At 39.2% G+C, this 57457-nt stretch carries 62 protein-coding genes and 1 other annotated feature (1 of these 63 running past the window's edge); of the genes, 16 read left to right on the forward strand and 46 right to left on the reverse strand.

The features are described from left to right. Nucleotides 1-124: 124 nt before the first annotated feature. The 3 genes from CR194_RS20710 to CR194_RS10075 all read right to left on the reverse strand — a co-directional run bounded on the left by CR194_RS20710 (nucleotide 125) and on the right by CR194_RS10075 (nucleotide 2390). Nucleotides 125-253 carry a hypothetical protein gene (locus CR194_RS20710; protein ID WP_269845710.1) on the reverse strand — a complete coding sequence of 43 codons (129 nt, stop codon included), beginning with the start codon at nucleotides 251-253 and terminating at the stop codon, nucleotides 125-127. An 80-nt stretch (nucleotides 254-333) separates the two neighbouring features. Further along, nucleotides 334-900 (reverse strand): GNAT family N-acetyltransferase, encoded by a 567-nt coding sequence (locus CR194_RS10070; RefSeq protein WP_110609533.1) that lies wholly within the window; start codon nucleotides 898-900, stop codon nucleotides 334-336. A gap of 263 nt (nucleotides 901-1163) precedes the next feature. After that, nucleotides 1164-2390 carry a putative glycoside hydrolase gene (locus tag CR194_RS10075; RefSeq protein WP_110609534.1) on the reverse strand — a complete coding sequence of 409 codons (1227 nt, stop codon included), beginning with the start codon at nucleotides 2388-2390 and terminating at the stop codon, nucleotides 1164-1166. Between the two features lie 526 nt (nucleotides 2391-2916). Between CR194_RS10075 and CR194_RS10080 the strand changes: the two genes are divergently transcribed. The 4 genes from CR194_RS10080 (at nucleotide 2917) to CR194_RS10095 (ending at nucleotide 6673) form a co-directional block, all read left to right on the forward strand. Next, the gene (locus tag CR194_RS10080; protein ID WP_110609535.1) at nucleotides 2917-4554 is read left to right on the forward strand and encodes a YheC/YheD family endospore coat-associated protein; all 1638 of its coding nucleotides are present in this window, start codon (nucleotides 2917-2919) and stop codon (nucleotides 4552-4554) included. A gap of 36 nt (nucleotides 4555-4590) precedes the next feature. Further along, complete coding sequence (locus CR194_RS10085; RefSeq protein ID WP_146035931.1) at nucleotides 4591-5304, forward strand: YheC/YheD family protein; 714 nt, start codon at nucleotides 4591-4593, stop codon at nucleotides 5302-5304. A 411-nt stretch (nucleotides 5305-5715) separates the two neighbouring features. Then, nucleotides 5716-6105 carry a hypothetical protein gene (locus CR194_RS10090; protein ID WP_199228159.1) on the forward strand — a complete coding sequence of 130 codons (390 nt, stop codon included), beginning with the start codon at nucleotides 5716-5718 and terminating at the stop codon, nucleotides 6103-6105. Beyond that, nucleotides 6083-6673 carry a hypothetical protein gene (locus tag CR194_RS10095; protein ID WP_233254309.1) on the forward strand — a complete coding sequence of 197 codons (591 nt, stop codon included), beginning with the start codon at nucleotides 6083-6085 and terminating at the stop codon, nucleotides 6671-6673. The genes CR194_RS10090 and CR194_RS10095 overlap by 23 nt, the downstream gene beginning before the upstream one ends. 97 nt (nucleotides 6674-6770) lie before the next feature. Here CR194_RS10095 and CR194_RS10100 read toward each other — a convergent pair whose 3' ends face one another. Next, complete coding sequence (locus CR194_RS10100; RefSeq protein ID WP_110609538.1) at nucleotides 6771-7073, reverse strand: hypothetical protein; 303 nt, start codon at nucleotides 7071-7073, stop codon at nucleotides 6771-6773. A gap of 154 nt (nucleotides 7074-7227) precedes the next feature. On the opposite strand from CR194_RS10100, the gene CR194_RS10105 reads away from it, so the two are divergent. Beyond that, the gene (locus CR194_RS10105; protein ID WP_110609539.1) at nucleotides 7228-8340 is read left to right on the forward strand and encodes a YheC/YheD family endospore coat-associated protein; all 1113 of its coding nucleotides are present in this window, start codon (nucleotides 7228-7230) and stop codon (nucleotides 8338-8340) included. A gap of 55 nt (nucleotides 8341-8395) precedes the next feature. Here the strand turns inward: CR194_RS10105 and CR194_RS10110 are convergent, their stop codons facing one another. From CR194_RS10110 to CR194_RS10120, 3 genes are all read right to left on the reverse strand, one after another. Continuing rightward, nucleotides 8396-9454 (reverse strand): YheC/YheD family protein, encoded by a 1059-nt coding sequence (locus CR194_RS10110; protein WP_110609540.1) that lies wholly within the window; start codon nucleotides 9452-9454, stop codon nucleotides 8396-8398. 100 nt (nucleotides 9455-9554) lie between these two features. Next, nucleotides 9555-10727, reverse strand: coding sequence for a YheC/YheD family protein (locus CR194_RS10115; RefSeq protein ID WP_233254346.1), 1173 nt, complete (start codon nucleotides 10725-10727; stop codon nucleotides 9555-9557). A gap of 181 nt (nucleotides 10728-10908) precedes the next feature. Beyond that, nucleotides 10909-12261 (reverse strand): YheC/YheD family protein, encoded by a 1353-nt coding sequence (locus CR194_RS10120; protein ID WP_158282231.1) that lies wholly within the window; start codon nucleotides 12259-12261, stop codon nucleotides 10909-10911. Nucleotides 12262-12581: 320 nt separating this feature from the next. Between CR194_RS10120 and CR194_RS10125 the strand changes: the two genes are divergently transcribed. Beyond that, nucleotides 12582-13124: an HD domain-containing protein gene (locus CR194_RS10125; RefSeq protein WP_110609543.1), complete on the forward strand. Its 543-nt coding sequence runs from the start codon at nucleotides 12582-12584 to the stop codon at nucleotides 13122-13124. 354 nt (nucleotides 13125-13478) lie between these two features. Next, complete coding sequence (locus CR194_RS10130; RefSeq protein WP_110609544.1) at nucleotides 13479-14477, forward strand: sodium:calcium antiporter; 999 nt, start codon at nucleotides 13479-13481, stop codon at nucleotides 14475-14477. A 295-nt stretch (nucleotides 14478-14772) separates the two neighbouring features. On the opposite strand, the gene CR194_RS10135 is transcribed toward CR194_RS10130, so the two are convergent. Continuing rightward, nucleotides 14773-15264, reverse strand: coding sequence for a TlpA family protein disulfide reductase (locus CR194_RS10135; RefSeq protein WP_158282232.1), 492 nt, complete (start codon nucleotides 15262-15264; stop codon nucleotides 14773-14775). A gap of 389 nt (nucleotides 15265-15653) precedes the next feature. Further along, nucleotides 15654-15821 (reverse strand): hypothetical protein, encoded by a 168-nt coding sequence (locus CR194_RS20265; protein WP_158282233.1) that lies wholly within the window; start codon nucleotides 15819-15821, stop codon nucleotides 15654-15656. A gap of 426 nt (nucleotides 15822-16247) precedes the next feature. Here CR194_RS20265 and CR194_RS10140 point away from each other — a divergent pair, with 426 nt between their 5' ends. Next, the gene (locus CR194_RS10140) at nucleotides 16248-16814 is read left to right on the forward strand and encodes a DUF4256 domain-containing protein (protein WP_110609546.1); all 567 of its coding nucleotides are present in this window, start codon (nucleotides 16248-16250) and stop codon (nucleotides 16812-16814) included. A gap of 231 nt (nucleotides 16815-17045) precedes the next feature. Next, nucleotides 17046-17657: a hypothetical protein gene (locus tag CR194_RS10145; protein WP_110609547.1), complete on the forward strand. Its 612-nt coding sequence runs from the start codon at nucleotides 17046-17048 to the stop codon at nucleotides 17655-17657. 126 nt (nucleotides 17658-17783) lie between these two features. Here CR194_RS10145 and CR194_RS10150 read toward each other — a convergent pair whose 3' ends face one another. Continuing rightward, nucleotides 17784-18932, reverse strand: coding sequence for a dicarboxylate/amino acid:cation symporter (locus CR194_RS10150; protein WP_110609548.1), 1149 nt, complete (start codon nucleotides 18930-18932; stop codon nucleotides 17784-17786). 185 nt (nucleotides 18933-19117) lie between these two features. Next, nucleotides 19118-19362 (forward strand) — a binding site (T-box leader). A gap of 93 nt (nucleotides 19363-19455) precedes the next feature. Here CR194_RS10150 and trpS point away from each other — a divergent pair. Continuing rightward, nucleotides 19456-20442 (forward strand): tryptophan--tRNA ligase, encoded by a 987-nt coding sequence (gene trpS, locus CR194_RS10155; protein ID WP_408640745.1) that lies wholly within the window; start codon nucleotides 19456-19458, stop codon nucleotides 20440-20442. A 50-nt stretch (nucleotides 20443-20492) separates the two neighbouring features. Here the strand turns inward: trpS and CR194_RS10160 are convergent, their stop codons facing one another. From CR194_RS10160 to CR194_RS10170, 3 genes are all read right to left on the reverse strand, one after another. Continuing rightward, the gene (locus CR194_RS10160) at nucleotides 20493-21254 is read right to left on the reverse strand and encodes a DUF3603 family protein (protein WP_110609550.1); all 762 of its coding nucleotides are present in this window, start codon (nucleotides 21252-21254) and stop codon (nucleotides 20493-20495) included. A 66-nt stretch (nucleotides 21255-21320) separates the two neighbouring features. Next, on the reverse strand, nucleotides 21321-21551 hold the full coding sequence (locus CR194_RS10165; protein ID WP_233254310.1) for a hypothetical protein: 231 nt from the start codon (nucleotides 21549-21551) through the stop codon (nucleotides 21321-21323). A gap of 230 nt (nucleotides 21552-21781) precedes the next feature. Then, the gene (locus tag CR194_RS10170; RefSeq protein WP_110609551.1) at nucleotides 21782-22573 is read right to left on the reverse strand and encodes a DUF2268 domain-containing putative Zn-dependent protease; all 792 of its coding nucleotides are present in this window, start codon (nucleotides 22571-22573) and stop codon (nucleotides 21782-21784) included. Between the two features lie 105 nt (nucleotides 22574-22678). On the opposite strand from CR194_RS10170, the gene CR194_RS10175 reads away from it, so the two are divergent. After that, nucleotides 22679-23401: a Crp/Fnr family transcriptional regulator gene (locus CR194_RS10175; RefSeq protein ID WP_110609552.1), complete on the forward strand. Its 723-nt coding sequence runs from the start codon at nucleotides 22679-22681 to the stop codon at nucleotides 23399-23401. Nucleotides 23402-23458: 57 nt separating this feature from the next. Here CR194_RS10175 and CR194_RS10180 read toward each other — a convergent pair whose 3' ends face one another. The 11 genes from CR194_RS10180 to CR194_RS10225 all read right to left on the reverse strand — a co-directional run bounded on the left by CR194_RS10180 (nucleotide 23459) and on the right by CR194_RS10225 (nucleotide 32496). Beyond that, nucleotides 23459-24082, reverse strand: a complete 624-nt coding sequence (locus CR194_RS10180) for a response regulator transcription factor (RefSeq protein ID WP_110609553.1) — start codon at nucleotides 24080-24082, stop codon at nucleotides 23459-23461. A 3-nt stretch (nucleotides 24083-24085) separates the two neighbouring features. Further along, on the reverse strand, nucleotides 24086-25249 hold the full coding sequence (locus CR194_RS10185; RefSeq protein WP_110609554.1) for a sensor histidine kinase: 1164 nt from the start codon (nucleotides 25247-25249) through the stop codon (nucleotides 24086-24088). Then, nucleotides 25242-26084 carry a cell wall-active antibiotics response protein LiaF gene (gene liaF / locus CR194_RS10190; RefSeq protein ID WP_110609555.1) on the reverse strand — a complete coding sequence of 281 codons (843 nt, stop codon included), beginning with the start codon at nucleotides 26082-26084 and terminating at the stop codon, nucleotides 25242-25244. The genes CR194_RS10185 and liaF overlap by 8 nt, the downstream gene beginning before the upstream one ends. 429 nt (nucleotides 26085-26513) lie before the next feature. Continuing rightward, entirely contained in the window at nucleotides 26514-27755 is a 1242-nt protein-coding gene (gene fabF / locus CR194_RS10195) for a beta-ketoacyl-ACP synthase II (RefSeq protein ID WP_110609556.1), read from the reverse strand. A 33-nt stretch (nucleotides 27756-27788) separates the two neighbouring features. Next, on the reverse strand, nucleotides 27789-28721 hold the full coding sequence (locus CR194_RS10200) for a beta-ketoacyl-ACP synthase III (RefSeq protein WP_110609557.1): 933 nt from the start codon (nucleotides 28719-28721) through the stop codon (nucleotides 27789-27791). 392 nt (nucleotides 28722-29113) lie between these two features. Continuing rightward, entirely contained in the window at nucleotides 29114-29449 is a 336-nt protein-coding gene (locus tag CR194_RS10205) for a hypothetical protein (protein WP_110609558.1), read from the reverse strand. 63 nt (nucleotides 29450-29512) lie between these two features. After that, nucleotides 29513-30067, reverse strand: a complete 555-nt coding sequence (locus tag CR194_RS10210; RefSeq protein ID WP_110609559.1) for a DinB family protein — start codon at nucleotides 30065-30067, stop codon at nucleotides 29513-29515. A gap of 18 nt (nucleotides 30068-30085) precedes the next feature. Continuing rightward, on the reverse strand, nucleotides 30086-31006 hold the full coding sequence (locus CR194_RS10215; protein ID WP_233254311.1) for a BMP family ABC transporter substrate-binding protein: 921 nt from the start codon (nucleotides 31004-31006) through the stop codon (nucleotides 30086-30088). A 278-nt stretch (nucleotides 31007-31284) separates the two neighbouring features. Further along, entirely contained in the window at nucleotides 31285-31449 is a 165-nt protein-coding gene (locus tag CR194_RS20270; RefSeq protein WP_158282234.1) for a hypothetical protein, read from the reverse strand. Between the two features lie 88 nt (nucleotides 31450-31537). Beyond that, nucleotides 31538-31717: a YjzC family protein gene (locus CR194_RS10220; protein ID WP_110609561.1), complete on the reverse strand. Its 180-nt coding sequence runs from the start codon at nucleotides 31715-31717 to the stop codon at nucleotides 31538-31540. 53 nt (nucleotides 31718-31770) lie between these two features. After that, complete coding sequence (locus CR194_RS10225; protein WP_110609562.1) at nucleotides 31771-32496, reverse strand: YwiC-like family protein; 726 nt, start codon at nucleotides 32494-32496, stop codon at nucleotides 31771-31773. 166 nt (nucleotides 32497-32662) lie between these two features. Between CR194_RS10225 and CR194_RS10230 the strand changes: the two genes are divergently transcribed. Then, on the forward strand, nucleotides 32663-33208 hold the full coding sequence (locus CR194_RS10230) for a hypothetical protein (protein WP_110609563.1): 546 nt from the start codon (nucleotides 32663-32665) through the stop codon (nucleotides 33206-33208). A 106-nt stretch (nucleotides 33209-33314) separates the two neighbouring features. On the opposite strand, the gene CR194_RS10235 is transcribed toward CR194_RS10230, so the two are convergent. From CR194_RS10235 to ctaG, 15 genes are all read right to left on the reverse strand, one after another. Then, nucleotides 33315-34031 carry a Crp/Fnr family transcriptional regulator gene (locus CR194_RS10235; protein ID WP_233254312.1) on the reverse strand — a complete coding sequence of 239 codons (717 nt, stop codon included), beginning with the start codon at nucleotides 34029-34031 and terminating at the stop codon, nucleotides 33315-33317. Between the two features lie 127 nt (nucleotides 34032-34158). After that, a complete protein-coding gene (locus tag CR194_RS10240) occupies nucleotides 34159-35655 on the reverse strand; it encodes an MFS transporter (RefSeq protein WP_110609564.1) in 1497 nt (498 codons plus the stop codon). A 67-nt stretch (nucleotides 35656-35722) separates the two neighbouring features. Beyond that, nucleotides 35723-37015: a NarK family nitrate/nitrite MFS transporter gene (locus CR194_RS10245; RefSeq protein WP_110609565.1), complete on the reverse strand. Its 1293-nt coding sequence runs from the start codon at nucleotides 37013-37015 to the stop codon at nucleotides 35723-35725. Nucleotides 37016-37094: 79 nt separating this feature from the next. Continuing rightward, nucleotides 37095-37301: a hypothetical protein gene (locus CR194_RS10250; protein WP_110609566.1), complete on the reverse strand. Its 207-nt coding sequence runs from the start codon at nucleotides 37299-37301 to the stop codon at nucleotides 37095-37097. Beyond that, entirely contained in the window at nucleotides 37294-37827 is a 534-nt protein-coding gene (locus CR194_RS10255) for a Rieske 2Fe-2S domain-containing protein (RefSeq protein ID WP_110609567.1), read from the reverse strand. Before CR194_RS10255 ends, CR194_RS10250 begins: the two co-directional genes overlap by 8 nt. Before the next feature lie 28 nt (nucleotides 37828-37855). After that, on the reverse strand, nucleotides 37856-38398 hold the full coding sequence (locus tag CR194_RS10260) for a 4Fe-4S dicluster domain-containing protein (RefSeq protein WP_110609568.1): 543 nt from the start codon (nucleotides 38396-38398) through the stop codon (nucleotides 37856-37858). A 29-nt stretch (nucleotides 38399-38427) separates the two neighbouring features. Beyond that, a complete protein-coding gene (gene fdhF / locus CR194_RS10265; protein ID WP_110609569.1) occupies nucleotides 38428-40554 on the reverse strand; it encodes a formate dehydrogenase subunit alpha in 2127 nt (708 codons plus the stop codon). After that, the gene (locus tag CR194_RS10270) at nucleotides 40555-41700 is read right to left on the reverse strand and encodes an MFS transporter (protein ID WP_110609570.1); all 1146 of its coding nucleotides are present in this window, start codon (nucleotides 41698-41700) and stop codon (nucleotides 40555-40557) included. It abuts the gene before it with no gap. A 310-nt stretch (nucleotides 41701-42010) separates the two neighbouring features. After that, on the reverse strand, nucleotides 42011-42457 hold the full coding sequence (locus tag CR194_RS10275) for a HesB/YadR/YfhF family protein (protein WP_408640750.1): 447 nt from the start codon (nucleotides 42455-42457) through the stop codon (nucleotides 42011-42013). A 214-nt stretch (nucleotides 42458-42671) separates the two neighbouring features. Next, the gene (gene moaD / locus CR194_RS10280; RefSeq protein ID WP_110609571.1) at nucleotides 42672-42908 is read right to left on the reverse strand and encodes a molybdopterin converting factor subunit 1; all 237 of its coding nucleotides are present in this window, start codon (nucleotides 42906-42908) and stop codon (nucleotides 42672-42674) included. Then, nucleotides 42905-43378 carry a molybdenum cofactor biosynthesis protein MoaE gene (locus CR194_RS10285; RefSeq protein ID WP_110609572.1) on the reverse strand — a complete coding sequence of 158 codons (474 nt, stop codon included), beginning with the start codon at nucleotides 43376-43378 and terminating at the stop codon, nucleotides 42905-42907. The genes moaD and CR194_RS10285 overlap by 4 nt, the downstream gene beginning before the upstream one ends. Next, nucleotides 43375-43905: a molybdopterin-guanine dinucleotide biosynthesis protein B gene (gene mobB / locus CR194_RS10290; protein ID WP_110609573.1), complete on the reverse strand. Its 531-nt coding sequence runs from the start codon at nucleotides 43903-43905 to the stop codon at nucleotides 43375-43377. The genes CR194_RS10285 and mobB overlap by 4 nt, the downstream gene beginning before the upstream one ends. Continuing rightward, entirely contained in the window at nucleotides 43902-45197 is a 1296-nt protein-coding gene (locus CR194_RS10295) for a molybdopterin molybdotransferase MoeA (protein WP_110609574.1), read from the reverse strand. The genes mobB and CR194_RS10295 overlap by 4 nt, the downstream gene beginning before the upstream one ends. 258 nt (nucleotides 45198-45455) lie before the next feature. Further along, nucleotides 45456-46085 carry an SCO family protein gene (locus CR194_RS10300; RefSeq protein ID WP_233254313.1) on the reverse strand — a complete coding sequence of 210 codons (630 nt, stop codon included), beginning with the start codon at nucleotides 46083-46085 and terminating at the stop codon, nucleotides 45456-45458. An 18-nt stretch (nucleotides 46086-46103) separates the two neighbouring features. Then, a complete protein-coding gene (gene ctaG, locus CR194_RS10305) occupies nucleotides 46104-47018 on the reverse strand; it encodes a cytochrome c oxidase assembly factor CtaG (RefSeq protein WP_110609575.1) in 915 nt (304 codons plus the stop codon). Between the two features lie 189 nt (nucleotides 47019-47207). Between ctaG and CR194_RS10310 the strand changes: the two genes are divergently transcribed. Then, a complete protein-coding gene (locus CR194_RS10310; protein ID WP_110609576.1) occupies nucleotides 47208-48023 on the forward strand; it encodes a Cof-type HAD-IIB family hydrolase in 816 nt (271 codons plus the stop codon). Nucleotides 48024-48045: 22 nt separating this feature from the next. Next, nucleotides 48046-48501 carry a GNAT family N-acetyltransferase gene (locus tag CR194_RS10315; RefSeq protein WP_110609577.1) on the forward strand — a complete coding sequence of 152 codons (456 nt, stop codon included), beginning with the start codon at nucleotides 48046-48048 and terminating at the stop codon, nucleotides 48499-48501. Nucleotides 48502-48635: 134 nt separating this feature from the next. On the opposite strand, the gene CR194_RS10320 is transcribed toward CR194_RS10315, so the two are convergent. The 5 genes from CR194_RS10320 to CR194_RS10340 form a co-directional block, all read right to left on the reverse strand. Further along, nucleotides 48636-48941, reverse strand: a complete 306-nt coding sequence (locus CR194_RS10320; RefSeq protein ID WP_110609578.1) for an AzlD domain-containing protein — start codon at nucleotides 48939-48941, stop codon at nucleotides 48636-48638. After that, nucleotides 48938-49660 (reverse strand): AzlC family ABC transporter permease, encoded by a 723-nt coding sequence (locus CR194_RS10325; RefSeq protein WP_110609579.1) that lies wholly within the window; start codon nucleotides 49658-49660, stop codon nucleotides 48938-48940. Before CR194_RS10325 ends, CR194_RS10320 begins: the two co-directional genes overlap by 4 nt. Nucleotides 49661-49914: 254 nt before the next feature. Then, complete coding sequence (locus tag CR194_RS10330; protein WP_158282235.1) at nucleotides 49915-50463, reverse strand: hemerythrin domain-containing protein; 549 nt, start codon at nucleotides 50461-50463, stop codon at nucleotides 49915-49917. A gap of 120 nt (nucleotides 50464-50583) precedes the next feature. After that, nucleotides 50584-50853, reverse strand: a complete 270-nt coding sequence (locus CR194_RS10335; RefSeq protein ID WP_110609581.1) for a NifU N-terminal domain-containing protein — start codon at nucleotides 50851-50853, stop codon at nucleotides 50584-50586. 108 nt (nucleotides 50854-50961) lie between these two features. Beyond that, nucleotides 50962-51573: a hypothetical protein gene (locus tag CR194_RS10340; RefSeq protein ID WP_110609582.1), complete on the reverse strand. Its 612-nt coding sequence runs from the start codon at nucleotides 51571-51573 to the stop codon at nucleotides 50962-50964. A 249-nt stretch (nucleotides 51574-51822) separates the two neighbouring features. Between CR194_RS10340 and CR194_RS10345 the strand changes: the two genes are divergently transcribed. Then, nucleotides 51823-52764 carry a hypothetical protein gene (locus tag CR194_RS10345; RefSeq protein ID WP_146035934.1) on the forward strand — a complete coding sequence of 314 codons (942 nt, stop codon included), beginning with the start codon at nucleotides 51823-51825 and terminating at the stop codon, nucleotides 52762-52764. Beyond that, nucleotides 52754-55690 (forward strand): DEAD/DEAH box helicase, encoded by a 2937-nt coding sequence (locus CR194_RS10350; RefSeq protein ID WP_110609584.1) that lies wholly within the window; start codon nucleotides 52754-52756, stop codon nucleotides 55688-55690. The genes CR194_RS10345 and CR194_RS10350 overlap by 11 nt, the downstream gene beginning before the upstream one ends. 449 nt (nucleotides 55691-56139) lie before the next feature. On the opposite strand, the gene CR194_RS10355 is transcribed toward CR194_RS10350, so the two are convergent. Both CR194_RS10355 and CR194_RS10360 read right to left on the reverse strand, forming a co-directional pair. Beyond that, nucleotides 56140-56751 (reverse strand): BsuPI-related putative proteinase inhibitor, encoded by a 612-nt coding sequence (locus tag CR194_RS10355; RefSeq protein ID WP_158282236.1) that lies wholly within the window; start codon nucleotides 56749-56751, stop codon nucleotides 56140-56142. Nucleotides 56752-56833: 82 nt separating this feature from the next. Continuing rightward, nucleotides 56834-57457, reverse strand: the 3' portion of a protein-coding gene (locus CR194_RS10360; RefSeq protein ID WP_110609978.1) for a YitT family protein. The gene runs 207 nt beyond the window's last position; the window shows 624 of its 831 coding nt (coding positions 208-831); its start codon lies off the right edge, out of view; the stop codon is at nucleotides 56834-56836.

The raw sequence follows: 57457 nt of genomic DNA on the forward strand, positions 1-57457 counted from the left end.
TTTCTTCCTCCGAAAAGATATAAATGAACTGCTGGAAACTTATCTACAACTCAAAAATCCATACGCTAAACCTCAAAAAAAACCAGCTCTCAATATGTTCCTCAGAGAGCTGGCTTCCATTCCGTCAGGCTGTCCATTTACATTGAGAAACGGGCTGTTTCTTGGGAATTTTATTTACTTCATCCCATTTTCGCTTTAACAAGTCTTTTAACAAAACTTTTTTCTTTGTTTTCTTTCTAGTCCTATTTCCCATACAAAACACACTCCTTTCATGTTTTGACAAGGTATAGACATATATGCAAAGCCTAGCGAAAAGCCAGACGGAAAGAAGAGTTAAGAAGTGGGTTCTTTCTTGGCCACTTCCTCATAGGTTAATACTTTTTCAACTGTGTCGTATGATTCTCCATATAACTCTTCATCTTTATACGTATGAATATTTTCATACGTGTGACACATCTTTTGATAAATGCTTTCTTCTGACTCATCTGTAGGTGACCAATAGAGAATTTCCATCTCATTTACTTTACCAGTATCAAGGGAACGTCTGCTATAGCCGATCGACTTTGCATGCTTGAACCCTTCTCTTCTGTAAAACCGCTGTCTTTTCTCAGTATCCGTATCGTCATAATCAACAGGTTCTACTTCAAGAATAATCGGTTTTTCTTTTTCCTTTAATTTATTTAGTAATTTTTTTCCTAATCCTTGACCTCTTGCTTTTTTAGAAACAAATAAATAATCAATAAATGTAAAATCTTCCATTTCAACATACATTAATACATGTAACGGACTATCGTCTTTCTTATAGACGCTCCCTTTATCTTTCAAGAGAAGTTCCATATGTTCTTTAGATTTCATTTCTTCCACAGGAAAATATTGGCTTAACTTCTCATACCAATTCATAGTAGTGACCTCCATTTAAATTCATCTGTTCAACATCTTCTATACCCTATTTTTGTATCTTTAAATCTACGTTTCACCTATTCTTACCTATATTATACGCTTTTTTTTAATTTTCATAAAGTTGATTTTCAACGGTTCTGAGTAAACAACCTTCGATTACACTCTGGAATTACATGAATTCACAGACAAGGTTAATCTTCCTCTTCATTTCTTCCAAAATGAAAAAAATTCACCGCATCATTTCTGACGCGGTGACTGTCACTTTATTCGTTATCTAATTCTAAATCCAACATGTAGTCTACATCTTCTGTATAACGGTTACCGGCATTCCATAACAAAAACTCATGGATGTCGTTGTCATATAGCGCTTGAATTTGTGCTTCCACTTCCTCTTTACCGTAGTTCAAATAGTTTCCTGAACCTAAGTAAGAAGCTGTGAAGTCTTGAAGCCACGGTCTTGAAACTGGCGGATCATCCAAAGCACCTAACACTTCATTTTCTACCTTTGAATACTCATCTACCAATTCATAAGGGTATAGGTCCGGCTTATCTAAACCGAAATAAGGTGTCCAATGACTTGGATAAATCATCGATGAGATGACATCTACGTTTTCAGAGATTTGCGAGAAATTCTGTCCAATGCCTGGCGCTTCTGAGATTGTTGCGGCATAACCAAATATGTCTACGGAAACATCCACATCATATGGCTCTAATCTTTCTCTAGCATGCGCAACAAACTCAGTCACGGCCGTCACTCGACGTTGCACATTCTCTTCAGGATTATCAGTAAAATCGCCGCCATCATATTCTAAAATATCATCCCTGTTTTCAAATCCTTCAGGGAAACGAACATAGTCAAACTGAATTTCTTGAAAACCCATTTCTGCTGCTTTGATGGCGATGTCAATATTATAGTCCCACACTTCTTCCAAGAATGGATTCACAAACGCTTCGCCTCTTCGGTTCTTCCATACCTCACCATTTTCTAAAAATGATAATTCAGGTTGATTTTCCGCTAATAATGTATCTTTAAAAACAACGATACGTGCAATTGGATAAATTTCATTTTCTTCAAGTGTTCGCATCATTTCTTCAGGATCACCAATCATACTTTGCGAAATATCATAGTAAGGATCGTCTTCATCAGGCCTGTATGTTAAGTAGCCATCATCATCTTTAATATCAATAACCATCGAATTTAACGCCGTTGTATCCAATAAATCCAACAAATCATTGAATCTGGATCCCCCAGCAGAATGTCCTGTAACAAATACTCCTCTTACTGCATCTGGATACTCAAAGGTGTAGCCAGAATCAAAGCGATAACGAGCCACTCTCTCAGGCCATTCCCGTTCTTCAAGTACGGTTTGCTTTTCAGAATGAAAAGCAACCTGTTTCGCCTCATTTTCTCCATGAACTTGACCGGGCGCTAGCCATACCGTTAATGCGGCTGCCATAATACCTACACTATAAAAACTTTTTTTCCCCATTTACCTTCCCTGCCTTTTATCAATATAAAATTCTTAACGAACTAATAACAATATGACTGCTATCATGACAAATTATGTATGACTACATTTTAAAATTACTCGAATGTAACTTTATTAAATTCGTCTAACTGCTATTAAATATCTCTACTTGATAAATTATACATTGAATTGTCCTCATTACCAATGGATTTTTTTGAGGAATCTTCATTTGTTTTTATTTTCAACAATTTTTCATTAGCGTTCCATTAATTTAAAAGCATTGAAAAAGAAGAACGTAGTGCTGCCTCACATTCTTCCAACGCCATTTAAATATGCATAAGCTTTATCCGGTTTATAGAATAAAATGAGAACCTCCCCTTTTCTTAAAATCAAGTTTACTTTTCCACATCTGAACCTGGTTCTACATCATCTCCCATGATACCCGCATTATTTTAACTTATAATTTAAAAATCGGGTGTACAGCCGTTACTGTGCTCACCTTTATTAATACACTATAAGTAAATTAGACAAGAAAGGGTGAGACTTCTTGACCTCTCAGAAAATTAGACAAAATCATCTGGGGGTTTTGATATCAAATAGAGCTTGGAGAGCCATTACTAAAGGGAAGGCGCATTACAGATTAAAACAATTAGCAGAAGCTAATAAAGCAATCAATCTCAATCTCTTTTTCTTCTCCATTAAGCAAATTGATATAAAAACTCAATCAATTATTGGTTATTACTATGATTTCACAGATGAATCATGGAAAGTCAACTTATTCCCCTACCCCGATGTTCTGTATCGTCGTGGTGGTCCATCTAAAAAGTTTCGCAATGATTATCACATCTTTCTGAGCCAATGTGAGAAAAGACAGACATTTTTTCTAAACCCAACCACTTTGGGAAACTGGGAAATTTATAATTATTTCAACAGTGTTTCACGATTAAAACCGTTTTTATTAGAAACTTTTTTGTACAAAGAGCCTAGAGATTTGGAATATATGCTGGATAAGTATAAGACAGTTTACCTTAAAGGAGTAACGGGACGAAAAGGTCAACAGGTTGTAAGAGTAGAAACACACTTTGACAACAAATATGCCTGCAAGTATTTCGATCATAATAATAACAGTGTTCATAACAGCTATTATGAGTCAGTTGAGGAGATGGTCCCTTTTCTGAATCATTTTTATTACGGAAAAAAATTTATGGTTCAAGAAGCTATTGACTTAATAAAGTTAAATGACAGGCGACTTGATTTAAGAGCAGAGCTTCAAAGAAATGCAGAAGGAAATATTGAAATAAGTGGCATATGCGCCAGAATGAGTATTAAAAATTCGCCTATTACCATTCATTCTGAAGCCTTCCCTTTACCTAAGCTTTTTGAATTGCTTAACCTGCCTTCCATTACGAAAGAAGGACTAACTGAAGGAATCAGAGACTTCCTCATAACGGTCTATGAAGAAACAGAAAAAAAATATGGGAAATTTGCAGAAATAGGTATAGATTTTGCTTTAACTCGGAACTTACAAATTAAATTTATAGAATGTAACTCCCAGAGTGCAAAGGTTTCACTTATTAAAGCGTACGGTGAGAAAACGTTAAATCATGTACTGGTGAACATCCTGTCTTACGCCAAGTACCTGCTTGATGAGAATTATGAAGAATTCTCTTCTTCCATTCAAACCAATTCAAGCGATTCAGTGAATTCAGAAAGACGCTCTGAAGAAGAATCCAAAGATTTAATAAAGCCAACGAAATCGTCTGAAGAACAGATAATGTCATTAGAAAAAACATCTGATACCACAATTCAATTCGCTGAAAAAAATAACGTTAACTCAGGAACACTTCCTGCCGAAAAACTGAGTAAAAATAAAAAAGAGTCACCCTCTAAGCAAAAACGAGTGAAGAAGAAAAAACCAACTTCCTCAGATAAACAAGGAATATTAATTAATTCCGTTCCAACGAACAATTTGTCTAAATCAGCTCTACTCAAACATGTTGCTGCAGAAAGAAAGAAAGCTGATGGCAAAACGAAACCTAAAGAGAGAATTCAACTAAATGAGCCTTTGAAAATGGATGAAGATAAGCAGAATATTTGGGAGTTTGCAAACGATGATTCTTTTTATTATTGGAACAAGTTCTCCAGATGGTTCAAATTGTCTTCGGACTTCGAAAAGAGAGGGTGATTAGGATTGAGACTATGGGGCAGAAATAAATATCACATGTATTTAGCATTGAAGAAAAACAAAAATTTACTACCATATTTGCCTGTAACCAAAATGTGGCATAAATACCACTTGAGACGAATGCTACTTAAATATAAATCTGTTGTCATTAAACCAAACAATGGAAAACAAGGAGACAGTATTTATTTCGTCAAAGACGCTGCATCAGGATATGAAATCACAATTGACAATAATAACTATTCATTCCGCACTATACAAGGGGTCCAAAATTTTCTTGAGTGCCAGTTCGGTGAGAGAGAATTTATTATTCAGCAAGAGATTGAACTGTCAGAAATAGATGATAGACGATTTGATTTCAGAGTAATTGTTCAGCGGAAATCAGTAAATAAACCTTGGACTATAACCGGAATTCTTGCAAGAAAAGGAGAAATAGGCTACAAGATCACTAACCGGAGGCGCCATGGAACTGCTATTCCTTTTGAGGAAGCGTTAAAACATTCTGATATTGCACATGGTATAAAGGAGAATATGGAAAAAGAAATTAAAGATTTGGCTTTGGAGGCCTCCAAAACATTAGGGCGTTCATTTCCTGACCAAAAAATATTTGGAGTCGATATTGGGGTGCAAAAACAAGGGAAAATGTTCATTTTTGAACTAAACCGCTGGCCGCTTTTAGGTGGATTTAAGAGCCTTGAAGATAAAAGCCAATATAATAAAATCATGGCTTATAAAGGAAAAAAGGCTAACTAAATTCATTTGTTTGTACGGATATTAATACTTCAGTCTAGATTTTTGAAACTTTAAAGAGAATGGAAGAAAGGTAAATAACCGCAGAAAATTCGAACATACTTGGAGATTTTTCAAACAATATTTGTGTCGTCAAAACATATAGGTTCCTGTGGGAACACTGTGAGTCTATATGTTTTGACGACATTTACTTATTTTTTGTTTAAACTACCCCCCACTTACCACTCTTACTTGGCGGCTCGAACCATGTTTGACCATTCTTGTGGGACTCAAGTGGTAACCAAATCATTTCCCCGTTACCGATTATGCTTACCAAGTTAAGAATCGAGTCCATGAGCAATACCAAAAAAATTCACCTGAGATTTGCACATTTTTGTGTAAGCGCCCATAAGATACCGTGGAGGTGAATATATAATGAGTATGCCTATTGTACCGAAACAACCGCACAGACCTGATCTGGATAAAGTAATTATTGATTTGCTGGAGTCTATTGCCCTTGAGGAAGTAGCTTTATCGCATCTACTTAATGCAGAAGCTGAAAAAATCCAATCTTTTTTATGTAAATTTCATGAAGATCACAAAGCAGACTACGTTAAATTAATTTCTTTTAACAATTCTGTAAACAGTACATTGAGTTCAATCGTCATGAAGGAATTTCTTTTGCTGAGGAAGTTGGAGACAACGCTGCAGATTACAGATGAAAAGGTATGTAAGAAAAAAGATCATAAAGATAAACCACATAGGAAAAAATGTCCGCCTCTTTGTCCGCCGGGCTGCAAGTGTGACGAATGTAAACAGGCTTAATGTGATGATTATGCCACCTGATCAGCATCTTTGTGAATCGAAAACGTTTATCCTGAAGGCAATTGATCAATTGGAATCATCTGTTATCCAGTATTTCCGGCTTTCGGAAAAAATGATTGAAGCTTCATATGTGATTCATTCTGACCAGGATCAAGACTATGAAACCAGTCTTTTTAAAACGGCTTGCTGTTTAAGATCTTTTTTCAGTTATTTAATTGAACTTCAAGAAATTCTTATGAAGAAAAAAACTGTAATACTGTACACTATTTCAAGAGAGGATATTCTTCAACAGCCTCAATTCAGTGTTTTTCATCAGAATAGTATACAGCATCAGGAAGCTGTAAAAGCCTGTCTGGAAAGCAACATTAAATCAATTATTACTCATTATGCTTGGTTTAAAGACATTTATATAATGAAAGAGCAGCTCGAAGAATTTCTTCACTATTATAAACTAAAGAAAAACATGCTTAACGTTTATTTTGAAGAAGAGATGTATCCTGAACCATCACCGCCATTATTAAATATAGCCAAGGGATCATATAAAAGGAGAACAGACACACAGAGATGATGCTTTGCCGCAGACAGAGCATGAAAAGGAAACAGGAACCTTTTCATGCTTTACGGCGGTCTTTTAAATCATTTTCGGTTTATCTGATGTGGGCTCTTCAGACCTCATCATGATCCTTTTCGTCAATTAGTTCAATCACATCTTCTAGCTTGAACTGTAGGAGCATTTCTTTTTTAATAACATTTCTTAGCATTCTTTCAACACTGCTGTTAGCTTCCATAAGGTCGTCAAACGTACTGTCTCCGTCATTAATCACCTTTTGAAGCTTTTCACCTTCAGCGTTCATAATATGCGCTAAGGACAATTCTTCAAGTGCAATAGATGTTAATAAAAGATTGATAGCATCCTTACGATCAATATTAATATGCGGAGAAAAATCAGGTATTTCAGGCATTCCCATCGAGTAAAATCCCCTTTCAAAAATAGAGTCAATTATAACATATGGCTCTGGAAGTATTTTGCATAGGCGAATATCCCGTATTCTGAAATTTTGGCCTGACCCGCTTATTCATCGATTATTTCGTAACCATTTGGTTTAGTGGAGGTGTATTAGGATGGTAAATGCTGAATCTGGAAATCATGCCCCTCTTATAGGTGTGCTCATATCAGCTGCACAATCACATAATTTGTTAAAACAAAGACCTCATCGCAGGTTACTGGCATTGGCAAAAGCGAATCTAACGGCTGAAACTTGTCTTTATTTTTTCTCTTTGAAACATATTGACATTAACAAAAGAGTCATCTATGGCATAATCTATGACCATGACACGAATAAATGGGAAGTCAACCTGTATCCTTACCCTTCTGTTCTTTATAAACGGAGCGATGATACTAAGTATAAATCAAAAAAATATGAAGCCTTCAAACACCAGCTTAATGAGCTTGAAGTCCGTTATATCAATTATCAGTCTGGTTTTAGTAAATGGGAGCTATATAATCAATTAATAAAATGCCAAGCCTTACGACAATACCTGCCCGAAACAAGGCTACTGAGTTCTATTGACGATCTTAAAGTAATGCTGGAAAATCATGATGTATTATACGTAAAAGCTTCTAGAGGAAGACGGGGAGAGAATATAATCAGAATTGCTAAACAACCAAATGGCGCATTTAAATACAGTTATTTTAAGGACCGTGTACACGTTCGTACAGCAAGGTGCGTTAATAGCATGTATAACTATTTAACACGATTTTTCGGTCTAAAAGAGATTATTATTCAACAAGCTATTGATTTATTAAAAATGAATGGATCGTTTTATGATCTCCGGGCAGAGATTCAAAGAGACGGGAATGGTAAGCTTACGATTGTCGGAGTGCCTGTCCGACTCGCACGTAAAAATTCGCCCATCACTACCCATGCTGACAGCTATACCTTTGATTACTTTTTTAATACTTATATGAATTTATCTTCTGAAGAGACAAACGTTTTGAAAAACAAGGTGATCTCCTTTGTGAGAGATGTATATGAATGTGTTGAAAAAAACTATGGGCCGACTGGGGAGCTAGGTATTGACTTTGCCTTGGACCATCAATGGCGCCTGTGGTATATCGAAACTAATTCCCAGTCAGCTAAAGTGTCTTTAATGAAAGCCTATGATAAACAAACGATTAAACAAGCCTTTTTAAACCCGTTGGAATACGGTAAATATCTGCATAACCAAACATGATGTCACTTGTTCCTATCTCAGCGACTTTATTGAGGTGCTATTAGAGCAGGAACATTTAAATGATTTGCTTATCCAGTCGCTTTTGATAATACCATTTCGCATGTTCAAAAAGGACCCTGTAATGACGACTGTCAATTCTACTTCTGTAAGGCCTAAAATTAGCTTCTATTAACCATATTTTTTCATGCTGATCCACTGCCACATCTAGACCTAAGTCGACGAGTTGAGGGTATGTTGCTTCCAAAGCCTCAGCAATTTCTATACACGTTTTTTTAATTTGCTTTTTTGTTTGATCATCGATCAGCTTTTTTAAATTAAATTTAAGGACTCCTCCTTGATCACGGTTTGACACACTTTTACATTTATCTGCCATTCTGCAGTACATTCCTGTTATTTGCCATTTGCCGGATTTGTTTTTTTGGGTAAATACTCTAAAATCAAATTTATTCCCTTTGTACGTCTTGCTGTCGATTGCTTCTTGAACGATAAATTTACTAGAGGAAGCAAACTGAGAATTAAAATAGTTCCGCAGTTTTCCTTTTGATATTTCCACAACTGTTTCCTTTGCATGATTAACATGTGACATTGAATAGCCCTCATTTAATTCCTGTAAAACGTAAATGTTCTTTCCTTTTGAACTTCGTTTTGGTTTAATGTAAAGTTTTCCGTAACGATCTAACATAGTCATCATTTTTGAAAAAGACAAAGTGGCTGTTTCCGGCAGTAAAACTTTCAAATCCTTCACAGACTCTAAATTGTTATAAATACCGAACTTTCCCCTAGCTTTATTGGTCATAATATTAAAAAATACAGTGTCATGCTTCTCAGTAAAATAGTCTATTTTCTTTATGCTTTCCTGTTTTTTTAAATATGAATACCCGCGATAGAGGTTTACCTTAGGAACTGGAATTTTCCTCTGACTTCTTTCGCCCGTCTTAAAGTTATAAACGATAGCTTTTACTGTTTGGTCTTGCATAGATAAACGGTCTACACTGTAAAAACAAACATCTATATTATGTTGCTTTGATAGTTCCTCATAAAACGTTATGATTAAACTTGGCTCAGCTTTTTTTGTTTGATTTATAATGCTTGGTGACAAAATAATTCCGATCATCAGTAACTCCCCCCTTCTTTTTTAATCATTTTGTAATGTAGCTGGTGCACTAAAGACCTCTCATTTAACCCTTTCTCATAACCCCAAATTCTTGCTGCCTTTATGTGAGATTATTAGAATTACCTTTAAACCAGCTCGAAAACTTCTGCCAAAATGTCAGATTCTCTCCTTCTCTTTTTCCTTTTAACATTTCTTGCGAATATGAAAGAATATTTACCATGACAGGATGTAATTTCTCTTTACCAAATGCTTTAGCAAAAGACCCTTTTGCACTCTGCGATTTACATTTAATAAATTTAATTTGCAAATCTTTGGTTAAAGCAAAGTCGATTCCAAGCTCTGCAAATTCACCATACTGTTCCTCTGTATTTTTGTAGACGCTTATTAAAAATTCATTAATTTGTTGCATTAATGATTGTTTTCCAGCCGGTGATATCTTTAACAATTCAAACAATTCATCTATTGGAAATGCATCTGTTTGAATGGTAATTGGGGATTTATCTCTACTCAACCTGGCGCTGATTCCACTAATATTTATGGTACCATCGGAAGTTTTTTGCAACTCAGCCCGTAAATCTACCTGTCTTCCATTAAGTTTCAAAAAATCTATTCCTTCTTGAACCATAAATTCGCTTCCTTTATAAAAATCCATTATTGCTCTATTTAATTCTCTCAGTTTTAAATTATTACGAGACTCCACCTTCTGTTTATTGGGATTAAAATAATAAAACGTATAGCGATTTCCCCTATTGGCGTCTGCTCTTGTCACCCGCTTTTTATTACTTCCTGCCGCTTCCATTAAATTCACAGAACCGTACTTTTTAATCATATAAAACAAATCTTCTTTCCCTTCATACAAATTAGTTTCAACTAAATTTGAGGTTAGGCTTTCTTTCGTCGTAAAATAATCATAAACTTGCCAATTCTCTATAGGAGACGGATTTAGAATAACAGTATTTCTTTCTTCGCATTGCTTGAGAAACTTCTTGTAGTGGTCTTTGAATTTTCGAGAAGCGCCTCCCCGTCGATATAAAATATCAGGATATGGAAATACAGCTATTTTCCACGTTTTATCTGAAGGATCAAAATACAAAGCTTTGATAGTTTGTGCTTTTAAATCAACATTTTTCACAGGAAACAGATACATATTAAAGTCCACTTCCTGATTCGCTTCGGCTAATTTCTTTAATCTGTAATGAGGCTCATTTTTAGCTATGGCCGCTCTCCATGCTCTGCTTGAGATTAATACACCGAAATACTCTTTATCCTCCATGTTCACACTTGTCATCCTTTCTCACCTGATTTATTGTTAGTGTATTAATCATGGATGTACTAGTAACGGCTCTAACCCTCTTTTTTAAAATTTTGTCTAAGATTAAGCAATTTGCCCCGGTTTTTTGAAATAAAATGGCCCCCAGCATGTACTATATGCAAGGGACCTTTAAATGGTTTATTCAATTAACAGAAAGGTTCTCCGGGAAACCATCTAGACTCATTGCATATGAGAAGGGGGTACTTTTAACTTTAGGTTCAAAAGCCGGATCTTCTACCGGATATACCTGCCGCAAATTCATTTCCAAAATCCACATGTGTAAGTCTTTATCAATTACAAAATCTATAGCAAAATCACCATAATTTCCTTTTTCGTCTGCTATTCTGCAAGCTCTTTTACAAATTTTAACAACCTTTCTTTCCAGGATAACAGCTTCTTCTTCTTTAAGTCCGTATATTGATTTCAACGCCTCTCTCCCATTCTGCCAGTATGCAAGCCTTCGCAAGTTAGTAATGATACTGTTTTTTTCTGATACACGGGCAGTGATCCCCATTGATTCCCATTTAAAATTTGAGTTTTTCAACATGTATATCCTAAAATCAACTTGGCTTGATTTATACTTTGTCGGTACCCCTTGTTGGATAAGGTATTGTCTCGAACTATTTAGACTCTTTTGTACTAAAGGGTGGTTTTCTATATGTTGTAAATTCTCTTCATTATTTGTATCATCTTTAATTGAAATAACTGGTTTTGTTCTTTTTAAAATATTGAATGGATGATTTTGTTTCTCCAGCTTCATTATTCTTTTACCTTCTGAACCTTTACTGGGCTTTATATAAACAGATGGATACGCTTCAAGCATTCTTGAAATTTGATCGACGTTCATCAATTTTTCAGTGTATGGAAGATGCTTTACCAAATTCTTATCTTTCGAAAGCCATTTCCACATTTCCCATTTATTAAAAAAATAGGAATTAAACATTTTGCCTTTTGTTGTTTCATTCAAATGGTCATTTACTTTTTTGGATAGTGGCACTCTTTTGAAAATACCACCAGGATAGTGAAAGACAGCTTTAACCCACTTAGATCCTTCTAACTCATCATCTGGTCTATAATAATAGCCCTCAATTTTTTTATTTTCTATATTGATCCCCTCTTCTGCACACACGCAGATCATCCCTCTTACTTTCACAAAATTATTTATACGTTTTTCTAGATTGACTAATCTTTGATCGAGCCTCTCATGAGTCGCAGCTGCAATCCATAAAATCATTGGCCCGATTTGCATGGTATTCTTTGTTAATTTCATTTCAAAAAGTAGATCTTCCGGTATAAACAAGTCATCTTGCAACCTATCAGATAATGCTATAACATCTACTGGAAGATCCTTCTTGTAAGTTACATTCAGTGTTCTTATCCAGGTGCCAAACTTGAATTTAACCCTCTTCCTAGTCATGGAATATGTTTTCTTAAAACTTTCTGGAAAACAAATATCTGTGTGATCATTCATGGTGATCCATTTCACATTAATCATAGAAACCTCCTGCTTCTGTTTTTTTATTATCATATGAAAAAACAGAATGAACGGAATGGATGAAAGAAACAGAAGTTTGATTTATTAGACCAAAAAAAGGAATCAACACACGATTATCTTTTCCTTCCAGAAGACTGAGAACCTCACATTTATTTTCCTTATGATACCTCAACCATAAGAACGGTCGTTTTTCTTTTGACTTTATATGTATGGCAAGATATAATATACGACAATATATTTTTTTCAGAAAAGACTCATGAATAGATAAAATGATTTAATTTCATATGCCCTGCACTATTAATACAAGGAGGAGATACGAAATGAAACGTGTGACATTAACTGAAATCCATGAACATCCCATCGCCCAAAAATATGTCAAACGAGCCGGTTTGGCCCATGCGATCTCCGCTGCCTATCACGCCTTTCATATTGCTAAAGATTTTGATGTGAATCCAGATTTAGCTGTGAAAGCAGCTTTCTTACATGATATTGGACACTATACATGGTACCGCAATGGCCAATGGGATTATAATTTATATAAAGAGAACGATATCCATGCCATTAAAGGGGCTGAGCGAGCTCATAAACTCTTGATTCGACTGGATGAAAATCCTGTGTCCGCCAAAGAAATTTCTCTTGCGATCTTGTTACACACTGATTCCTACTTGCCTGAGCGAGGGATACAACGTGAGCCTTTGCAAAGAGTCGTCGCGTTAGCAGATGAAGCAGACGAAGAGCCAGGTGGCGCTCACCACTATAGGAACATCACTGATGAAAAAGCGGCAGAAATGATTAAAAAGCTGGACGATAAAGTCGTCACTTTTTTAAACAAACAAACACCTAAAGATCAATCTGCTTCCTAGATTATTTTTTATTGCTATTTCAAACCGTTCATGCTACATTCTTAGTATCTACTAAATGAACAGATTTCCAAATAAAAAGGGGAGTAGCGACCAATCTGGTTCTTGAATCGTCACGACAGCGTCTTTATAAGATGCTCGGTTCATGAAGCTTTGTGGGTATCCCAAAGTACGCAAGACCTTTTTATGAAACAACCTCACGTCATGGACGAGGGGCTATTTCATAAAGAGGTCTGTTTTTTTGTCTTTTTTGAAGCTTCACTTCTTTATTGAGTTAAAATTAGACTGGAAATGGAAAGTTCTCGCTATAATATTTTTCGAGAAACCCTATTTCCCTAAAAAAAAGGGGCCATTGAAATGATGTATCTAATCTTTGTGATCGCAGCGGTTGTTACCGTTTTAGCAGCTATTAAACTCTCAACCTATGCAGACGTTATTGCCGAAAGATCCTCTTTAGGGGGAATGATGGTAGGAACTCTTTTACTAGCCGGGGCTACATCTCTTCCTGAAGTGACCACAAGTTTAACTGCGATCGTTGTGAACAATCCTGATATTGCAGTAAGCAATGTGTTAGGAAGTAATCTTTTTAATCTATTTATCTTAGCTGCTATGGATATTTATTACCGACGCAAAAGAATCTTCGTTCATGTGGGGCTTGATCATATAAAAACAGGATTCATAAGTTTTGGATTAACGGGAATCGTCTTTATCGCCATCCTCTCCCCTAGTGGATATCATTTTATGAACATTGGATTAGAAATGTATCTTCTCGTTATTTTTTACTTAGTTAGTATGAAGCTACTTTTACAAAAACCTTCATTGGAAATGTCAGAAGAAGTAGCGGCTACTTCAGAACCGGCTTATCATACGAGAGCCATTTCTTTGAAAAGAGCGAAAATCGGATTTGGTTTAGCTTCCTTAATTATTTTTATTGCCGGTTCTATGTTGACGATCACTGGAGATGCTATTGCTATCTCATCTGGTTTAGGTTCTAGTTTTGTAGGAACGTTCCTTATAGCAGGAGCCACTTCTCTCCCTGAAGCCGTTACCGTAATCGTTGCTATTCAATTAGCCAACTATCAACTAGCCGTTGGAAATATTGTTGGAAGTAACTTATTTAATTTAATGATTCTTGCTTTGTCCGATCTTTTTTTCAGAAGTGGACCGATCTTGTCTGTCGTTCATCCTGTCACGCTTATATCTGTCTCAGCGGTACTATTGTTAAATTGTTTAGTCATTGGCGTTATGATTCTATCACAAACAGAACGATTTAGATCGAAGCTTTACCCTGTTCCATCCACTGTAGTCATCGCATTTTACCTTGTTTGCAGCTACATGATTTTTCATCTTGGTTAAGGTGAATGGAAGTGTTTGGTATCGATCGAATCTGCTCTAGCTGTTTTGTAAGTCGCATACCGTTTTGTATCCAGTTTGAGGGAGCTTGTAGCTGATATGACAGTTCTTGTAGTCCGTTTGACGACACTTGTAGTCCGTATACATTATTGTGGCTAGTTCGAGGAAGCTTGTAACTGGTTTGACGGTCTTTGTAGTCCGTTTGACGTCACTTGTAGTCCATTCAAGCTGCTTTGTAATCCTGTCACCCTTTTTAGCCAGTTTGACAGTCATTTTATTAGCTTCGAAGTGGCAGATCTCACCTGCCACTTTTTATCTTTTCAATGATTTTTTCTGCTGACACAAGCCCATCTGTCCGTCCCTCGATTTCACCTTGCTCACTAACCATAAAACTCGTGGGAATTCCAAAGACACGGAATTGTTTTTGAGCATCACCATTCGTGTCCAATACCACATCGATACCTTCTGCGTCAACCTGCTCAATATAATCCCTCACATCTTCTCCATTCCTCTCTTCTTGAGTTAAGTTTATTGCCAAGATGTCCACACCCTCATTCTCTAATTCTTTCTGAGCTATTTTCACTTCATTCCACTGTTCTGCGCAAACTTGACACCAAGACGTAAAGAAAAAAACAAATCTTCTTTCGCCATGTAGTTCGCTTAGACTGATTTCCTGCTCATCGATCGTAAACACCTTCACTTGCTCCAGCCCATCCATAATTTTACTGGACTCTTCCTCAGGCGTTGACATGGCTTTCTCAACCACGATCCATTCGTTAGATGAATACATATAGAAGACTCCTCCTATTACAAGAGCAAAAAGTAGAAGTGTCCATTTCAATCTTCTTATCATAATCCACGTCCCTCCTCTTTTCATAACTTATGAAATAAGGCGAGGACAAAGTACAAGTTAGATTATTTTTTATATTAATTGTTTTTATAATGAAGGTTCTGTTTTTGAAGTTGAATACTACAAGAAAGTGATGAATTCCAACTATAAGGGCTGTTTCGGTAAAGGGTCAATCTGTGGAGTAGAATTAGAGCTTCAATGGAGTAAATTCAACATAGAGCTCCATGTTAAAACTTATTCTACGAAAGCGTAATAAGAAATTAAAAAAACGCTTGATTTCAAGCGTTTTTTACCCATTAGAATTGTTTTCCAACCATAATTTTTCCAGCCTAAGCTTTATTGTCTTTCACCTTTAAGATGCCAAAAATAAACACGGCAATAGGGCCCGTTAGCGTCGAAATATAAAAATTACCTCCGAACAAATAAGGCAAGCCGAGAGCTAGGAGGAGGGCGAAGAGCGGGTAAACAAATATGTACATAAGAACGTTCTTGTTCATAAACTACTCCTTCCCACCGTATCTCTTCATTTTACTTCTCACACGGTAAGTAACTGTTAAAATGAAGAGGATAATGAGCAACCAATAATACCATTCCATCAAAACACTCCTCTTATATAATATATAAAGCTGTGCCCTAGATAATGGAATACTAAACTTTGTATTAATGTGTAATTTAATTTTGAAATCCAATTACTACAGCGATTTGGCTTTTGAAAAATGTATCCTCCCGTTTTGCACCTCACAAATGGACCGGTTATAATTCTATTTAACGGCTTGTACTATAATTGATGGAAATAAAAGCTGTTTTATGTAGACAGTCTGATTTTCGGAATAATCAACACTTCTCTCTACTGCCTATTCCTCAACTAATTAAGCTATATAGTTTAGTCTATAAACGATGATATAAAAAGGTGGGAAACGACTATGGCAAATAGAAATAAAAAGTTATCATTAGAACAACGTGAAGAATTAATTACATTTTTGAAAACAAGATTCGAGAAAAATCTGAACCGCCATATTGGAATTGAATGGACTGATGTCCAAGCTAAATTAGAAGCTAATCCTGAAAAGATGTGGTCGCTTAATGAAATGGAGATTACAGGTGGAGAACCGGATGTTGTTGATTATGATGATAAGACTGGAGAATACATCTTTTATGACTGTTCAAAAGAGAGCCCCAAAGGTCGCAGAAGTGTTTGTTACGACCGTGAAGCGCTGGAGTCGAGAAAAAAATTCAAACCAGAGAATAGCGCTATGGATATGGCCACTGACATGGGCATAGAACTTTTAACTGAAGAACAATACCGAGAGCTGCAGAAACTTGGACAGTTCGATTTGAAATCGTCGAGTTGGGTGCAAACACCTACTTATATTAGAAAACTTGGCGGTGCCATCTTTTGTGATCGTCGCTACGACACTGTATTTATGTACCATAATGGTGCGGAATCCTACTATGGTGCACGGGGTTTCCGTGGCTCACTAAGGGTTTAATATCTCGCTTGCTCTTTAACATTGGATAAAAGAGGAAAATCCAACCTAATAAAAAATGAGAGTGGCCCAAAAGTCTCGCTTTAGGGCCACTCTCTAAATGGAAAAGCATCCTAACTGTACGATACATTAGATGCATATTATTAGTTTGACGATTTTCATGTATTTAACAACATATTAACTAACAAAATGTTTAAAAGCAGAGACATACTATTTATTCGTACCCTACCTCTCATGTTGGCGACTTTCAGCTCCGCCGATTACTCTGTACGTCGTCAATCTCGCATGTTAGCGACGTTCAATCCCTCCGCTCTTCCTGAACGTCGTCAATCTCTCATGTTAGCGACGTTCAATCCCTCCGCTCTTCCTGAACGTCGTCAATCTCGCATGTTAGCGACGTTCAATCCCTCTGCTCATTCTGAACGTCGCCAATCTCGCATGTTAGCGACGTTCAATCCCTCTGCTCATTCTGAACGTCGTCAATCTCGCATGTTAGCGACGTTCAATCCCTCTGCTCATTCTGAACGTCGTCAATCTCGCATGTTAGCGACGTTCAATCCCTCCGCTCTTCCTGAACGTCGTCAATCTCGCATGTTAACGACGTTCAATCCCTCCGCTCTTCCTGAACGTCGTCAATCTCTCATGTTAGCGACGTTCAATCCCTCCGTTCTTCCTGAACGTCGTCAATCTCGCATGTTAGCGACGTTCAATCCCTCCGCTCTTCCTGAACGTCGTCAATCTCTCATGTTAGCGACGTTCAGCTTCGACTTTCTCTCTGTTCGTCGACACCATCCAAGATTTTACACTTCTACCATAAACGCAATCCACAGCAAGTCGAATTTTTAAAGGGCTGCCCCTACCGAAGCCGATTATCCATAGGTTTTAAAACAGATCCTCATCCGTGTGTCTTTTTTCATTACTAAAATCTCAATCATTAGCTTTCATTCAAAAAGAACTTTTTAATTCAGTCCATCAGCCCTTTAGTTTTGATGTGAATTTATCCACAGCGAGGGCGATCGCTCCATCACCTGTAACGTTAGCTGCTGTACCAAAACTGTCTTGAGCCATATATAAGGCAATCATCAAGCCAACTGCAGCCTCGCTAAAGCCAAGCATAGAAGTTAATACGCCAATGGCAGCCATGATTGCTCCGCCAGGAACACCTGGTGCGGCGATCATGATCACACCTAACATGGCAATGACTGGCAACATTTCAAAGAAGGACGGTACGGTATAACCGTCAAGGACGGCCATCACGGCCACGGAACAACTGACTATCGTAATAACACTTCCTGATAAATGAATCGTTGCACTCAATGGTACGCTGAAGTTTGCCACGTCTTCTTTTACGCCATTTTGTTTCGTTTGTTTTAATGTAACGGGGATTGTCGCAGCACTACTCATCGTCCCCAGTGCAGTGAAGTAGGCCGGTAGCATGTTTTTCAATAACACAAAAGGATTTTTCCCTGTAAAACTTCCTGCAGCGATAAACTGAATAATCAACCAAAGCCAATGCGTGCCTATAGCTACTACTAGCACAATACCAAATACTTGAAGAGTATCAAATACAGTTCCTTCAGCGGCTAATTCCGCAAAGATCCCTGCAATGTAAAAGGGTAGAAGTGGGATAATGATTTTTATAATGACTAACTCAACAATCCCTTTCCCTTCATCAAAAACCCGAATTAACATCTCACTTTGCAGTTTTGCCATCCCTATTCCGAATAGAAAAGCAAAAACCAAGGCCGTAATCACACCCATAAGAGGCTCGATTTCAAATGAGAAGAAACCTTCCATACCCGCCGCTTCATCAGGAACTGCCCCGTCAGAAGCAATCAAAGGCATAATGATCGTAGCAATGAAAAAAGCAGCAATCCCTGCTAATAAGGTAGAGAGGTAAGCTGTTCCTACGGTCATCCCGACCAATTTGCCTGATTCGTTCCCTAGTTTAGAAACTCCTGAAGCAATGAAAAATAAAATGATTAATGGAATCATAAAACCAATAAATTCACCGAAAACATCCTTGAAAGTGAGTAATGATTTCGTTAACCAATCTACACCAAGGAAACCTATAACTATACCTATAATAATACCAGTTATTAATTTTAATATTAACTTCATTCCTCATTCTCTCCTCTCTCTCGCGAACTGTCCGCACATGACGGACTTTTGTTTTTTATTCAAGTAAATTATATGTTGCCTTGTTTAAAGGAAGATATCAAGTCATAATGGAACAGTCGCAATTTTTAAATTATTTACTGTTTGCTTTTTCTCTACAATCGTCGTATAATAACCTAAGTTTAAAAAGAAAAGCAATGATGAAGAAGAGTACTTTTCCTGTAGCATGATCAGAGAGTCTGCGGTTGGTGTAAGCAGAACATGTGGTGAAAAGGAATGGGCTTCTGAGCTGATACGCTGAATTTAGTAGGCAGATTCGTTCCCTCGAACGTTACCTCGAGTCCCCTTACCATTTCAATGGCGAGGGTAACAAGTGATTTTCAATGCTCATTGAAAATAATCAGGGTGGTACCACGGTCCATTCGTCCCTAATCCAAGGGGAACGAATGGACTTTTTTATGTTTCAGGGCCAGCGTTTCCTGTATGTACGAAAATTCGATTGCTTAATTACGAAAGGATGAAAGATATGCAAACAATATTCTCTGGGATTCAACCAAGCGGGATTTTAACTCTTGGAAACTATTTAGGCGCAATGAAAAACTTTGTCGATATGCAAGAAGACTATGACTGCTTTTTCTGCATTGTGGATCAGCATGCCATAACTGTTCCTCAGGATCGTTTAGAACTTAGAAAAAATATAAAAAGCTTAGCCGCTCTTTATGTAGCTACAGGGATTGACCCTGAAAAATCCACTTTGTTTATCCAATCAGAAGTTCCTGCCCACGCGCAACTTGGATGGATGATGCAATGCGTAAGCTATATCGGAGAGTTAGAACGAATGACACAGTTCAAAGACAAGTCAGAAGGAAAAGAAGCTGTCTCTTCTGCTCTTCTAACGTATCCACCATTAATGGCCGCTGATATTCTATTGTATAAGACAGACGTGGTTCCGGTAGGGGAAGACCAGAAGCAGCACTTAGAGTTAACACGAAATTTAGCTGAACGCTTTAACAATCGGTACAATGATATCTTCACGATTCCAGAAGTGAAGATCGCGAAAGTTGGGGCAAGAATCATGTCTTTAAATGACCCAACGAAAAAAATGAGCAAGTCCAATCCAAATCCGAAAAGCTATATTTCCATGTTGGATGATGAGAAACAAATCACGAAAAAAGTCAAGAGTGCCGTCACAGATTCAGATAACACCGTTCGATATGATACTGAAAATAAGCCCGGAGTCTCAAATTTGTTAACGATCTATTCTCTTTGTTCAGGTATAGGGATTTCAGAACTAGAGGAGAAGTATAAAGATACAGGCTATGGTCCATTCAAGTCTGATGTAGCCGAAGCTGTTGTGAACGTGTTAAAACCGATTCAAGAAAGATATGAAGAACTTCTTCAGTCCAAAGAATTGGATGACATTCTTGACACTGGAGCAGACAAAGCAAATTTCGTATCAACGAAAATGCTGAAAAAAGCTGAAAAGGCCATGGGATTAGGTAGAAAGCGATAAAGACACCTGAAAAAGATCTGGAGGTTATTCCTCCAGATCTTTTGTCATTTCTATGATTTATTTGTTTTCTTCATCTCTTCTTCATGTTCTAACTCCCAAATTTTTTCGAAGAATGGCTGCCCTTTAATCATGGCATAACAATACATTTCGTGTCGCTTCGACCAACCTTGTTTAATATCATTAAATAAGCCTGTCCATGCGTCATCAAAATTCATTCCCTGAATAAGACTATATTTATGTGGCGCCCATTCTGTATACCAATACCTTAATTCAGGAAGCTCTGCATCTTCGTATAGCTGGTCTAGTGCCATAAACAACAATTGTTTTAATTGCTTTTCTCTTCGAACAAGGCCATGCATTAGCTGAGGATTGGGCGAAAGCATGTGATATTGCTTTTCACAATCTAAATAATCCATATAGTATTCGGTACATGAATCGTTTTCAATTAATTGAAGAAGTTGCTCTTCTTGTCTTGGTACCATTCTGCTTTTTCGAATCGGCGTATGATAACCAATGGTATCTACAACCAATGCTCGCGAACCGTTAGTGGCTATAAAGCAATATTCCATCGCTATTCGTTCATTTTTCTGCCGAATAAAGCTTTGTCGGTAGACATCTGCCAATAGTTCTTCAGGCAGCTCTTGCAACGTGTTCTCAATATAATCCAATAATTCAGTCTGGACTTTCACTACCGCTACTTGATCCAACAATTCTATTCGATCATTTTTTTTCCATTCAAAAAATTCACAAACATTATAGCAATTCTCTTCCCCTTCAAACCAATTCACCCAGACATCTCTCATGTGGTGCATGGACATACCTCCTGACTCATTCTTTGCCCACAGTATTCGCAGATATCATCCATATTATTCCACGTTTCAATATTTCTTCCTGTTATTTAACGATTTTTTTTCAGTCTTAGACAAATAAACAATGAGCCAAATGAGAAATAGACCAATGAGAAACATATAGGTTTCAATCCGTTGAAGGAGAAATAAGCTAAACTCTTGGATAGAGAAGCCTACTGTTAACAGATTTAAATAAGCTACTAAACTAATGCCTCCGGTGACGGCCATGAAAAAACCAAGACAAAGCAGGAAAATGCGCAAGGTTCATTCCTCCCCTCTTCAAGTACAAGCGACATCTATGACTTATTCTATGAAAAGAAAATGTCAATAAGACTAGCGGAATATTTATCTTAAATCCCCCGTGGCATTCGCTTCTTAGATAAAGTAGCACCTTAGCATACTAAATCGTTCAATAAGATAAGCAGGAAGTTATGAATTTTGCGCAATATTAGTTACCTATATTAATTATTGAGTAATGGTACGGATTATCATCAGCTCTTTTCTAACAAAAAATGTTCTGCAGAAGTCTTTAACATTGTAAGCGATGATTGACCTCCTTTGTCTTTCATATAGGATTGAACTAAATAGTATCCTAATTGATAGCCAATTAATGGTGGAAGTCCTTTTTCTCCACCATAAAGAAAAGGATAGTGATAAGCTCGTCCTTTTAGATGAATATTGTTTCGAAACACTTTTTCCCACCATGTTAACAATTCGTTCTCATTGTATAACGATGTCCACGGAGCAAGGCAAGCACTTCCCAATCTCGTTTGAACTTCCCACTCTGCTAATCCCTCCATAATCATCGATTCTAACAGTGAAATCGTCCCCTCATTTACCTCTTGATAATATAGTCTGGCGACATGATGATACTCATGTAGTAGAACAGCTTTTTGTTCCACCACAGGTAACGTATCTTTCCAGAATAAGAGAATGTGCGAAGGAAATGAACAACCATTTTTCCCGCCAAGTTCCTTCATGATTCGTTGATGGGCTTGGTTTAAAGGGAACAAAAATACGTCCGCATCAGGCCCTGAAAAGTCTTTTTTTAAAGCTAGCAAAAAAGTCGTTAATTCCTCTTTATTCAACGACTTCCTCCACTTTATCCAATCCCTTTTTGTTTTTCTAGAAAGGGGAAGCATTCCCTGATCTTCTAAAAAATAAAACCAATCTCGAACCGATTTTGCTTTATCGTGGTTGAATAGGGAAGCAAACGCTTTATCTACTGGGACATGTTGATAAAAGTGACGAATGACCCACGAGGATGAATCGAAGATCTTCACTGTATCCCCCCTCAATTTATTAAGTAATATAGCTCACTTTTTTTCGATTATGGTATGATATGCTAAAGGAAAGATATTGCTAATATTGGAAAGGTGGCCTAGCCTATGTCAAATCGCCTTTTTAATTACAAAAATTACACCCCTTTTTTCAAACAACTATCAAAGGAAAATCAGAATTTGCTCATTTCTCTAGGCGAAGAAATTATTGTCCCTTCAGGCAAGACGTTGTTTTACGAAGGTGAAGCGGTGAAAGAGATTTATATAGTTAAACATGGTCAAGTACAGTTAAGTAAAAAGACGATGGAAAACAAGAAATTCGTTCTGCATATTAAAAGAGAAAATGATATCGTCGGGGAGTTTAGTTTGTTTAACGATATGCGCGCGAGCATGACTGGAGAAGTTCTTAGTGATTCAACGCTGATTCGATTGAACCTTGATGTGTTAGAGGGCGTGTTCATTCAAAACGGGGAGATCGCTACAGCGTTCATTAAGCTTTTCGCACGAAATACACAATCTACGCAAGCGAAATTTTCTGATCTACTGCTGTATGGGAAAACGGGAGCCTTCTATTCGGTTCTCATTCGGTTTGTTCACTCTTATGGCGTGGAACATCCTAATGGAATCAAAATTGATAAAAAACTAACCAATCAGGATCTTGCCTATTTTATTGGATCAAGCAGAGAAACGGTGAATAGGATGTTTAATGAGTTAAAAAAAGAAGGCGTTGCGGAGCTTGAACAAGGTTATATTATCATCAAAAAATTAGAGGAGCTTAAAAAGCATCTCCATTGTGATAAATGCCCACTGGAAATATGTACAATTTCATAAATACCTAAAGAACCGCGAGTGCGGTTCTTTTTTTGCCTGCCGAAGCACGCCCCCCTCTTAAACAAGCTGATGTTTATTAGCATAAATAGCGGCCTGAGTTCGGTCTTCAAGCTCTAATTTAGCCAAAATATGACTCACATGAGTTTTCACTGTCTTAATCCCAATATAAAGCTCTTCAGAAATATCTTTATTCGTTTTCCCTTGGCCGATCAAACAAAGAACTTCTCTTTCTCGCTTCGTTAACTCATCATGCTTTGGTTTCTCGCGCATATGACGGAACATTTTTTGCGTTACTTGGCCTTGGAATGTTGGCTCTTCATTCATTGCTTTTCGAATAGCATCAGCAATCTCATCCGCTGTAGACGTTTTTAATAAATAGCTAAATGCTCCTGCATCCATGACTGGGAACAGCATTTCGTCATCTAAATAACTTGTTAACACAATGATTTTCGCCTTTGTTTTAGCCAGCACTTTCGTTGCTTCGATGCCGTTCATCTTCTCCATTAACAAGTCCATTAATATCACATCGGGTGAGGTCTCTTTTGCCTTAGTGATCGCCTCTTCACCGTTGCATGCCTCTCCGACGACTGCCATATCCTCTTCCACACCTAAATACGTAACAAGTCCCATGCGCACCATGTCGTGATCATCTACAACCAATACTTTGATTTTATTGTCCATTTATCAGTTCTCCCCCTCAGCATCTTTATGTGTTAAAGGTATCCGGAATTCCAACTTCGTTCCTCTTTGTGGAAAAGACACGATCGTCAAATGGCCCCCTAACTCGGTCATTCGTTCTTTCATTGACGCTAGCCCGTAATTCCCCGTTTTGTTCTTGGCTGTAGCTTCGGAATCGAAACCACTCCCATCATCCTCTAACACCAACAACAGCCTCTCTTTTCGAACAAGTGCAGCTAAGTAGATGTTATTAGGATTAGCGTGTCTTAATGCATTCGACAGCCCTTCTTGAAGAACTCGGAATAACTGCTCGTCTACACCTTTCTCAATCATAGGCACTTTTTCTAAGTTGCAATGAAATGTCAAATTCGGATGCTTCCTTTTGAGTTCTTCCATTAAGCTCCCCATTGCTTGTTTAAAGGACTTCCCTTCTAAAGTAACCGGTCGCAAATGCATTATTAGTGCTCTTAATTCTTGTTGCGCGTGGTGAACCATCTGCTCAATTTGCTTGAACAATGCTTCAGCTTTTTCAGGATCTTTTCTTAAAACTTTTGGGATCGCACCTAACGACATGGACACCGAAAATAATTCTTGACTCACAGCGTCGTGAAGATCCCTAGCAAGTTGTCTCCTTGCTTCTAAGCTAGCCCCTTTTTCAGCTTCATCAATTAATTTCGCATTCTCATTAAGAACTCTACGCATCGACACGATTTGTTGTTCTAAATCATCCGTTAGCTCGTTCACTTCATCGGCTAGTTTTTTCAATTCATCTTGTCGCTCTACTGAGATTTTCTTCTTTAAAGACCCTCTTTGAAATTGCTTCAGCTGATGAATAATATGGGCGATCGTTTTTTTTAGGGACAACCCATACGAATATGAGTACACCAGTCCCGAAATTAAAAAGATAAACATAAATACCAAGGTAAGAGAACCGAAAATAACAGGGTCCATCCAAGCTGAAATCACTCTGTAAAAGCCAATTCCTTCTTGATTTTCAGGTATGGAAACTGTACTTTGGATAATGAGCATAAGCAAAATGGAGAATAAACCTGCCGTTAACACTATTTTGAATTGCAGACGCAATAAATCCCAAAGAATTCCGTGAAGACTTGACTCCCTTTGCAACGAAACTCTTTGTTTAGAAGGCTGAGAGCTTTCTTGATTAGTCAACAGTCAATACCTCCACATCCCCTACGCTTACAGCTACATGAAGAATCAATTTTCTATCAGCATCGTGAAAGCCTGGACTTGTATACGTGGCGTTCCTTCCTGTACCTGCATGGGAGTCATCGAATAACGTAACTTCTCCTATATTGACATTCGCTTTAGCATGAACGGCCATTTCTTTTGGCACATAGATTTCAACAGAACCAACCCAACTGGAGACATCGATTCTGTTTTCCCCTTCTTTTAAAATCGCTTTTGTCAGGTCTAATTCGATACTCCCAATTCCCATACTCACGTTCATGCCATCCGGTTCCCAAGGTTGTCTCCCTAATGAAATGTCTCCCATAAACGTTCGATGATTTGTGTTCGAGTCTTCAAATCCCGTATGGTTCATGTTTTTATGTTTTGTTCGATGCTTTTTACGCTGGGCACTTTTTTTCATCTTATCTACTTGATCTGGACCAAAATCGATTACAACAGAAGGTTCTCGATCAAATAAAATTTTAAAACCGATGTAAATGATAATTAACGGCCACGTCCAATTCCACAAGTCTGACAGACTGAACTGAAACCACCCCGCATTATTACCAAGTAACACACCGCCTAATGCCGTAACTATAGCGCCCCAAACGATCTTCCCAATATGCAATCGGTCTCTCCGTAAACCGTGAAAAAAATAAATAATCCCTTCAAACAAAATCTTTAGGCCTACTAAAACGATGATAGCCGGCCAAAAAGTTGAGAATAAACTTGTCACCTCTGTATCAATTAATCCTGTATTAACTAGTAAAAAAACAAGACCGACACTTAAGATAAGAATACCGAAAAATTTCTTCATACTAGGTTCACCTCAATTTGGTAGAGAAAAGATCGTCTCTACTCCTTCTCTTTTTTATTGTATCCTTTTATTTTCCATCCGCCAATGAGATTTTAACGTACCTCCCATTTTTTTAGATCTACTCATAGTTTAATAGTAAGCCAAGCTGCATCAAACAATCTGCAGACTGCTTTTATCTCCGCCTTAGGTCTGAGTTTTATTGTTTTGATTAGTGGTTCATGACGCGTCATGCTAGACAGGTGCTAATCCGGTAGCACCTATGCAGCATGACCTCGTGGATCAGGACGATAACCTGAGAAATTAGGAGCATTTAAGAGGTATAAAACGCTCCCCAACATAGGAAAAGGCTGTCACCAAAAGTTGTACTTTTGGGACAGCCTCTTCCATACAGATCATTATTTTAATGTTTTTTCCATTTTTGTTGTTAAGTTATTCTGCAAACCGCTTGAAGATTAATGACACATTGTGTCCTCCAAAACCTAGTGAATTACTCATGACGACAGGAACATCTTGCTTTCTAGCTTCATTAGGAACATAGTCTAAATCACATTCAGGATCCTCGTTTACATAGTTCATCGTCGCAGGAATAATCCCCTCTTGGATCGCTTTGACGGAGAATATCGCTTCAATCGCGCCGGCGGCTCCAAGTAAATGGCCGGTCATTGATTTGGTTGAACTAATTGCTAATTTAGCAGCATGATCACCAAAGACTGTCTTGGCTGCTATCGTTTCATATTTATCATTGTAGCCTGTACTCGTTCCGTGAGCATTTAAATACGTGACATCACTTGGCGTTAACTGGGCATTCTCCAGTGCTTCTTGCATCGCACGGACAGCGCCTTCGCCTTCTGGAGCTGGTGCGGTCACATGATACGCATCACCTGTTGCTCCATAGCCTACAATCTCTGCGTGAATGTGAGCTCCACGTTTTTTAGCTGATTCAAGCGATTCGAGGATGAGGATTCCGGCTCCTTCACCCATGACAAATCCGTCACGGTCTTTATCGAATGGACGACTAGCCGTTTTCGGATCTGAATTTGTGGAAAGAGCTTTCGCCGAGCAGAAGCCTGCAAAAGACATTTCGGTAATCGGTGCCTCTGCGCCCCCGGTGATCATCACGTCTGCATCTCCACGTTCAATTACTTTGTACGCATCACCAATGGAATTTGCTCCTGACGCACATGCTGTTACGGAACATGAGTTTACTCCTTTAGCTCCTAAATGAATGGAAACTTGACCTGAAGCCATATCAGGAATGAGCATTGGAACGAAGAATGGTGACACCCGTCGATAACCTCTTTTTTCGTATAATCGGAATTGTTTCTCGTACGTTTCCATTCCGCCAATTCCTGATCCAATCCAGACACCTACGCGATTGGCATTCGTTTCATCAATCGTTAAGTTCGCGTTTTTCACAGCCATCATCGCACTAGCCACGGCAAACTGTGTGAACCTGTCCATTTTTCTGGCATCTTTGCCTTCCATAAATGCGGCGGGATCAAATTCTTTCGCTTCTGCCGCAACCGTAGCTGGGAAAGTGCCCTCTTCAAATTTTGATAGATGATCAATGCCTGATTCGCCATTAATCAGCTTTTCCCAAGTTGTTTCTACATTATTTCCTAAAGGCGTTACAGCTCCTACACCCGTAACGACCACTCGATTCTTTTTCATCCGTTCTGCTCCTTTCGAATTTACCTTGTCTAGTTATTTTCCCCATTTGAGTGCGACGGCACCCCATACTAACCCTGCTCCAAATCCTACTAGAACGAGAAGGTCTCCATCTTTAATTTTATCATTTTCAAGCTCGTAAACTAATGATAATGGGATTGATGCGGAAGAAGTATTCCCGTATCGGTCTACAGTCATGGACATTTTTTCTACCGGTAAATCCAGTCGCTGACGAGCCGCTTCCATAATCCGGATATTTGCTTGGTGAGGAATCAGAAAATCCACATCTTCTTTCGTCAATCCTGCTTTATGAACCACATTCATAGCTGATTCTCCCATTTGCCTAACAGCGAATTTGAAGACTTCCCTACCGTTCATTAGCAGATGGTCTTCCATTCGGATATGATTGCCTCCTGTTCCGTCTGATCCAAGCTCAAATGAAAGGATTCCACGATCGTCTGAGACGGGTCCTAATAACGCAGCGCCTGAGCCATCTCCAAATAAAACGGCTGTATTTCGATCGTCCCAATCAACAATTTTAGATAACTTTTCAGTACCTACGACTAATACGTGTTTGTATTCTTCTGATTCAATAAATTGTTTACCCGTTACTAGTCCATACATAAAGCCAGCACAGGCAGCACTTACATCCATAGCTGAAGCTTTCGTAGCTCCCAATTGCTTTTGCAACATGGAAGAAACGGAAGGAAATGTTTGATCTGGTGTCACCGTAGCGACGATAATCATATCTATTTCTTCTGGGTGAATTCCTGCTTTTTCGATAGCTTCTAAAGAAGCATAATAGCTCATGTGCGAAGTATCTATATCGTCAGAAGCAATTCTTCTCTCTACTATTCCAGTTCTGGTGCGAATCCATTCGTCGTTCGTATCAACCTTTTTCTCTAAATCTTTATTTGTGACGACATGCTCTGGAACGTATTTACCCATTCCCCATATTCCTGCTCGCATCTCGTTTCCTCCTTAAAATAACTTTTTATACTTATGATTATGACCTAGTCCTAAAAAAAATGCAATCCTGGATATTTCGGGTTTGAAAATAGATGTCTTATGTAATTGCTGTTCTTAAACATTCTTGTTAATCCTGTTTTTTTCGGTCGTTCTCAATCTAAGCATTTCGAGACTTACTTCTCTTCATTTTGGCTGGACACCTTCTCAATTTAGCTGAACACCACTTCGTTTGGCTACACAACTCCCCTATTTGGCAGAACAACTCCCGGTTTTGGCTAAACACCTACAGTTCAGCTGAACAAATTCTCGCACAAAAAACTGTGCATCACTCAGTGCACAGTTTTTGAGCGATCAATATACTTTTTTAAGCTTCTACTAATTAGCGTAACTCCTTACTCATTCAATGTGTCAGAATCGATCGCTTTCATTAGTTCTTCAAACATTTCATCCACTCGTTTTACTAACGCGGCTTCCTTATCTGTTTTCGGTTCATGTTTCTTTAATTCTTCATATGTTCCTAGATAAGCATCAATGTCTCTCGTAGCGATTTGAGCGATCGAAACATAACATAAAAGAGTCACATTTGGCTTCTCTTCTTGATGAAATAATGGTACAAGAGGTTCTAGTAATTCTTTCGCTTCTTGGTAGTTTTTCTTGTGAACGGCTTCATACCCTTTTACAATTCGATCAGCCATTTTCTTGATAGCTATTGATTGCTCTTCTGCCATACATCAAACTCCTAACATCATTTCTGTTTCGTTTTTCTAAAAATCTTGTCGGGGTCAAGCCTATTAAATAGACAAATACGGGCTATTGAAATGATCCCACTTTTCTCGTTGGCCGTTTATCCATTTTAACAGTAAATACATCTGACCTAAATGATAACTTTCATGATGAATGAGATGGTAAAGAATCCATTCCGCAGAGTACTTCCCATCTGATTCTTGACCCAAAATATGATAACCTGATTTTCGGAACTCATGATCAGACACTTCCAAGTAAAATTCTCTCGTCAACATCCGAGCTTCACCTAACCTAGATAGAAACCAACTCTTTTCCAATTCAGGGGGAGCTGTAATCACCTGTTTTTCCTGTAAATAAAAACGTTCTCGTTCTTCATCATTGATTCCAGTGTCTCGCAAAACCATGTTGTTCCACCATAACTCGATCTGCGCCAAGTGAAGAGCATAACCCGCAATTGTAGGGAGATCGTGAACTTTATGATGAATGTCCTGTTCATCTAATTCGTCTAGTAGACCGAGGAGACGCTCTCTCGTTTGAATTAAGCCTCCTAGTAAATGAACCGATTCTCTTGAAGAAGCAGGTGCTAAAGAATATTCTCTCATGATTGTTCCCCTCCATAGTTAATTCAAGTTATTAGGTAAGTCTCCAGTCTCGATGTACGTTGAAATATGCCCTTCTAGCCATTCTTGGGTACTTGCAGAAACTCCTTGACCATATTTACCCATGGTGATCACGTCATCTTGAAAATCAAAATAAATATTACCACTTTCAAGTTCACCCTTTTGGTAACGAGTAGCAGCGTATTCATATAATTTCTCAACTTCTTGAACCGTACTGGTCAATACTGTAGATTCCCCTAAATCCAATTGATCTCCTACATAACCAATAGCATGGAGTCCTTCTTTTTTCACTTCTTCGATGATGGTCAAATGATACCCATCGCCAGCAGGATAGAAGATATCTACATTGTTTCGATTCATATCTCGAAATATTTTCAGTGCTTCCTCTTCATCTACCCAACTTTCAACGAAATCAACCTTGACAGTGACTGAAGGTAAATGAAATTTAGCCCCATCTTCAAATCCTTGAACCTCTGGTTGAAAGGGAAAGGCTGCGATTACACCTACTGAATGGGAATCAGATACCTCACTTGCAAGCATTCCTGCAAAAAAGCCCATGGCGTAGCCATCAAAGTGAAGGCTCGTTACATTATCACCCTCCACCTCTCCATTAAAGCTAATAAAATGAATGTCTGGATACTCGTCTTTTATATCCATAAAGATGTCCGCATACAAATGACTATGGCCAAAAATTAACCCTACTTCTTCCTCACTGAACTCATCAATGGCTTCTCGCACTAGCTGTTGAGATCGAATATCTTCTTTAATCAGAACATCCACATCTAATGACGATTGTAGCTTTAACATTCCTTGGTAACCTTTTGCGTTCCAACCTTGATCATCGATTGGATGAGGAAGAAGAAAGCCGACTTTTTCCAAAGGCTTCTCTTGAGCTTGAACACAGCCGACCAAAAAAACCATTAGAGAAAATACGAATACCATGATCTTTCTATCCATTCTTCATGACACACTCCCTGTGAATCATTCCTAAAATGAAATGATGTGGTTAATTGTTTGAACCACGCTTCCAAATGGAACGTAGAAAGCAGGTCACCGTTAATCATTCTGTTCTTAATAAATAATAGTTCGACATCCGCTAGGAATTTCCTCTTTTCTTTACATATTGACCACGGAAACCCTGAATCGTTCCCTTTCGGCTAAAGCTCCGCTCTTATTATGAAAATTGAATCGGTGATGATTTATTTATCGTTCTTCCATTTAAAAAATAACCATTCACTGACTCCCCCTGCAAATAACGACGTAATCACAATGACTTCCATTGGCCACTCAGTCGTGTGGGATAAGAACATAAATAATGATAATGAAATGATTGCAAAGATCACTACTCCATATACAAGCCGCATACTATACCCCTCTCCATTCCTTCTATAAGAGTCGCAAAAAATCGTTATAAAAACAAGAAAAAAAATCGAAGGAAGCGCCTCCGATTCTTCATGGCTTACGTTTATATGTCCATACACGATCTTTATTGGTCGTGTCAGGAAAGGTTGCTCCTGCTTCTAAATGAACTTGCTGCGGGTTTTGTACCATACTTCCTGTTTCACCGATTTCTACATACATGCCATTATTGGGAGCTTTCTCCCCTGATTTGAACTGCCTGCTTTGCCCCATACCCTCACCTCAATTTTCATATTTAGGTATAAGGTGAGCTAGATTAACTGATTTTATCCATAATAGTAACCAACAATGATCGCTACAAAAAATACACTACTGTTGATTATTTCGATCACACCAATTTGCATTGGTCTCTGGAAATATTTTTTTGGCAGAACGAGTGTTTTAAGCAAAGAAACAAGAAATGCCACCGCTGCACCATAAAAGGAGGCTACCGTCATAACAATCACCATCACTACATGATAAGTGGTGGAAACTTTACGAAACACAACGTTCCCTTTTTCTCTTAGTAACGATTTAACGTGGAAAACACTCCCTGTAAAAAACGCAATGGTTACTATAACATAATGGAAGGCTTCAACCGTAATGACTCCGTGACCTAATCGGTAGGAAAAGAGTAATAACCCCGATAAGGCCGTGATCGCCACGACATCATTGATAAATAATCGTTCTTTTTTCAGTTTTGCAAAGATTAAATTCACACAGAAAAAAGGTAAAATGAAAAGGCCAATAACTAGTAGCTGAGGGTCGATCCAGATGTATGGTAATGCAAAAAGGCTTCCACAGATCATATATATAATAAATGATGGCCATACATCTTTGTGTTTAGGCTGTCTTAAATAAGTTAGTAGAGGGGCTTGAGCGAAATAAATACTTAATAAACCAAGAAAAAAAATCCCGTGATGAAGATTGATGCCCGTTATACTTGCTCCGATCCAATAAGGGACGATGAACATCGCCCATGCCCCATGTTCTCTAGGAATGTACCATTTCATAGAAATCTCCTCTTTCGTCAATATGGCTTAACTTCATTTTACTAACCCTCACGCTTTTTGTATGTGATACGCATCACAAAGTATACTGTGATTTTTCCCACAGCGAATGAGATCCTAATTTGATATCCTATGAGTAGATAAAATTAAGAAATGAGGAGGCACCTGCATGTTGAACGTCCAGTTAACCTATGAAAGGGATGGAGGGCTTTATCCTGTCTTAACCAAATTCGGTTTTGACTTTCATACAGATCATTATCAGAAAAAGTTAAATTCTGACTCCTTTTTAGTCAAAGCTGTGAATAGATCAGAATCAAACGTTCTTGAACTCTATTGCAAAGATGAAGTGTCATTTGACGGCTGCAAAGAATTCCATCACTTAATTGTCCATTTAGCCAAAGCGTTGGAGGCCTCCATCAATGACGAGGAAGCCATGCTTGGATATGATTCTTTAGGAAACCCTGCTCATTTAGTAACCAATTTCCAGTCGTGGAGCCACTTTCTCGATCAAGCCAAACACCGATCGATGGAAGGTTATACGGTTGAAGTGTACGATGGGAAACGACTGCTAGGAAGAGGGATCATGGTTCAAGCCGATTTAGCCACAGGTGACGAGCAACCTGTGACGAAAACTCCTTATTGCACAATCATATCCGCTGAAGGAGAAGAAACGTTTCTGGGTGATCACTTGAAAATCATTCCAGTTGTAGAATAAAAAAACGGACTTGAGTCAGGAGCTCAAGTCCCTTATAGATCTTTCCTTTGTATGTATTCACAAGTAAAAGGATCATGAATAAGGAAGCTTATTCATGACCCTCTATTCAAATCGTACATATTTCAACTGGGCAATCTCCGCAGTGCAAATAATTTTTCAAGTGCTGAATATCATGGATGGTGATATAGCCATTTTTCATCGATAAGACATTCGATTTCTTCAATTCATTCAACAGGCGGTTGACACTCTCTCTTGTCGTGCCAATGTAATTCGCTATGTCCTGATTGGTTAAATGAACATTTATGAAGATCCCTTCCTCTTTGTGAATGCCATAAGAATTACTAAAACGGATCAATGTTGAATAGAGGGCGCCTGTTTTCCCGCAGAGAATCAAGTCACGAAACTTTGCCTGTGTTGATTGGGTGTGTCTCGCAAACCACTTCATAAAAGCCACGGCAATTTCACCGTTTTGGCGGAATAATGATTCTAGAGTGTGGCGATCAAACCGAACTAACGTCGCATTCTCTGTCACTTCTGCTGTCACACTAATTGCCATTTCATTAAACAGCCCAACTTCTCCTACAAGTTCATCACGCTGTTTAAGGTGGACAGAGAATTCTTTTCCCTCCGATGTCATTTTGCTCAACCTTACTTTTCCTGAGCGAACAAGATAAACGTGTTCTGGAAAATCTCCTTCATAAAATAGAAAAGACCCGCTTTTCACATGAATTTCTAACCCATTCTTTAAAAGAAGTTCTCGATTTTCGTCTGATATTTCATTGAAAAACCGCTTCATTTTTAATTCTTGTTTTTCCATGTTCATCCACCACCATCCTAGAGATTACGCATGCCCAACGCGTCCATTTCCGATCCGCGCTCTCTCATTTAATATTAACACTATACCCAAAGTAAAAAACTGACAAACGGTGAATGTTTTATGACTTTTCTAGCTAAGAGACGTAAGATGATTGCTGTCCTTTCGTATCTTGCTCTAGATCGACCGATGATAATTCATAGTCCTCGCTGTGGGCACCTTTAGGTTCATCTAAGAACTTCCAGCAAAAAAGGAAACTAACAAAGGCACCTGCGGCTAAAATAAAGAAAAACACTTGTGGCGTAACCATCGTATAAATTGTTAAATAAACAACCGCTCCTACATTCCCATAAGCACCTGCCATCCCTGAAATTTGACCGGTAATCCGTTTTTTTATGAGAGGAATAACAGCGAATGTAGCGCCTTCTGCTCCTTGAATAAAGAAAGACGTAAGGACAGTAACAAAAATAGCAAGGGCAATCGGCCAGCCGTTTGAAATAAAACCCATACTCAATAAACCAACGCTAATTCCTGACATGTAGATCAGCATGACCTTTTTCCGACTGGACATTTTGTCTGACATCCATCCGCCTAATGGACGAGCGATAAGATTCACAAAGGCAAATGAAGCAGCAATTAGTCCGGCTGACGTAGCAGACAAAGAAAATGTCATTTGAAAGAAAAACGGTAACATCGACACAATCGCAAGTTCTGCACCAAAATTAGCAAAGTACGTTGTATTTAAAGCAGCAACATGTTTGAACTCATAGCGATCATCTTTTGGAACTCCTTTTTTCAGAATGGGCAAATTCACCCTTAGGATTTGGAAAACTTGATAAATGTATAATCCTATCAATATAACGATAATCGTATGAAGTGCCGTCACAGAAAGGAAATCCAGTTTTGTTAAACGCCATGACAACAAACCGAGTGCCGCTAATAATGGGGCGGTCCAGATGATCAACCAAACCATATCCTTATAGCTACTCACTTCCATCGCTGCCACTTTTCTTGGTTTTTGATACGTTCTTCCTTCTGGGGTATCTTTCACTGAAAACCAATAAATCACTCCGTAAATGATGCAAATGACTCCGCTAAAAGCAATCGCATAACGCCATCCTTCGTCTCCACCAAAGAAAACAATCGCAAGCCAAGGCAAAAACATCGAGGCAAAAGCAGAGCCGAAATTGCCCCACCCCGCATAAAACCCTTCGGCAAAACCGACACTTTTAGGCGGAAACCATTCAGAGACCATGCGAATGCCGACCACGAAGCTTGCGCCGATACTACTTAGCAAAAGACGGGAAATAAACAGTTGCATCCACGTTGTCCCGAAAGCAAACATAAAAGTAGGGATCGCCATCACAATTAACAGAATGGAGAATACTTTTCTTGGCCCATACTTATCTAACAACATTCCGATCACAATTCTTGCCGGAATCGTTAAGGCCACATTTAAAATCGCCAGGGCGGCAATGTGATCCATCGTAAGCCACCCTACTGATTCAACCATGGTTCCAGCTAATGGCGCCATGTTAAACCAGGCAAAGAAAGAAACAAAAAAGGCCATCCAAGTCATGTGTAACGTCTTTGTCCGCTCATTCTTAAACTGAAACAGCTCTTTTACTGACATGTTGTTCACTCCTCGTCCAGATAGAAAAGAGGAATGATGGGCCTCTTCTCTTTGCGCTAGTTTAGGTTTAGCATTTCACTTCTGCTTTTTTTCGAGCGTAATAGAACCAGTGGATCGCCAAGCTGATCACGTAATAAACGATGAAAATGATCAATGCTAGATTAGCCATACCCGTCTGGTTCATCGACCAGCCAAATAAACTTGGAATTAAAAAGGCACCGTAAGCAGCGATGGCCGATGTAAAACCTAACACGGCTGCGGCTTCTTTCTGTTCAAAAATAAACGGAATCATTCTGAACGTAGATCCATTAGCAATCCCTGTGGCAATAAAGACAATAATAAACATCGTCAAAAATCCAGCAAAATTTCCCGCGTTATAAAAGTACATGACACCTAAAGTTCCGGCGATGAGTAAAATAATATCCCAAAAAGTAACGAATGCCCCGCCTAATTTATCGGACAGCCAACCACCCAAGGGCCTGATCAGTGCTCCTAATAAAGGGCCAATAAAGGCAATTTGGAAGACGTTCACTTCAGGAAACTCGGTTCGTGTTAATAATGGAAAGGCCGCGGCATAACCAATAAACGAGCCGAAACACATTGTATATAACCAAGTCATAATCCACGTATGTTTGTTTTTGAAAATCACAGCCTGCTCTTTAAATGACGCTCTTACACCTGGTAGATTATCCATGCCCCAGAAGGCAGCAATCACAGTTAAAACAATCGGAATGACCCAAATAAAGGCGGCATTTTGCATGTAAACTTCTGAGCCGTCTCCTAACAATTGAGGTGCACCTGCAAATGTTCCGAATAAAGCAACGGTAATCACGAGTGGAGACAATAACTGAACGGCACTGACACCGAGATTTCCGATCCCTGCATTCAGACCAAGAGCCGTTCCTTTCGCTTTCTTAGGGTAAAAGAAGCTAATATTTGACATACTTGATGCGAAATTCCCTCCTCCAAATCCACAGAGGGCAGCTAAGATCGCCATCGTGACAAAAGAGGTATCTGGATTCTGGACAGCAAATCCTATTCCTATAGCTGGAATTAATAATGATGCCGTGCTGAAGATCGTCCAATTCCGTCCCCCGAATATCGGGACTAAAAACGTATAAAAAATCCGTAAGGTCGCTCCCGTTAAACCTGGTAAGGCAGCTAATAAAAATAATTCACTATCTGTAAACTGGAATCCAATATCATTCAGATTTGCTGCAATGACAGACCATATTTGCCATACCGCAAAAGCTAGAAACAACGCTGAGATTGAAATCCATAAGTTTCTTTTTGCATGATGCTTTCCTTCTTGTTCCCAGAATGTTTCGTTCTCTGGGTCCCATCTTTCTATTCGAGCCATGATGATCTCCTCCATCTATGTGTAATAATTCACATATTTTCGCTTATAGCCAGGAAGTTGACAACTCCTTCCTGGGTGTTTATCTGTGGCCTTCTGTGCTGTACTCTAATTTCCGCCAGTTTATATAGACAATAAGTGCGATAAAAGCTAAGACGACTCCGATTCCTGAATACACAACGACTTGTTCAAACTCTCTTCCTAAGTAAGCTTCTACAGTCCACTGAACCATGACCACATTGCCTGCAATCGTAAGGAAGATGAGAATCCAGCACATTTTTTTATCCATGGCGGTACTTCCTTCCCGTGGCATAAATGATCCCATTCTCTACCTCTAATTCAATTAACGGCAGCTCTCGTTGTGGTGGCCCTGCTACTGGTTGGCCGTTACTCACATCAAAGTATCCTTTATGACAAGGACATAATAAGATATCACTTTCTTTCTCATAAAAAACCGGACACATGAGGTGAGTACAAGCTGAATTATAGGCAACCAATTCACCATTTACGGTATGAACCAAGATCGCCGCATCTGATTCTGTTGGATAATTGAAGGTCATCGAGTTTCCCTCTGGCAGTTCATCCATTCGAGCCACTTCCAACCGCTCTCCTTCATCTTCGGCAATCCCCATCATCGCCCGGACACTGAAAGGAACGGTAGACAAACCTAGCGCCATCGATGCCCCTACAGCCGTTTTCAAGAAGGCTCTGCGGTTATATTTCAAATCATCGGTTTGATCCACATTTTTTGTTAAGTTGACCATGTCTGATGTTGAATCTTTGATATTTCGGCCTTTTTTACATTCATTTGTCATCGTTCATTCTCCTTTCTCTGCAAAGCGCTTAATCTGAATACACTCCGAAAAACTCAGGAACGTACTCCCATTTATCATTTTCTGAAGGTTTTTTTCCTTCGATTAAATTCATTTGCGTTCTTCTTCTTCTCAACTCCATCATTTCATCGTGATCAATAAAGCGAATCGCATCAGAGGGGCAAACAGATGCGCACATTGGCGCAATTTCATGCTTTGTCCGGTCATAACACATGTCGCATTTATACATTTTGTTTTCTTCAAAATCGAACTTTGGAATACCAAATGGACAACCGAATGTACAGTTACGACAGCCGATACACTTATCTTCCATCGCTGAGAGAACGACCCCTTCTTCTGTAATTTGGATCGCATTCGCCGGGCAAACTTTCGCACAAGCGGGATCTTTACACTGCATGCATAACATTGGATACGTTTGACGATTCTCAAAGAAGTCTACATACTCCACGTAATTACGTTCTTTCGCATCATGTCCGCCGCATTCCCTACATGCCGCCTGACAAGCTCGACAGCCAATGCAGCGTTCGAATTCTAAATACATCACTTTTCTCATTTTATAACCTCCTGCTGATTGGATTATCGTTACAGAACTTTCTTGATTTTAACTGCCGCTACTTTGAATTCAGGCATTCTAGACGTTGGATCAAGGGCCGGACTCGTTAGCTTATTTACCGATAATTCTTTCCCCCAGTGGTACGGGATAAATAAGTGATCTTCTCTAATCGCTTTCGTAATTCTTACTTTGACTTCCATTTCTCCTCTTTTCGTTTCCAAGTGAATAAAGTCTCCATCTTGCAATGCATACCTAGAAGCTAATTCAGGATGCATTTCTGCATAAGGCTCTGGACACTGTTCCATTAAAAACGGCGTTCTCCGTGTTTGTGTTCCAGATAGATAATGAAACACCACTCGACCGGTTGTCAGCGTGTGAGGAAACTCTTTTGAAGGAACTTCCCCTGGTTCCTGCCAAGCTACTGCTGCAAGATTCGCTTTTCCGTCAGGTGTTCCAAAGGAGTCTCTAAACATTGTCGGTGTTCCTGGGTGATCTTCACTTGGACAAGGCCAGAAAACACCGTCCTCTTTCTCAATCCGATCATACGTAATTCCGTAATAATCAGCTTTTCCGCCTTTGGAAGCTAAGCGGAATTCCTCATAAATTTCCGGTACATTTTTATAAGGGAAGAACTCCCCTTTTCCCATCCGTTCAGCAATAAGCTGCATAATTTCCCAATCCGTCTTCGCTTCTCCAATAGGCTCCTTCACCTTACGAATCCGGATCACACGCCCTTCAAGGTTGGTCGTCGTCCCTTCATCTTCTGCCCACGTTGTCGTAGGTAGAACCACGTCCGCAAACTCTGCGGTTTCAGATAAGAAGAAATCTGACACAACCATGAAGTCTAATTTTTTGAAGCTATCCCAAATGTAGTTATTGTTTGGGGCTGATACTGCTGGGTTACTACAAATCACATGCATGGAGCGAATGTTTCCTCGTTGTATTTCATCGAACATTTCGTAGGCAGACACCCCTGCTTTAGGCATGTCTTCAGGTTTGATGCCCCATACGCTAGAAACATATTTTACATGCTCCGGATTATCTATTTTTCGATAGCCAGGAAGAGCGTCCGCTTTTTGACCGTGTTCTCTGCCTCCTTGACCATTTCCTTGTCCAGTAAAGGTTGCCACCCCTGAAGCAAATTTTCCAATTTGGCCTCTCAGTAACGCCATCGAGGTGTATAAGCTGACGTTGTCTACCCCTTTCATTTGCTGCTCAACCCCACGGGCGAACATGACGACGGATCGAGGTGAACGTCCAAAGATGTGAGCGGCTTTGACGATTTTATCAACGGAAACTCCAGTAATTTGGGCCGTTCGTTCTGGTGTAAATTCTTTGACGGAACGTTGTAATTCTTCATAGTTATTGCAACGCTCATTTACGTATTTCTCATCTACATAGCCTTCAGAAACGAGAATGTGCATGATGCCATTGGCTAAAGCTGAATCTGTTCCTGATTTCAAGTCCAGGTGAACATCTGCAATTCTTGCAGTAGGTGTTTCACGAGGATCGGCGACAATCATCTTAGCCCCTTTGTCTCTCGCTCTCCATAGCCATTGAATCGTTGTCGGATGACATTCCGCCGTGTTCGATCCAGCCATAAAGAAACAATCCGTATGTTCAAGTTCTGGCCAAGGCAATGTGGATCCTCTATCAATCCCTAACGTTTTCATGAACCCGCCAGCAGCTGATGACATGCAAAATCGTCCATTGTAATCAACAAACCTCGTTCCTAACGCTACTCTGGCGTATTTACCAACTAAATAACATTTCTCATTGGTCATGGACACTCCGCCGAAAACAGATAAAGCATTCTGTCCATGCTCCGCTTGAAGTTTTTTATAATTTTTTTCGATCAGGTCAAGCGCTTCTTCCCACGTACTTTCCACGAACTGGCCATTTTTCTTGATCAAAGGTTTCTTGATTCTTTCCTCATGATCGACCGTTTGATAGGCGGTAACCCCTTTAGGACACATCTTCCCCATCGTCACCGGCCAATCATAGCGTGGTTCGACACCTACAACTTTGCCTGACTTTTCATTGACTCTTATATGCATTCCGCACTGCATTCCGCAATAACAACAATGGGTGGTAATGAGTTTCTCGCCTCTATGTTGTAAATTTTTCGTTCCTGGTTTCACTACAAACTGTGTCATTTATAATTCCTCCTTACTTGAATGGGCTGGCTGATAAAATTCTTCCGCGCGTTTTCTTCCAAATCCCGGCATATGAATCCCGTTATTCGTTTCAACTGGTTTTGGTTGTTTAGATCCTTTAGGAATATTCAATTGATTCATCACTCGTAATTTTCTTCGACAGGCTGGACAATAATCAGCTAGCCAATCACCTTCGTTATTTTTTAAATCAAATGCCTGGGCATCCAAGATTGTTTTTACATCTGCAATTTGTTCGTCATTGGAATAAAGCTCGTTACATCCCGCACAATTTCTTGTATCCACTTGTAGCACTTCTTGATAGTTCATCGGTACGGCCATGGCCATCGGTCTCATCGGTAAATGAAACAGCTTTCCGAATGGGAAGTACACTAGAAAAATGACAACGGTAATTTGATGAATCAAGGCTAATTGCGGATGCATCCAACCTCCTAACAACTTATAGGAAACGGTTAAAAATAGTCCTGTCAGTGTAACTGCAAGCAATATATACAATGGAAATAAATCGAATTCTGCCCGCTGTGTCACTTTAAGATCGTGATTATGAATTCTTCTCCAAATCGCCATTGCTAGACCAATAAACAACATCGATGCCGTGATGTTCAACCCTTCAAAAAACATCTGAGCCACCCAGCCATCGGCAGCCATATTCATCAGCGGAACATTGAATACAACCATTTGGTATGTTGTGGCATCGATCAGTTTAAAGTGCATCCATCCGAACGTCAGTCCAAATGTGATAGCTAGAGACCCGATACATCCCCAAGCAATCAACCAGTGTTGTATCCCCCGATAAATGCCTCTTTTAAAAATAAATTTTTGTAATATGATGTTATCAATCAATGTTTTAGTGATTGCCTTCCAATTGCGTTTTTGACTTTTTCTAGATCGCATATTTTCAAAGGATCGTTTGATCACTTCATGGGTAGCAGGTCTCATCATCCAAGAGGTGAGCCTCACAGTAATCCCGATAAAAAAGATAAAGGACGAAACCATGTAACCAAATAACATCCAATCCATATGGGAAAACTGGCCTGTTCCTAGCCACATAAGAAAAAATAAGACCATCACGACAATAAATGAATACATACTTGCTTTTGAATAAAAAGATTTCTCTAATTGACCCATCGTAATTCCCTCCTGTTATCAGCGTAAAGCTCTTCTTTAAACGGCCTTGGTGCTCCGTTAAAAACTCATTCATAACTTATTTGTTATCTTCATTGTAAAATTTCGTTATTTGACCCACTGTGCGTTCTGTCACAGCAAAAGTGTGATTTTCGTCACACCTCGGCGGTAAATATGTCTTTTTTATAAACTTATTTGTATAAAAACGCTCAACTGCGCCTGTTAAGACCGTATGTATGTTTGAAACCGTTCACACAAATGTCACGTGAACACAAAAAAAACACCCTGTGAAATTCCACAGGGCGCCGATCGGTTAAGAATCATCATGATTATAAGAGATTTCTTCTTTCTCTTCGTCGTATGTGACGACAAAACCTTGTCCGTCAAAATACCACTCATCTTTCTTTTCAACATAAAACAAAATGCCTTCTTTTTCTGTCGAAGTTGCTTCTTCATCTGGGGCTTTCACCGTTACTCCTAATGAAAATCCCGTCTGAAAATCTCCACAACCTCCGTATCGGACAAAAAACTGTACATGGTCTCCTGAATCTACTTCTAGTTCTTTTTTAAACCACTTCAAAGCTTCATTTGTTACTGTTATTTTCATTCGTTTCCCTCCAAGATGACCGTATTCTTTATTGTTTTTCCCTAAAAGATGATTTAAAAAACACAAAGAAAAAACGACTGCGAAAAGCAGCCGTTCCTCTTGTTCATATGATTGGGGGTCATAATGAACCAATTCTCTTGATGTCTGTTTCATGTTTTCATTTGGTCTCCTAGCTGGCTCTTGGGGAAAACCACGCTAGGTTGTTATATAAAGGAAGTAAAGCTATGCATCGCGTTGAGATCTCACTTAAAAGATCTCAACCAATGACAATTACAGTATAATTCAGTAGGATGTATGTTTCTGTGAACTTGATCACATCCTTCCCCTTTTACAGCTAATAAATGTGACTATTTCATGACGATCTCGATTAGCCTCCACTCACAGGAGGGATAAAGGCGACTAAATCCCCTTCGTGAGCTAACACTGTATTCTCAGCATATTCCTCATTCACGGCAGCCATTGCCGAACGAATCTTATGAAGATCTGGGTACTGTTTTTCCAGTTTTTCACGAATCTCACCTACTGAAATTTCTTCATCTGAAAGTTCTATTTCCCGCTTTCCCACTACTTCTTCTAATTCTGCAAACAACAAAATTCGGATCACTTTTGAACCTCCTCCGGGTTTGGTTTTCCATCTGGATAGGCTGTTTTTTCTAATTGGTCACCAATCCATTTTTCCCCGTCTTCCCAATGTTCTTTCTTCCATATTGGCACAATTTCTTTGATCCTCTCAATGGCGTAGCGACTCCCATCGAAAGAGTCAGCCCGGTGTGGCGTCGATACGGCAATCACAACTGCAATATCCGAAATGGCAAGTTCGCCAATTCGATGAGTAATCGCTACTTTGGCATCAGGGTATTTTGCTTGTATTTCATCACCTATTTGCGACAGTTTCTTTTCTGCCATAGGTACATAAGCATCATACTTTAAATACAACGTTTTCTTTCCCTTTGTCAATTCTCTAACGGTTCCAATAAATGTATTAATTGCCCCGGCATTCCGGTCTTCCACTTTGCTAATCACTTCTTCAATCTTTATCGGCTCTTGCACTATTTCAAAGTTCTTCTCAGTCATTCATATTCCCCCCCCTTGATCACTTGTTCTTTAAACCATTGTACATATTCTTCAAGGTTTTCCACATGGAACAATGGCAAAGTTCTGCTTCTTTTTAAACGTATCATACAATCCTTATCCCAACAAATGACAGCTGTGATATTTTTCGCTTTATGGAGAAGTTCCAAGTCTTTTTCTGAACGAAGAATGACAGTTTTCATATAAGCCTCTTTCTTGTACCCTTCTATAAGAAGAAGATCTAACGGTAACGCCTGATACATGCGCACATAGTCCTCTAATAAAAACTGCCCCTCATGATGAACTATCCAGTTGAATTCATTCTCATTGGCTACGAGTGTTCCAACCGCTCCAGCATTTCGATGCTTTACAGAATCTTTTTCTTCTGATTCTTTTACGAGAGGATCCTCGTGTCCATGATGTTTGATAGTCGCCACTTTTAAATCTTCTAGAGATAAGGCTCTTATGATTGTTGATATGATCGTTGTCTTACCGGAATTCGTGTATCCTACGATTTGATGGATCTTCATAGTGATCCTTCACGAACTTTCATAAAATCTTTAATGGGTTCTTTGCTCCCTTCTGAAGAGAGCAGCAAGATATCTACTTCATCCCCCGAACGATAGCCCCTTGTCCCACCTGGAACGGCCACAAGAGCATCCGTATAAGCTAGCGATGTGACAACTTGAGATTTATCCATACCAACAGGAGAGGCTACGATTCTCCCGTTGTCATATTCTACTTTACTCCGAATAAATCTTGTAAACGGATTGGGTTTAGGAAAGTCCGCAGTTAAACTTCCTTTCACTATTTGTAAATAAGGTTTTGGCGATTGAAGATACGTTTTCATCCACGGTCTAACGTAAAGCTCAAACCCTACAAAACAAGCAGACGGATTTCCAGAAAGTCCGAATAGCAATTGCCCGTCTTTTTCAGCTACTGTAGTTACACTCCCTGGCCTCATAGCGATTTTATTAAACAAGACATTTGCCCCTAGCTTCGTATAAATTTCCGGAAGAAAGTCAAAGTCTCCTACTGAAACTCCACCTGTGGTGATCAAAGCATCGACACTTGTTAATGATTCTGATACTGCCTCATAACAAAGATCGAAGTCATCGGCTAGTTTCCCGAAATACTTTGGCTCTCCGCCTGATTGACGAATTTGAGAGATAATCATGTACGCATTGCTATTGCGAATTTTCCCTGGTTGCAGCTCTTCATCTACGTCTAACAGCTCCGTTCCAGTAGCATAAATGCCGATGACCGGTTTTTTTGAAACAGGGACTTCGCTGTAGCCAAAGGTAGCTAGTACTGCAATCACACCAGCAGTTATTTTCGTTCCAGCTTCTACAACTACTTCCCCTTTCTTTGTTTCCTCTCCTTTTTTTGATACGTAATCACCGGACTCAAATGAACGCTTTATTTCGATATACGTTTGGTCACCTTCGTTTCGTTCCGTGGCCAGTTCGAACATGACGATCGCATCACAACTAGAAGGCATAATTGTCCCCGTCATCACTCGAACCGCTTGCCCCGCTTCTAAGGATGTACTCGAGACATGTCCTGCTCCGACTGTTTCAACTACTTGTAACTTCACTGGATTGTCACTCGTTGCCTTCTCCGTATCCTTGCTTCTGACAGCGAACCCATCAAGAGGAGACCTATCGAAGGGTGGTATAGGATGATCAGCTACTATGTCTTCCGCTAAGTACCTTCCTTCTGCTTCTGCCAAATCTATATACTCTTTCTCACCTGTTTTTGTATAATTCATGACACGGGCGACCGCTTCACTTACTTTAATCGCTTCACGTTTTTCATACATCGTGTCATCACATCCTTTCCCATTGATCTTCTTCTAGTTTAACAATTCTTTGATTAAATTGTATGGAACAATTTCGAAACTTTTATGTATTTCAATTAGATCGATGAAAATTATTCTAATTTCAGCATAGGATCTTGAAATTTGTGCATAGACTCTCTATTTTTCAGCATAGTCCCTTAGTTTTTGTGCATAGAAACGATTTTAAGTCTCAGCGACAAAAAAACTGCCGAAGTCATCCGACAGTTTTTTTCATCTATATTATTGACCAGTGACTTCTCGAATATCATTCACTGTCGTCTCTAAGTCAAAGCTGTTTTCACCACTATACATTCTTACTACGACCCCTTCAGGATTCACGAGATAAAATCTGGTAGGGTGCATGATATCGTCTTGTTCTGGTACCTCTTGGATTGGGGCTTTCAATGACTCTAAGGCAAATTCTCGAACATCCTCGAATTCATATCCTGTTAAGAAATCCCAATTTTCAAAGCTGGCTCCGTAAGATTCTCCATAATCTTCTAGTCTTTCAGGAGTATCAAACTCCGGATCAACCGTTACGGAGATGATTCGTAGATCTACTCCTTCTTCTTCCAAACCTTTTTGTAATTCAACCATATTTGGTGTCATCGTCATACAGACAGTCGGACAACGAGTGAAGATCGTCTTCGTAATCCACCACTCCCCAGCTAAACTTTCCACTGATACTTCTTCACCAAATTGATTCTCCCCTTGAAAATCAATGACCTCCCATGGTTCTTCAGCTTGAGATACGTCAATGACTGCATCGCCTTGAGCAGATTCAGAAGCATCATCATATAAGAAACTACATCCGCTGAAAGCTATCATTACCACAAACAACATCCCAGCCCGAATCAACATTGCTTTCATACAATCCCTCTCTCTTTGTTATCCGTTCGTCTGATACATTTCATATTCTTGAAATTTTATTTTCGGTGTTTCATCTTTGTCCCGTTTCATCCATATTCTGAACGTGTATCCAATCGCCACGCCATAAGCAAGCTCTTGAATGACCTTCATCATCGCTCCACCAAACTGTTGATCATGGTGCGGACTTAACAGTGTTAATGATTGCTGCCCTGAGAAAACTTCATAAGGGATCTCTGCTCCTGGAGGTAAACAGTAAGCCATGGCAATCGCCCATGTAGAAGGGTCGGTATACGTGGCGTATAAAGGACCGGAAGCAAAAATAATCAATACACAAGCAGGCGTAAACAATACACCACTCATAAACATATAGCCAATTCGTTTTAATTCGGATAAATCAAATTTCGTCTTGATTCTTGGAATAATGTGCCACCACATCAATACAGCTGCTAACAGCATGGCAATTTGATAGTAGTTGTGCATCCCTTCATTCGTCATTAAATAATCAAACGTAACGGGTAAATGATAAAATGAAAAAATCCCATTAAATAAGATCAATCCTATTAATGGAAAGCCAATCACAGTAAAAAGCCCTCGAATCACTTTAAACTGAGTAAAGAACTTGAAAAACCATGATGGAATACCAATCAAAAGAAGAGGCGGTGCAACCAGGTAAACAATCGCCATAGATAACATATGCATACTTAACATAATATGACCTAAAACGTATAAAGGCCCACCAAACCCGAGATAAATAGCTAATAAGCCGAGATGGAAATAAAAGATTCTTCGCGAGGAAACAGGCTTAGAATCCTTGAAAAGATGGCGAAACTTCGTGATAATTAAAAAATATACGACACTGACCAACGCAAGAACAACGATTAATTCCGGTGTCCAAATCGTTCGGGCAGTAAATGTTGAGAAGAATTGTTCCATTTTACTATCCCCTATCCTATAGAGATTCTATTTCAAATTGTTTTAAGACATAACAAACGTATTTTAACATAGATCAACCGTGTTATAGTATATTTATAACATGAATTCATGGTAAATCCTATCGTTTTGACGATGGAAGAAATAGGTTTTCTAACCCTTAGACCTTAATTATACTCAGGAGGAATATAGATGCAACCACATTTAATCGCCATTGATTTAGATGGCACGTTACTTTCCGATGAAAAAACAATTTCTCCCAAAAACAGGTCTACGTTGTTCAAACTTCGTGAACTTGGACATCAAGTAGTCATTGCCACCGGTAGACCTTATCGAGCCAGTAAAGCATACTACCAACAGCTTGCTCTTGATACACCAATGGTAAACTTCAATGGAGCTTTCGTGCATCACCCATCTGCACCGGAAACGTTCAAAACGATTCACACTCCATTAGAAAAAGAAACGGCAAAAACCATTATTGATACGTGCGAAACATTTAGGGTGAAAAATATTATGGTAGAAGTGATGGATGATTACTATTTACGTTACATGAACAAAGGTTTTGCTGAAGTGTTCACCTTGAATCAGTCTCCATCAGATCATGGAAATCTTCATCACCTCATTAAAAATGATCCAACATCTTTATTAATTCATCCAAATGATGAACAACATCACCAATTGAAGGAACTTCTTGCAAATGCTCATGCAGAGGTCATTGAACAACGATCTTGGGGTGCACCTTGGCACGTGATTGAGATTGTCAAAGCTGGATTGAATAAAGCCGTTGGTCTGAAAGAAATCTCAGCCCACTTAAATATTCCCCAAGAACGAGTCATTGCCTTTGGTGATGAAAATAATGATTTAGAAATGCTCGAATATGCTGGATGCGGTGTAGCGATGGGCAATGCTATCGATGAGTTGAAATCCGTAGCCAATGAGGAAACGTCAACAAATGAACTAGATGGCGTGGCAACGTTTTTAGAGGAGTTTTTCTCCGTTAGAACATAATTGAGAGAGGAGAATGGACGTTATGGAAGTTTACAAAGTAGAAAAACCTGCAAGTACAGAAACCGTTCAAGCTATTACTGAACTCATGATGGAACAAATGAATAGCTTAAGTGGCGGGACAACTGAAGAGTCTCTTCTACATACGGTTCAATTAGTCTTGAATCCTGAATCACAGGCTGAGTTCTTCGTGGCTGAAGAGAACCGACAACTCGTTGGCTGCGCATTCCTCAACAAAGGAATTGGTTTAGACAAGGGTGGGGCTTACGTTTGGCTCAATGACTTGTATGTAAAAAAAGAATTTCGCCGAAAAGGGATTGCCCGAAAAATATTACTCAAAGTACTCTATTGGGCAGAGCATCATGAATTCAAAGGGATTGAACTTGAAACTGGCGTAAACAACGCGGCAACAAAAAGATTATATAATTCACTAGGTTTTTATGATATCGTCTCTAAACGCTACGGCAGAACGTTAACATAATTCTGCAATTATAACGCTTTCCAAACAAATAAAGATAATTTCTTCTTTTCTTAAGCGAAAGGATGGTGGCCCTGCCCCATCCTTTTTTACGTTCATATGAGATTTGTCTACGTCTTTTAGTCTTGCAATATCGTTTAGATAATAAACTGTATGATTGTAAGAAAAGCAATCGCCCCTCCAACGACTAGGATCAGTGGAGCGCCAATGTAAGCAAGAGCTATCGCTGCCATTCCGCCAGCCAAACCGAACCAAATGGCCTCATTGATATAGAGGATGCCTGGAAAAATCAACGCTCCCAACACGGCATAGGGCACTCTTGAAAGCATTCTTCTGCTCCAATCTGGCCAGTGTTCCGTTTGCAGCATCACCAGTGGAAGCAATCTTGGTATATAGGTGACGATGGCCATCCCTACGATCATCCAAAACAAAGTTAGATTCATTTGAGTCCCCCCTTGTTCATGACTTGTTCTATTCCTTCATAAACAACTACTGCAAGAATGGTTGCCAGCATCACTGCCCATCCTGTGGACAACCAAATTGAAAAAACAGTATTAAATAACGCACCTAGAAAAGCTAAACGAATGACCACTTTCCCTTGGGTTTTGATTGAGGGGATCAATAGGGCGATAAACAATGCGTACAAAGCGATGGCCATGCTCTCTTGGACGATCCCTGGAAGAAATGCTCCTGCAAAATAGCCAACCCCGGTGAATCCAACCCAACTTGAGTAGGCGACTAAACCTACGCCTAATATGTAATGGCTACGAATCGGTGTTTCGCTTGTAGAGGCAACTGCAAATACTTCGTCTGTAAGAAAAAAGCTATAAAGTGCACGACTTTTATTTGAACTTCTTTCGGCGCGCTCATGTATTGAGGCACTCATTAACAAATGACGGAAATTAACAATAAAGGTGGATACGACAATTTCCATCGCCCCCGCTCCAAGAGCTATCATGGAGAGAGCCATATACTGCGCTGCCCCTGCAAAGACAAGAAAGCTCATTAATACTGCTTCATAAACCGTCAATCCTGTGCTTCCAGCAATTAAACCAAATGTGAGCGCTACAGGTAAGTAACCGATTGCTATCGGAGTTCCTGAAACCAATCCCCTTTTTAGCCAATTGATCTCTCTTTCGTCTATCTGTGCTGCCGCTTCCAATTCATCACTTCCTCCCCCATTTGTTTCTTTACTGAAATGACAAATGATCTATTCATTTTACTTTACAATCTTACTCTATTGTCAAGGTTTATGCATCAATTAGGCGACGTATTATGAACATCCAAAAAGTAATCGATTCTCATTTGTTCATTCAGAAATCAAATGGGCCTTTCTTGTGTGATAAAAGCTCTCGGAAAGATTCTCGTTGATTTAAAAAACACCACTGCACAAAGCGTCAGTGGTATTGCAGTTAGCTAAATCATGCTGATTTTTATTTGTAGAAACTGATCTTTTAACGTCTCTTTTTCTTCCTTTGATAACAATTTTTCAGCCATAGGGAATAAAATTTGTTCTTCTTTCATAAAATGCTCCGTCAGGGTTTGATAGACCACTAAAACATGCTGAGCCAATTCAATTGCCTTCTCAACAGGGTGACCCTTATCCATTCCGTATTTTTCGAAGAAGTAACCTATATGTTGTTTAGCGCGGCTATGCTCTTCTTCCATGACAGCAATGGGGCCACCTTGTCTGCCAATATGCTTCACCATCATTTCAAACAGAACATCCTCTTCTTTCGAAGAATGAAGGTCTATTTCCACTTTGAATCGACGCATCAGCTGATAAAGACCGTCTATTTCACCAGCAGAATGAGATTTCTGCCTTTTAATTTTCATAGCCGATTCTTTAAGCGCATTCATTTGTTCTCGTAACGGCCAATGCTCTTCTAACAACTCTGATAACGCCTCACAGTAACTGGTAGGGGTTTGTAAATCGTAACTAGCGCATCCTTGGAATTCTTGCATCATTGTCCCTCCTCATTTTGAAGTATCTTCAGTATACGTTCAATAGTAAGAAGACACCGTGATCTAAATCACAGAAAAGGGTAAAAGAAAAACGAAGAGTTTCCTCTTCGTTTAGTCGTTCTATTCGTAAACCTTTTCGAAAGCAGCTTCGATCTCAGGTAATAATGAATCCCATTCGGCACCCATTTCTTTATTCACTGTTACAAAATCCTGGAATCCGAAAATATTATCAACACCATCTAAAGCTAATAATTCTTTTGCTAAAGGATGATCCGTGTCTTGTCCTTTTTTAAATGAAGCGCTACCCGGCCCTTCGAAAAGAACTTGATTTGCAGTGAATTTCATTGCATTTGGATTAGGTGTTGGTTCGCCTTTTACTTCTATTGCCATATCGCATACCTCCTATTTATGTAAGTACCTTCAGTTTAACATGATTTGTTTAAAAAGATAAAGTAACTACAGCTGCAACAAGAAGAAACTAGCTTGTCAAGAAGACAGCTAGCGAAGAGACGCTTTTAATTTTTTCATGTTTAACTCTTTTTCTTTTGAAAGTTTTCTTAGTTTGTCCTTGATTTGGATTTTAGCTATATAATCATTATTATCAATGGCTTCTTTTAATTCCATTAGATGATAATCAATCTCCGCACAAATAACGTAGTGACGAACCGATGCATTGGATATTAACGATTGCTTTTTTTTGACGCCGATCGGATAATCCGACATGTGCTCCCCCCCTCCATTCGTTTTCAGCACGGATACTACTTTTCCACCGTCAAAATAACTTACATAATTCGTACCATCTGAAATGGTGCGAACAATGGCACTTCCTTTACTTTCTGTAATGAGATCTTCAAGACAATTTGCCAAATCTTCTTCACTTACTTCAACTTCTTTAATGTCAACAATCGTTTTGCACTCACTTTCTAATTTCATAGGGAGTAACAATTGTGCCTCACCGGAGTGAATCACTAATTCGATGCCTTCTTGATCGTGTCTCCATGTTAACCGATAGTTTGATGATAAAAGCCTATGAATAAACGTTTTCAACATGGAACGATGTAATTCAATCCAAATATCATTAAATTGTGCCCTGAAGGCCGGTTCCTTCATTCGCTCGCTCCTTTCTTTATTGATTTGCCAAGTCAAAGATCTTATTAGTTATCCTATGTTTATAACGAAAAAAAAAGACACTGTTTTCGCCTATATTCTAGTGATCCGGGCAAAAACGTTTGAGGAAAGAATCACAAACTTGTAAAATAGAGAAGTCTTCTGCGATGAAAGAGCGACCTCAGGGGATTAACCTTGTGTATGCTAAACAACGTCATACAAATTTTTAAAAGCGAAGCAGGTGCTAGGTCTATGTCAAATAGTCATAATCATCTAAACCAACTACATTTACTGGTTGAGTCCCACTTAGATCAAGTAGGATTTTTTTGTGAAGAGTGGACCTTTCAACCTCATATTAAACTCACTTTCAGAGATTGGCTCAAAGAAGCAATGGTTGGTGTAGAAGAGGTTGTTTCAGAGAACAATTCAAATATGAATAAGTGGCAGCTCCTGTTTGGGCTTCTGATCTTCCAACAGGTAAGAAAGCAACTGATCCACTTAGGTTTTTACTCTTTTCGTAAGCAGGAAGTGGAAAACTTATTGTTGTCCTTTATGCAAACTTTTTCTTCAGATACATTTAAGTCTATCGAAAATGACGAGGAGTTAAGCTCCATTTTGAAGCGAAGTGAACAGGATTTCCCTCTCTTAAAACAAAGAGAGCGATTAGAATGCACCACAACTGATCAAATGACCTGGCTTAAACAGTGGTTGACTCGTCCACACTTTTCAAAATATGTACAGTATTACACGGCTCTATCCGTACCCAACCAACAACTGCAATTGAAAAAAGAGGTCATAAATCAACTATTTCCGTTGCAGAATCATACACCTACACGGAGAACCTTCTTTCAAATTATTGATTATCACCTTGATTATGATGAAGGAATTCGAGCGTGGCTTTATTTTCCGCAAGACCCTCTTTTGTTTACACGAGAAGAACAAAGCTTGTTTAAGAAAATCTGTGAACACAGGGTAGACTTAGCCGTCCCCCTTTATATGCAGTGGATTGAACGACTCATTGAAAAAAAGTCTTCCGCTCACTACAAAAAAGCTCACATCTATTTGAAAGAATTACAAAAGATGAGTGAGAGAACGAATGATCAGAACAGATTCGAACAATATTTAGCAATGATACGGAAAAAATACAGAAAATACTCGGCGTTTTATGAGGGGTTGAAGCAAGTTGAAGCATAGGTATGCAACAAAGGATGAACTGGTTATTGCCATAGTGACAGACAAGACAGAAAAAGGCGTACTATTATTGCTTCAACATGCGAATGACTCTTTTACAAAACAACCGATTCTTATGTCAAAAGAGAAAGCTCTGACGACAAAGCATCAGTTGTTTTTTTCCCACTATGAGTCCTTCTTCGGCGTAGACTTGCAAATTCGATCGTATCCATTGAATAATGACCATTCTCAATCGTTACGAGGCATATTCATTCCCGTAGAAAAGATGGACTACCTTATGCAAATGGATTTGGACCGCTTCAACGGTGCTTTTCATCCATCTTCTAAAGCTTTTATGCAGACAATAGAAGAACTTCTTGATCATCTTACTGAAAAAGAAGTAACGCCTACAGCACAAGGATACTGGACGTTTAGCTCACAGCTCTCGTCTGAAATCAGAGAGTTAGCTATTCCTGTTCTCAGTCAGAAAACGGATGACCCCGTCGTCTTTATTGAAAAGAATAAGGAGAAGGTTTTGAAATGGTTTGAAGATTGGCTCCAACACTATGTCCCTAAGTCTGAAACGTTCAGTAAACTCATTCAAATATATAAGAAATCGCTGTCCATGAACACAGACGACCCTCATATAGACCAATGGATCCAAGCTTTAAGCAATCCCAATCAATCTTTTTTGATATCTAACCACCTCTATCCCATATGTACTCACCTTTGGAATGGGAAAACGCCGGAACCTTTTCAGCTTCAACTCGTTATTTACGAACCAGAATCACATAAAGGAGCATGGCGACTAGAGTGGTATTTAAAAGAATGGCTGACTCAAACGTTTGTTTCGATCACAAACATCGTCGCTGGAGACCATCCATTCCGTTCAAATCCTATTCCTTGGCTTAAACGGGAAAGCTCTATCTTTGAGAAGGAAGGTCTACCCTTTTCATACTTTGATGAAGAAAGTTATCGTTTCTATATGGATCACGATACCTTTGCTGACTATTTACTACATGGCGTAAAAAGGTTAGAGGAAAAAGGAGTTTCTGTATTAATCCCAGAAAGTCTGAAGAAAAAAATTGTTCCTCGCCTAAAAGCACGCTTGTCATTATACGATCCCGAAGAGAACATACAAATCGTTCGACCTTGGGTGAAAAGCCATGTGTCATGGCAGTTAAAAGTCCAAGACCTGGAAATAGAAGAATCTTTATTTCGAAAAATGGTTCAGCAACAACAGCGAGTGATTCATATTCATGACGCCTGGGTTGTTTGGGACTTGGATATGGCATCAAAGTTACTGAGTCATGTGGATCAATCTGCCGAAAGTGGAGCACCGTTCACTTTTTTTGATGGATTAAGGGCTGCTTTACATGAAACAGATTCGTATCCATCCGGGGAAAACACTGCGGATGAACAAGGGTCCCTCCCGATTGACTGGTCTTTATCTACTGCAGCAACAGACTTATTAGAGGCAGAAAAGGGGCAAACAAAAGGTCTTATTTCTTTGAAATGGATCGATTTGTTACGTGACTACCAGCAACAGGGAACCGAGTGGTTGCTGAAGATGCGTAAAGTCCATCTAGGGTGTTGTCTTGCCGATGATATGGGGTTAGGGAAGACGATCCAAACGATTGCATATATAGACGAAGTTCATAGCCATGAACAGTCGTCTACCCCATTCTTGATCCTTTGTCCATCCAGTTTAGTTCACAATTGGACAAAGGAACTAAAGAAATTCGCTGAGAATTTGTCCGTGTATCACCATTCCGGGTCTCCTATAGAAAGAGAACAACATTTTAATGAACAAAAATCAACAGCTGACGTGATTGTTTGTTCCTATCCTGTAGCCACTAGAGATCTTGATTTATTCCGTTCGATTCATTGGTGCGGATGTATATACGACGAGGCCCAACTATTAAAAAACAGCCGAACAAAACAACGTAAAGCAATGAAAGAGCTGAAGGCAAAGCACCACGTTGCCTTGTCAGGAACACCTATAGAAAATCATCCGATCGAAATGTGGAGCATGATGGACTTATTGAACCCAGGGTTACTAAAAGATGACGTGTGGTTTACGGAAAATTTTCTATCCACCACCAATTCAAAAGATAAGGAAGATAAATTATCACATTTGCGATCAATCGTTCGACCCTTTTTGCTAAGACGAACGAAAGAAGCTTTTATGGAAGAATTAGCATTACCTGAAAAAACGTCCGTAGACCATATAGTATCCCTTTCTACAGAACAACAAGTTCTATACGAAGCGGTCGTAGAAGAATTTAATGATTCCTACGATGAAGATCATCCCGTTCCCCTTCAACGGGCGCTTCTTTTCAAAACAATGACCAAGCTAAAACAAATATGTAATCACCCTGGACAGCTATTTAAAGAAACCGGCGACTTCTTATTTGAACAAGGTCGATCTGAAAAATGGGATCTCGCGAGAAAGATCATGGAAAGTTGGCTAACTACGAATAAACGTGGATTAATTTTTACCCAATACCGGTTTGTCGGTTCTCTCATTCAAGCCTATGGACAACGACATTGGAACATATCAATTCCGTTTTTTCATGGCGGCTTGTCTTCAAAAAAAAGAGAAGAAATGATTGAACAATTCCAATCTCACCAAACAGCACCTATTATGGTGATTTCCCTTCGAGCTGGTGGGTTCGGTATCAATATGACAGAAGCTACAGAGGTGATCCATTATGACCGCTGGTGGAATCCGGCGGTGGAAGCCCAAGCAACGGACCGCATTCATCGAATAGGACAGACGAAGCCCGTCCAAGTCCATACTATTACAACAGCCGGGACGATTGAAGACCGGATTGCCCACCTGTTGCAACAGAAAAAAAAGCTGCAAAAAGCGGTAATCGACGGACGCCCCCTCCCGATCTGGACATTATCAAAAGCAGAATTAAACGAACTATTTAAAAAGCCGTGACGTGGTCACGGCTTAAAATTTGAAGTCATATGTAAAAAAGCATTTTCACTTTTTGATAGCATGTTTATATTTAAAAGTGTGCTCCAGGTTCGTAGGTAATCTATCAGGTTGGCGACGTTCAACTCTTCCGCTCCCCTCTGTTCGTCGTCAATCTCTCATGTTAGCGACGTTCAGACCCCTCGCTCCCTCTCAACGTCGCCAATCTCCCAGGTTAGCGACGTTCACATCCCTCCGCTCCTTCTCAACGTCGCTAATCTCTCACGTTAGCGACGTTCACATCCCTCGCTCCCCCTCAACGTCGCCAATCTCTCATGTTAGCGACGTTCACATCCCTCGCTCCTCCTCAACGTCGTCAATCTACCGCATTATAAACTTTTACCTTTATTTCATAAAAAAATGCTGTCCACCAAGCCGATTGCATATCGACTTCATAGACAGCCTTCCATTTTCTATTCTTCCGAAGACCATGTTTTTTCAAGTTGAAAAGGCTCGCCTGGTAACGACTGACCATCCAATTGATAAATATTCAACTTTGTTGAAATTTGCAACGGACTAACGGATGGGTCCATATCAGTCCATGTGTCTTCAAATATCAATTCTTCTCCTGGTGCCAACTCTTCTGTAATAAACGCTTGTGTAAACACTCTGTCCTCCGCAAAATCATAGATGATCTCGCCGTGGTCGTCTCGTATGACCACGTCAAATTGATGCCCTGAAGAGAATTCTAGTCGTTTCGTTTGCTCTCCCACATTGACTAATTTCATTTGAACAATTAAAGATGAACCATCCTCATGGAGCTGCACAGAATATTCCAAGTCTGACTCTAAAATCATTTGATCCTCTCCCTCTTCGTTTTTATCGGAAGATTCCTTTTCAGATGCTTCATTTGAAGATCCTTGATCATTGTTCCCATTGGTATCATTGTCTACAGATTCACTCTCATTACCTTGGTTGGGTGAATTGTCTAGTGAATCCCCATTGGTATTACTGTTTGACTGTCCACAAGCAGACACAAGCATGATGATTATCAGTAAACTTAAGAGTCCCTTGATTTTAATCATTTCCATCACTCCAACTCTAAAAAAGTATGTCACATCCATTTGTATAACATTAGTCGTGAAACTGTCTTTTTTGTTACACTTCTTAATCGTCTTTTCTAAACATACCGAAAATGCCAGTCGTCTGAACGATATTTGTAAAAGCCTGAGGATCTACTTCGTCAACGACCTGTTGGAGTAAGTACAGTTCATATCTAGTAATAACAATCATCAACACTTCTTTGTCTTCTTTCGTGTACCCACCTTTTGCAGGGATCCTAGTCACACCTCTCGTAACTTTCTGATGAAAGGCTTCCTGAAGCTCATCCGGTTTACTTGTGACAATCATCGCGGTCAGTTTCACATGGCGAGTATGAATCGTATCAATAATACGGGAAGCTACATACAACGTCAGTAGTGTGTAGAGAGCCTTTTCCATCCCAAACATTAAGCCTGATGTGATCACGATGATGGAATTCATCATGAGAAAATAAACGCCAATAGGCTGGTCGCTTCTTTTAGCTGCTAACAAGGCTAAAATGTCCAGTCCACCTGAAGAAGCTCCCCATTTTAATACGATCCCAGCACCAACTCCACCAATAACTCCACCGAAAACGGAGTTCAGAATAATATCATCTGAAAAGCCTTGAACAGGAATAATTTCTAAAAACAGGGTAGTGAATGCTACATTTACAAAGCTGTATAACGTAAATTTTTTCCCGACTTTTAA

It is taken from the genome of Salipaludibacillus keqinensis (assembly GCF_003226325.1).
GTDB classification, from domain to species: domain Bacteria; phylum Bacillota; class Bacilli; order Bacillales; family Salisediminibacteriaceae; genus Salipaludibacillus; species Salipaludibacillus keqinensis.

Bases quoted from the DNA above. Each gene is read 5' to 3' on its own strand.
- CR194_RS10255 (WP_110609567.1), bottom strand. From the start codon at position 37,827: ATGACAAATGAATGTAAAAAAGGCCGAAATATCAAAGATTCAACATCA.
- CR194_RS10110 (WP_110609540.1), bottom strand. From the start codon at position 9,454: ATGATCGGAATTATTTTGTCACCAAGCATTATAAATCAAACAAAAAAA.
- CR194_RS10245 (WP_110609565.1), bottom strand. From the start codon at position 37,015: ATGGCTCGAATAGAAAGATGGGACCCAGAGAACGAAACATTCTGGGAA.
- CR194_RS10220 (WP_110609561.1), bottom strand. From the start codon at position 31,717: ATGGGGCAAAGCAGGCAGTTCAAATCAGGGGAGAAAGCTCCCAATAAT.
- CR194_RS10085 (WP_146035931.1), top strand. From the start codon at position 4,591: ATGTATTTAGCATTGAAGAAAAACAAAAATTTACTACCATATTTGCCT.
- CR194_RS10210 (WP_110609559.1), bottom strand. From the start codon at position 30,067: ATGAGAGAATATTCTTTAGCACCTGCTTCTTCAAGAGAATCGGTTCAT.
- CR194_RS10270 (WP_110609570.1), bottom strand. From the start codon at position 41,700: ATGGGTCAATTAGAGAAATCTTTTTATTCAAAAGCAAGTATGTATTCA.
- CR194_RS10340 (WP_110609582.1), bottom strand. From the start codon at position 51,573: ATGAAGGAACCGGCCTTCAGGGCACAATTTAATGATATTTGGATTGAA.
- CR194_RS10150 (WP_110609548.1), bottom strand. From the start codon at position 18,932: ATGAAGTTAATATTAAAATTAATAACTGGTATTATTATAGGTATAGTT.
- CR194_RS10335 (WP_110609581.1), bottom strand. From the start codon at position 50,853: ATGGCAATAGAAGTAAAAGGCGAACCAACACCTAATCCAAATGCAATG.
- CR194_RS10175 (WP_110609552.1), top strand. From the start codon at position 22,679: ATGTCAAATCGCCTTTTTAATTACAAAAATTACACCCCTTTTTTCAAA.
- CR194_RS10160 (WP_110609550.1), bottom strand. From the start codon at position 21,254: ATGCACCACATGAGAGATGTCTGGGTGAATTGGTTTGAAGGGGAAGAG.
- CR194_RS10200 (WP_110609557.1), bottom strand. From the start codon at position 28,721: ATGCGAGCAGGAATATGGGGAATGGGTAAATACGTTCCAGAGCATGTC.
- CR194_RS10330 (WP_158282235.1), bottom strand. From the start codon at position 50,463: ATGCAAGAATTCCAAGGATGCGCTAGTTACGATTTACAAACCCCTACC.
- CR194_RS10230 (WP_110609563.1), top strand. From the start codon at position 32,663: ATGTTGAACGTCCAGTTAACCTATGAAAGGGATGGAGGGCTTTATCCT.
- CR194_RS10355 (WP_158282236.1), bottom strand. From the start codon at position 56,751: ATGATTAAAATCAAGGGACTCTTAAGTTTACTGATAATCATCATGCTT.
- CR194_RS10145 (WP_110609547.1), top strand. From the start codon at position 17,046: ATGTTGGCGACTTTCAGCTCCGCCGATTACTCTGTACGTCGTCAATCT.
- CR194_RS10100 (WP_110609538.1), bottom strand. From the start codon at position 7,073: ATGGGAATGCCTGAAATACCTGATTTTTCTCCGCATATTAATATTGAT.
- CR194_RS20265 (WP_158282233.1), bottom strand. From the start codon at position 15,821: ATGAACAAGAACGTTCTTATGTACATATTTGTTTACCCGCTCTTCGCC.
- CR194_RS10140 (WP_110609546.1), top strand. From the start codon at position 16,248: ATGGCAAATAGAAATAAAAAGTTATCATTAGAACAACGTGAAGAATTA.
- CR194_RS10320 (WP_110609578.1), bottom strand. From the start codon at position 48,941: ATGAATCTAACTTTGTTTTGGATGATCGTAGGGATGGCCATCGTCACC.
- CR194_RS10315 (WP_110609577.1), top strand. From the start codon at position 48,046: ATGGAAGTTTACAAAGTAGAAAAACCTGCAAGTACAGAAACCGTTCAA.
- fdhF (WP_110609569.1), bottom strand. From the start codon at position 40,554: ATGACACAGTTTGTAGTGAAACCAGGAACGAAAAATTTACAACATAGA.
- CR194_RS10285 (WP_110609572.1), bottom strand. From the start codon at position 43,378: ATGACTGAGAAGAACTTTGAAATAGTGCAAGAGCCGATAAAGATTGAA.
- CR194_RS10090 (WP_199228159.1), top strand. From the start codon at position 5,716: ATGAGTATGCCTATTGTACCGAAACAACCGCACAGACCTGATCTGGAT.
- CR194_RS10205 (WP_110609558.1), bottom strand. From the start codon at position 29,449: ATGGCAGAAGAGCAATCAATAGCTATCAAGAAAATGGCTGATCGAATT.
- CR194_RS10240 (WP_110609564.1), bottom strand. From the start codon at position 35,655: ATGTCAGTAAAAGAGCTGTTTCAGTTTAAGAATGAGCGGACAAAGACG.
- CR194_RS10295 (WP_110609574.1), bottom strand. From the start codon at position 45,197: ATGTATGAAAAACGTGAAGCGATTAAAGTAAGTGAAGCGGTCGCCCGT.
- CR194_RS10215 (WP_233254311.1), bottom strand. From the start codon at position 31,006: ATGGTTTTTTTGGTCGGCTGTGTTCAAGCTCAAGAGAAGCCTTTGGAA.
- trpS (WP_408640745.1), top strand. From the start codon at position 19,456: ATGCAAACAATATTCTCTGGGATTCAACCAAGCGGGATTTTAACTCTT.
- ctaG (WP_110609575.1), bottom strand. From the start codon at position 47,018: ATGGAACAATTCTTCTCAACATTTACTGCCCGAACGATTTGGACACCG.
- CR194_RS10345 (WP_146035934.1), top strand. From the start codon at position 51,823: ATGTCAAATAGTCATAATCATCTAAACCAACTACATTTACTGGTTGAG.
- CR194_RS10275 (WP_408640750.1), bottom strand. From the start codon at position 42,457: ATGAAACAGACATCAAGAGAATTGGTTCATTATGACCCCCAATCATAT.
- CR194_RS10135 (WP_158282232.1), bottom strand. From the start codon at position 15,264: ATGTATTCATCTAACGAATGGATCGTGGTTGAGAAAGCCATGTCAACG.
- CR194_RS10120 (WP_158282231.1), bottom strand. From the start codon at position 12,261: ATGATTAATGTGAAATGGATCACCATGAATGATCACACAGATATTTGT.
- CR194_RS10130 (WP_110609544.1), top strand. From the start codon at position 13,479: ATGATGTATCTAATCTTTGTGATCGCAGCGGTTGTTACCGTTTTAGCA.
- CR194_RS20270 (WP_158282234.1), bottom strand. From the start codon at position 31,449: ATGCGGCTTGTATATGGAGTAGTGATCTTTGCAATCATTTCATTATCA.
- CR194_RS10115 (WP_233254346.1), bottom strand. From the start codon at position 10,727: ATGGAGGATAAAGAGTATTTCGGTGTATTAATCTCAAGCAGAGCATGG.
- CR194_RS10225 (WP_110609562.1), bottom strand. From the start codon at position 32,496: ATGAAATGGTACATTCCTAGAGAACATGGGGCATGGGCGATGTTCATC.
- CR194_RS10310 (WP_110609576.1), top strand. From the start codon at position 47,208: ATGCAACCACATTTAATCGCCATTGATTTAGATGGCACGTTACTTTCC.
- fabF (WP_110609556.1), bottom strand. From the start codon at position 27,755: ATGAAAAAGAATCGAGTGGTCGTTACGGGTGTAGGAGCTGTAACGCCT.
- CR194_RS10300 (WP_233254313.1), bottom strand. From the start codon at position 46,085: ATGAAAGCAATGTTGATTCGGGCTGGGATGTTGTTTGTGGTAATGATA.
- CR194_RS10075 (WP_110609534.1), bottom strand. From the start codon at position 2,390: ATGGGGAAAAAAAGTTTTTATAGTGTAGGTATTATGGCAGCCGCATTA.
- CR194_RS10070 (WP_110609533.1), bottom strand. From the start codon at position 900: ATGAATTGGTATGAGAAGTTAAGCCAATATTTTCCTGTGGAAGAAATG.
- CR194_RS20710 (WP_269845710.1), bottom strand. From the start codon at position 253: ATGGGAAATAGGACTAGAAAGAAAACAAAGAAAAAAGTTTTGTTAAAA.
- CR194_RS10250 (WP_110609566.1), bottom strand. From the start codon at position 37,301: ATGGATAAAAAAATGTGCTGGATTCTCATCTTCCTTACGATTGCAGGC.
- liaF (WP_110609555.1), bottom strand. From the start codon at position 26,084: ATGAAGAAATTTTTCGGTATTCTTATCTTAAGTGTCGGTCTTGTTTTT.
- CR194_RS10260 (WP_110609568.1), bottom strand. From the start codon at position 38,398: ATGAGAAAAGTGATGTATTTAGAATTCGAACGCTGCATTGGCTGTCGA.
- CR194_RS10105 (WP_110609539.1), top strand. From the start codon at position 7,228: ATGGTAAATGCTGAATCTGGAAATCATGCCCCTCTTATAGGTGTGCTC.
- CR194_RS10180 (WP_110609553.1), bottom strand. From the start codon at position 24,082: ATGGACAATAAAATCAAAGTATTGGTTGTAGATGATCACGACATGGTG.
- CR194_RS10125 (WP_110609543.1), top strand. From the start codon at position 12,582: ATGAAACGTGTGACATTAACTGAAATCCATGAACATCCCATCGCCCAA.
- CR194_RS10235 (WP_233254312.1), bottom strand. From the start codon at position 34,031: ATGAACATGGAAAAACAAGAATTAAAAATGAAGCGGTTTTTCAATGAA.
- mobB (WP_110609573.1), bottom strand. From the start codon at position 43,905: ATGAAGATCCATCAAATCGTAGGATACACGAATTCCGGTAAGACAACG.